Below are 42320 nucleotides of genomic sequence, written 5' to 3' on the forward strand. Positions count from 1 at the left end.
ATCGGCACCGTGCCCGAGCTCATGCTCGCTGCCGCTTCCGATGGCGACAGCGGCGAATGGAACGTGGCTTCCGCCGATGCCTTGCTGCGTCTCGCGGAGAGCCGCGACGTGCTCGCGACCGGCCCGGGCCTCGGCCGCTTCAAGGGCGACACAGACTGGCTGCGCCGTCTGTGGCAACATACGGATCGTCCGCTCGTCATCGACGCGGACGCCCTCAACATGCTGGCAGACGCTGGCCCACATGGGCCTCGCGACTGGGGCCAGCGAAGTGCGGCGACAATCCTGACGCCGCACCCTGGCGAGATGGGTCGACTGCTGGGCATGTCGACCCAGGAAGTGCAGCGTGACCGCATTGGACACGCTGCACAATACGCCCGCGAGCAGGGCGTGACTCTTGTGCTCAAAGGAGCACGAACGGTCATCGCAACGCCTTCCGGCGAGGCGTACATCAACACCACCGGGCACGCCGGCATGGCGACTGGCGGTGCCGGGGACGTATTGACCGGCATCATCGCTGGTCTGCTTGCCCAAGGGCTCAGCGCGGAGCAAGCCGCCGCGTTCGGCGTATATTTCCACGGACAGGCCGCCGAACGAGCAGCCCTGCTGCGCGGTGACCCGTCGTCCCTGCTGGCGGGAGACATCATCGATGCACTGTGAGGGTGGGGCAGGTGAAGGGCAGCTTCGCAGTTTTGGATAACTAACTTTCCATGACGCTTCATTTCAAACTGCAAGTGATCCAATGAACCAGTACTCCAGTAGACTAAAAGTAGACGAGTGCATCTTGCTCATTGTCCATTGTTGAGTACCAAGTACTCAGTATTCGATGCTCAATCTCAATGGTCACTATTCACTATTCAATGCTCGATGCGTCAATACTCAAATTCCAATGCTTAATGCTCAGCACCCAACGCCCAATGCCATAACGAACCTGAGACACCTTATATCACGGTTTACATGGAGGAGCAAAAGCTAACGAACCCTATCCACGTTATTTCTGTGTATTTCAGAGAAAACACTTGAAAAAACGGGCTGAATCAAGGAAATAGAGCGCCTGAGATTCGTTAGATTTTATAATCCCCAATTAATCGTTCAATAAGGCTTGCTCGGTTCGTTAAACGCTGGACCTGAAACGTTGATATCTTGTTATCTAGATAGGTTGAACTAATAGACTGTGTACACTGGATATTCCGACAACAGAGCAACCTTCCGACCGCTAGTGTCCCAAGATTTTTTAAAACCTTTTATATGGGGGAAATCAGGGATAGCGTATGCTTCCGAACCAGCTTTCTGTCAGAAATCACCAAGGGTAGCCTATACTTCCGAAGTAGCTTTCTTTCAGAAAGCCTTTAGGCGTAGCGTACGTTTCCGATCTCGTTTTCTTACAGAAAAGGTGTAGCTCGGCTTCTTTAAATTCTTTCTGTCCTAGATGAAACAACGATCAGCCAATGAAAAGGGGAGCCCTGTCATAATTCATGACGGAGGCTCCCTTTATTGGTTTGTATGTTCACACTGCATGATCCAGGGCACTGCTAGCTGGGATGCACGCAGCCCGAATTATCCCGACATCCTGCTTACAGCCGGAATCGCAGCAGTTCCTGATGCATCTCCGCACTGATATCACGCAATGACTTTACCTTGATACTTGCATCAGCGAAGGAACGTTGTTGTTCCGACGTGGAGGCGGTAATCTCTTCACTGCTGGCAGCCGACTGTTCGGTGATGGCACTGATATTCTCGATGGCCTGTTGCACCTGTGTACTGAGTTCATTGGAATGCTGCATGTCCTCCGCAAGCTGGTGGATACCCGTGCTGATGCGCTCCACACTTTCACGAATGGCGGAGAAGGATTCCCGGGTCTGGCCCGTAGCCTGTTCCTGTTCGCCAAATAGCTGCATGCTCTGCGCTACCGAGTTTTTCACCTTGTCCATGGAGGTCGTGATCTCGCCTACGGCCGCATATATATGCTTGACTGATTGTGCGGATTGTTCGGCGAGTTTATTCACCTCGCCCGCTACCACAGCGAAGCCGCGCCCGGCTTCTCCGGCACGAGCAGCCTCAATGGAGGCATTTAACGAGAGCATGGTCGTCTGTTTCGCAATCTCCGATACATATGCCGTCATCGTGGTGATTCGAACCGCGCTGTCTTCCAGTTCCCGGACCGTCTGCTCTACCTCGGACATCGCCAGACGATTCACTTCAGCCAGACGGAGTTGTTCCGCGACGGCTTTATTACCTTCTTCAACGGTAGTTAATACTTCTCGACCATCGATCACCGATTGGGATGTAGCCTTCAGATTACTATTGAAGGTAGATTGCATCTTATCCACAACGATGACCGTTTCACTTAAGTCCTCGGCAATCTTCTGACTACCAATCGAGAGTTCCTCCGTGGTGCGGGATACTTGCTGCACGATCGCTTGGGCTGTATCGTTGCCGCGGTCAATATCTTGCGCCATCAGATCAACACGATGACCAGCTGCACCGATCGATTGAATAATACCGCGAATATTATGGGTCATGATACCGAAGGAGCGGCTCAGATCATCGAGTTCATCTTTACCCCGAGCTTCTGGCAATTGTCCGGTAAGGTCACCGTCTGCAATTTGCCCTGCCGCGACTTTGAGCGTACGAATACGCCGAGCGATTTGGCGTGAAGTATACATATTAAACAGCATCACGGCGACGAGCAATACGATGGCTCCACCAAGAGCGATTTGCCATGTTTGCTGAATGTCACGCTCCAACTCGACGGTATATTGATCATAACGATCTCGCGTTATTTCATCCAACGAATAAATATCGTTCTGTATGCCCCGAACCCGCGTGCTGTAACGCTTGGCTTCTGCACTGTTCATCTCGGTCATTGCTTCGGTAGCTCCCTGGTTCAGAGCTTCTAATTTTGTCTGGATGGACTGAATGAGTTGCAATTGCTGATCCGTTTCCAGTAATCCGTCCGTAAGCTCCTGAATCATCATTTGACCTTCATCCAGCAAGCGGAGCACGGCGTCTTGGTTACCTGCTGTCATGGAGAAGGAATAGACATCCAGCGCCTGCTGGGTCTGAATCTGATTGGCATTCAGTTCACTAACCTTGAGCATGGCAGGTACCAGATTTTGATTTTTGGCATTCATCCCGAGCAATTCCATGATGATATAGGCTACCAGCGCAAGGCATAGAAGTAGCGAGATTAGAGCATTCAGTATCAGTTTTCCCTGTAATTTCATGTGCGTACCTCCTTGTAACCGATGGGTTATTGATCAAGCGTAATTTTGATTTGACCGGACGAGATCTGTGCTTTCAGATCTTCGAAGGTTTGCTGTTGTTCATTACTGAGCGTGATATTATGTAGAGCAGTCAGTCCCACGGCGTTCTCCGCCAGCCCTTCCACGATTTCTTTTTGAGGGAAGGTATGATTGTTTTGAATAAATGTGTTCACGGCATTATAGATGGAGACATCCACATTTTTCAGCATGGACGTCAGAATGGCTTTTTCCGCCAAAAAGAATTGATCGGTATCTACACCAATGGCGTACTTCCCTAATTTCTGAATCTCCGTCAGTGCACCCACGCCTGTGAGACCGGCAGCCACATAGATTACGTCAGCGCCCTTGTCCTGAATCATCTGTGCAGCGAGTTCTTCACCCAGATCGGCGTTACCGAAATCCCCCGCGTAGACGACATCAACGATTGCATCCGGCTTGACAGCCAGAACACCTTGCTCAAAACCCTGCTCGAAATTACGAAGGACCGGTATCTCCATGCCACCCAGGAAGCCGACATGATCTGACGTTGAAGCCATAGCGGCAATTACACCTGCCAGATAACTTCCTTCTTCCGCCCGGAATGAGATGGAGGCAATGTTAGGCAATTCAGACTGACTGTCAATCAGCAGGAATTGCTGATCCGGATACTTGGCAGCGATCTTCTCCATGTCGGGCTGTACCGTATCACTCAGACCAATAATCAGGTCGAATTTGGCAGCCGCCAATTCCTCAAATGCAGCTTCAAAAGATCCATTCTCTCCCGGTTCACGATAGTCAAAGACAATGCTTTTCTCGTCTCTGGCCTGAACCAGCCCATCAAAAGCAGCATCATTAAAAGAACGGTCACCCAGACCCACTTCCGTAAGCACAATCCCGACCCTCGTTCTTGTGTCTGTTGACGTTGTTGTATTACTGGCTGAACATGCCCCCAGGATCAGTACCGTCAGGATTATCATTATGGTGAGACCTAGACCTGCACGTCTGCTCTTGTTTGTTTTCATGTGTGGTACCCTCATTTCTATAGTCGCTTTTTGCTGATTTCCCTTTATCTATATCGGACAGAGGGGCATTGTGATTTATGGTATGTAGTGAAAATTTACGTAAATCTAAAAATATTTCATGAATTATACATTAGTTTTACATTTATCTGGTTAAAAGGGGGATTGAATAACTACAGTCTGTTGTTTACTGATGTTTGAAGTCCAAAAAGACAAAAAAGACACATCAGAGAACACATGAATCATCTCTGTTGTGTCTTAGAAATGAACTAGCGGATATGAGAAGCGGATCGTGATATCCGTACTTGTCCTTATAAATGAAATTTCATGAGGTTTACCAAGCCGCAATCGAGCCATCCGCTCGGGTTTCCGTACCTCCGCATAATACGCCATTGTCCGGGTTGCGCCAGATGATCTGACCGCGTCCAAACTGGGATGGATCAAGCGCCACTTGAATATCATGTCCCTTACGGGAGAGTGCCTGTGCAATGTGTTGCGGGAAACCTGGTTCCACGAGAATCGTTTTGCCCTTCGTCCACTGCCAGCGCGGAGAATCCAGTGCAGCCTGCGGGTTCAGGTGATAATCAATTGTATTCATCACCACCTGTACATGACCCTGCGGCTGCATGAAACCACCCATGACACCGAATGGCCCGACCGCTTCGCTGCCACGGGTGAGGAAGCCCGGAATGATTGTGTGATACGTTCGTTTACCCGGCTCCAGAGCATTTGCATGATTCGGGTCCAGTGAGAAATTATGTCCGCGATTCTGCAATGCAATGCCTGTCCCCGGAACGACAAGTCCAGAACCGAAGCCCATGTAGTTGCTCTGAATAAAGGAAACCATATTGCCTTCACCATCCGCGGTAGCCAGATAGACCGTTCCGCTTGCTCGTGGATCACCTGCCTCAGGTGCACGTGCGGTATCACCAATGAGTTTGCGTCGTTCTTCCGCATATGCCTCAGACAGCAGTTCCTCTACCGATACGCCCATTTTGCGTTCTTCCGTAATATATTTCTCCCCATCGGCAAATGCCAATTTCATGGCTTCGAGCTGCTGATGATACGCCAGAACGGATTCTTTCTCTTCGAATTCATATCCTTTCAGCAGATTAAGCGCCGCCAGAGCGATCAAGCCTTGTCCATTCGGCGGAATCTCCCATACATCGTATCCGCGATAGGAGACAGAGATGGGATCAACCCATTCGGGCTGGAATGCCGCCAGATCTTCGCGAGTCAGATAACCACCGTGCTCTGCCATAAAGGAATGAATGCGTTCGGCCAGTTCTCCTTCGTAAAAGTCTCGCGCTTCGCTCTCGCCAATCTGGCGCAAAGTCGCCGCGTGATCCGGCGAGCGCCACATCTCTCCAGCTGCGGGAACACGCCCGCCTGGAGCAAATGTCTCAAACCACGCACGCCCTGCTTCCGCATCACCCTGGCGTGCATAGATCTCGGCTGCCCTTGCCCAGTGGCGGGCCAGCCCGGACGCAAGCGGATAACCTTCCTCCGCGTAGCGGATGGCCGGTTCCAGTGCTTCCGCCAGCGTGAGCCGCCCGAAACGGCGGCTCAGCTCAGCCCAACCCGCCGGTGCGCCAGGCACCGTCACCGGCACAACCCCAAGCTTCGGCATCTCCGTATAGCCTGCCGCTTGAAGCGCCTCAATGGATATGCCCTGAGGCGCAGGGCCGCTGGCATTCAGGCCATGCAGTTTGCCCTCGGTCCAGACGAGGGCAAAAGCATCGCCTCCAATGCCATTGGACGTGGGCTCCAGCACGGTGAGTGCTGCCGCAGTTGCAATGGCGGCATCAATGGCGTTGCCGCCTTTTTTCAATACATCCAGACCGGCTTGTGCAGCCAGTGGCTGTGACGTGGCGACCATGCCTTGTTTCGCATACACAGGCACACGGTAAGAGGGGTACGGTTGGTAGAGTGGATCGAAGTTCATCAGATTGTTCAGCTCCTTGTCGCAAGATGTCAGGCTCCGGTATGACCGGATCATACTCCTAACCCTCTTCGCAACTGGACAACCGATATCCTGCCACACCTGCCAAATCCAACCTGACATGAGCAGCACATCGTTCAGAAATACAATGCATCCCGACCTGGCTAATCATCTGTACGTTTCTACCAATCGGAGTGACATCAGTTAACGATATCACCTACATTCCACACTAGCCTATGTCGTCACCATATCGCCGCCATTGACATGAATGCATTCACCTGTGACGTAGGATGAATCGCGGGAGGCGAGATAGACGTAAGCTGCCGCCAGTTCGTAAGGCTGACCAGCCCGACCCATAGGTGTCTCTGTTCCAAATACCTGCACATCCTCCGCGGAGAAACTGGCAGGAATGAGCGGTGTCCAGATGGGACCAGGTGCAACAGAATTCACGCGGATTCCCTGTGCTGCGAGGGATTGGGAAAGTGCACGAGTGAGCGACACGACAGCTCCTTTGGTGGAGGAATAGTCGATCAACTGGACGTTTCCTTTGTATGCCGTAATGGAAGCCGTATTGATGATGGAGGCACCTTTGCACAGATGCGGGAGAGCGGCCTGAATCAGAAAGAAATAAGCGAACACGTTTGTCTGAAAGGTATGGTATAGCTGTTCTTCCGTAATATCAACAATGCTTGGTTGCACATACTGTACGCCATGGTTGTTGACCAGAATGTCGATCTTCCCATAGGTTTCCATCGTCGAGCGGATGACGGCTTCACAGTTTTTCTTTAAGCGCAGGTCAATCTCGATTAAGAGACAGCGCTGTCCCAGTTCTTCGATCCGTTCACGAGTCCTTTCCGCATCCGTCCGTTCATATAGATAAGCGATGACGATATCCGCACCTTCCTTGGCAAAAGCGATGGCTGCTGCCCGGCCGATTCCGCTATCACCACCCGTAATAATGGCTACTTTGCCTTCGAGTTTGCAGCTGCCGATATAAGCAGGATCTTCACTAATCGGTTCAGGTACCATCAGGGTTTCCAGGCCAGGTTGCTGGTCCTGGTGCTGGGGTGGAAAGGCCAGCTTTTGCTCCTTGCACACCGTTTTCTCACCATAAAAAGGATAGACAGGATTCATTCGCTATACATCCTCCTCGCACGTTCATTGATACGGATAACCTATGCATTCGCCCAGAAAAAGGTTCGAGAGGAGCTAGTCAGGCTGTTGTTTTTTGCACAGAATATACCATAATAAGGATAGGTCCTTAAATCAATGGAGGTGTCAGGAGCCACATGAATATTCAGGGAATTAATCATTTGTGCTTTTCCGTATCCAATCTGGAGCGTGCCATTACCTTTTATGAGCAGGCTCTCGGTGCCCAGATTCAGGTGAAAGGACGCAAACTGGCTTATTTTGAACTTGCCGGTCTGTGGATCGCTCTGAATCAGGAGGATGTTATTCGCAACTATACGGAACAAACCTATACCCATATTGCATTTACCGTTACAGAAGAGGAGTTTGACGCGTCTGTGCAGCAGCTGCGAGCAGCTGGAGCAGACATACTTCCCGGAAGACCAAGAGATCCGCGAGATGCATTATCTGTTTATTTTACCGATCCGGATGGTCATCTGTTTGAACTGCATACAGGTACGATGAAACAACGACTGGATTATTATCGCGAAGACAAAGCTCATATGACCTTTTATCCGTGAGTTCCATGTGCAAATGGAGGTAAATGGTAATTAACGTATTTAAAGTCATTCCAATTATCCGTACAATACATCTTAGGTTCGCTGAAATGTACTCGGTATGTTCGGCTGCCAAACCATATGCACAAGGAGAGATGGACGTGGATAATAAAAGATTCAAGCTTCGGTTTGTTGCGAGCGGGTTGTCTGTGGCCATTGTCATGTTATTTTCATTGTATAATGTACATCTTCAAAATTCAGGGGGAGCTCTTCAGTCCCATGTATCCCTGGACCACTCGTCATCTAAGCAATTAACGGTGCACCCGCTTGATTTGAATGATCCTATTCCTGAATAGTTGTTAGGAGAAGATGGGGGCCGGTTTATTTGATATAGGATTTATATTCGTCATAATTCATCTTCTGTTCTTGACCGCTAAGCACTAGAAGTCTGTGACTAATATCAGCCTCACGATCTGCATGGATGCGTTTAAGCAAGTCGTAACTCATTCGAAGGAAGTAATAGCCTTCATTGGTGTTGTCTTTCTCATGAAAAACAATGCCGAGAAGACGATATAGTTTGGCACGGAGCATGCCTTCATCTCGTTGATCGAGTAGTTGAAGAGCTTCCTTAATGGCTGTTTCAGCCAGTAGAGGTTGCTGTTCTTCAAGATATATTTTGCTGATTTCCTCTAATATAGAAGCCTTCTTGTGAGGCAGATTGCGTTTGTCGTAGATATCGGCGCATTCTGACAGCAAGGGAAGGGCTTCTTTTTTTTGTCCCATATGAAGTTGAATGACAGCCAGATTGTGAAGAGCAAGTACATAGGATTTACTATTTGCCTGTTTATATGAATCTACCGATTTCTTGGTCCAGTCGTAACTCAAGAGCAAGTGTCCATCCTGTTCGGACATATAATAGGCCTTGCCCAAACCCAGTGTAATTTCGCCATATAACTCCGGTTGCCCGGTCATTTGGGCTTCTTTTTCGGCTTTGAGATAATACTCCAGTCCCTGATCCACGTTACCGAGCCGTAAATGGGTTGTTCCGAGAAAGGTTAACGAGCGGATATGTTTATCTTGCAGATGTTTGAGCTTGCTACTGTAGGTGTAGGACTGTTCGTAGTATTTTCGGGCAGCATGAAACAGTTCTGCATGAAATGCAGCTCTTCCCATTTCGAGGTAATAGTCAACAATGTGCTCCCGGTCCCCTGTTCGGGTGACTGTAAAAGCAGCAGTTTCCCCATCATCCAGAGCTTGGCGGTAATCGCCAAGCCTATTGTGGCTTCGCATGATGAGCAGATAGGCTTCCGTTTGATCCAGTGCATCTTCCGTCAGAGTCAGCACTTTGTGAGCCATACGGATACAGGCAGAATCATTCTGCTCGGCATAGTGAGCTTTGGCTTTGTCCAGGACAGCTTCACCGATATCCGTGTCCGTTGTCGCACTTCCTCCCAAGAAGTATTCCATTGGTGTATTGAGTCTTCGAGCGATGATTTTCAGCATACGCTGAGAGGGAACGGCTCTACCTTTTTCGATGAGGCTGATGTAAGAGCGTGTCATATCCTCACCTGCCAGTTGTTTCTGAGACAGTCCAAGTTGCTCCCGGATTTCCCGAATTTTGGGTCCGATCATGATCATTCACCGTCCCTTGATTTAGTTTGTGATTACGAATTGAAATGTGAGTTGTATATTGAGCGCTTGGAGTTAACATTAGCAAGGGGTAAGGTGTACGAGAAATCCATTTACCTCCTTTTACAGTTTCATTCCAAATTGGGAGATTATAGAATGATAGTATCCAAGACGAAAGGAGGAATAAATCAATGGTCATTAAAGCGACTCCCATTACATTGGAACAATTGAAGAACAAAGAGTTGGAAGCAGTACAATCCGAAGTGAACGTACTGGGCGAAACACGTGAAGTTAGTGCTCGTGCAGTAGCAGCTCGTGCAGTAGCAGCCCGTTCGGCGGCAGCTCGCGCTGTATCGGCTCGCGCAGCAGCAGCTCGTGCGGTATCTGCCCGTGCAGTAGCGGCTCGTGCATAATCCCTTGTATCTACTATGGCATTATGGTTAGTCCAATAGATGAGAGCTTCGGATGAAGCTCTCTCCCTATATTGAGAGTGCTCCGTATGATGGGTATAACGAGGTGTCCTAAACCGATGCATATCAAGCAAATATGGTCATACATTCCCAAGTTCGTCGTTCCTGTCCGGGAGTTAAACGAACATCTGGGACTCAAACAAGCCCAGACCAAAGTGTTGGAGAAAATTCATGGTCTGAAACAGGTTCCACAAGACAAAGATGGCGATCTGACGACGCTGTTAGGACGTGTGCTTGCCCAGGTGGTAAACAGTCCAACAGTTGTTCCAACTTCTATCAAGTATATCATTTATTGCCACACAATTCAGGAAAATTTCCCCTTTCCAATGAAGGTATTGCAAGGGCTGAAGCTAGCTTACGACATGCCACATGCCATTGCGTTCTCACTGACACAGCAGAACTGTGCTTCAGGTCTGATTGCGCTGGATGTTGCTGCAACATTGCTGCCCTCTTTGGAAGAGGATGATCATATTTTAATCGTAACAGGTGAAAAAACATTCAGTCCCATTGTACAGCTCATCCCCAATACAACCGTTATGGGCGAAGCCTCGGCCGCCATACTGGTTGGTAAATCCGGCCCGGGAAGCAGGATGATTGGGCTTACGAATGTAACCCTTGGACAATTCTGCAACGTGCTGACAGGGGATCCCGAGACGCTCCGGGAATTTCAGGAGATCTATACCCCCCAGCTCTGTGATGTCATTAAGGAGGCCATTGATACCGCTGGCCTGACGTTGGAGGATATCCGTTATATTGTCCCGCACAATGTGAATCTGTCTTCATGGAAAAAGGTTGCTGCACGATTGTCCTACCCGTTGGACCAGGTGTATACATCCAATGTGGGGGAGATTGGGCACTGCTTCTGTTCCGATCCCTATATTAATCTGAAAGAGATTTCAGATCGGGGGCTTTTGCAGAAGGACGACTACTATTTGCTTGTCACGGTTGGGCTGGGAGCAACATTCAGCGTGGCAGTGATGCAGTTCGCAGAAGAACGAGGTGATGAGATTGACAACACTGTTGACCGGATTTTCGAGAAAGTTGAAGCGGGCGCTTACAGGTCATGATGAAGCTGTTTTTATCTATATAAACAATTTTGAAGTCGAAGAATACTGGAATGAGCATGGGGTACTGAAATTGCCTTCCCTGAGTGTTGGTTCCGCTGCTGACGTTGTAAACCGGATGGAAGAGCTGGGGATTTTCCTGGCAGGTGAACAGGATGTCGTATTGCTCAAGGAACTGCCTGATTCCGAGTTTATAGCAGATGCACAGGCCATTGGTTTTGGTCGATCACGTTTAATTGCTACTGAGTATAATGAACCGGGAATGAACATTACAGCTAACATCCTGCATTGTCAGCCTACGCTGGACAGGCTGCGCGAATTGGCAGATAGACAGGATATACAGGCTTATCTGGTTCCCTTCGGAGCCTCCGATCAGGAAGAAGAACTATCCCAACGCACAGGTATTCCCCTTGCTGTACCACCGGCTGACATTTTCCGCAAAGTCAATGATAAGGGTTACTCCCGAAGGCTTAATGCCGAACTGGGTATCCGTCAGATTCCTGGCTGCGAGTGTTACTCTCTGGAGGAACTTTCGTTCGGATTTGAACATATGAAATCCGTGTTGGAACAGGGCGGGCGTATTGTCATGAAGGATTCAATGGGTGTCTCGGGCAAGGGCATTACTGTTATTGCAGATGAAGCCCGTTTCCACAAATGCCTGAAATTACTGGAGAAACAGGCAAACAAGAATGGGACAAGAGCCGTGAATTATGTGTTGGAGCAGTGGATGAACAAGACATGTGACCTGAATTATCAGATTCTGATTCATCGAAGCGGCGAAGTTGAATTTCTTGGTGTGAAGGAATCATTGGTCGAACAGGGCGTTCATCAGGGGCATCTCATGCCGCCACGTCTTGGTGACTCACAGATCGCTGTAATCCGGGATGCTGCGTTACAAATAGGCGCTGCGCTCCATCGGGACGGATACTACGGGGTAGCCGGGATCGATGCCATTCTGGATGAGGACGGAAGTGTGTGGCCTAATCTGGAGATTAATGCGAGGTTTAACATGTCGACGTATCAGACCGAGATTCAGAACCAGTGGATTCCTGAGGGGATGTTAGCTTTGGCCAAAAAATATACGCTTCGTTTGAATCGACGCCTGGATTATGGAAAGTTAAAGTCAACACTTGGTCCTCTGTTATTTGATCCGCTGAAGGGAGAAGGGATACTTATCAACAATTTTGCAACGGTCAATGCGGCTTTCAAAGGTGATGGTCTTGTGTTCTCCGGCCGTCTCTATGGTGTCGTTATTGCTCATTCGGCTGAGCAGCTGCGGGCGACTGATGCTGCGGTTGAAGCCAAGCTATCATTCATAAACGAGGTGAAGTAGATGTCTGGAGATTATCACATTCAAGGGCTTGCAATTTCGGCCATCGCTGCACGATTCGGTACACCGTTATACGTCTATGACGCTGAGGTATTAGAGCGAGTATATGAAGAACTTCGTAGCCTGCTGACTCCAAAGGTGGAGCTGTTCTACTCATTAAAGGCCAATCCCAATATTTCAATTGTTCACCTGCTTCAGGGACTTGGCGCACAGGCAGAGGTCTGTTCGATGGCCGAATTACATACCGCACTACAGGCGGGCACGAAGCCGGAGCGTATAATCTTTCTCGGACCAGGCAAGACCGACGCGGAGATAACCGCATGCATTCGTCATGGCATCCACGCGATCGTCTGTGAATCGTTTCAGGAGCTTGACCGTATTGAAGCCATTGCAGCGGAAGAGGGACGGATTGTCCCCGTGGCACTGAGAATCAATCCTTCTTTTGCCGTGAAGGGATCAAGGCTTACGATGGGTGGCAAACCACGCCAGTTTGGCATGGATGAGGATACAGTGATGCAGGGTCGCCAGCAATTGGAACGATGCTCACATGTGAATATTATCGGTCTGCATGTATACATGGGAACCCGTATGCTTGACGTGGAACCTATTGTGGAGAACACACGTCACATTCTGGAGCTCGCCGAACGGCTGGAGGAGCAGCTGGGCATTCAGCTGCAGATGGTCGATGTGGGCGGTGGCCTCGGTGTTCCTTATTACGAGGGGGAGCAGCCATTGTCTGTGACTGCCCTGACTGCACAATTGAATCCGTTGTTTGAACAATTCAAGAAGAAGCACCCGGACATCAGACTGTTTATGGAACTGGGAAGGTATCTGGTGGGAACCAGTGGGATGCTGGTCAGCCGGGCCTTATATGTCAAGGAGTCGTATGGAGAGACGTTCGTCGTAACCGATGGGGGTACCAATTGTCATATGGCTGCGGTCGGAATCGGATCGTATGTGAAGCGCAATTTCCCAATCGCATCGTTGTCACGGTACGGAGAATCCCCGGTTGCAGAGTTTAACATTACGGGCCCCTTGTGTACCCCCAATGATGTTATTGGCAAAAAAGTAAACCTGCCTCCCGTTGAGCAAGGGGATTTAATTGGTGTATTTCATTCCGGTGCCTACGGTCCTACTGCTTCACCAACCCATTTCCTCAGTCATGGAAGTCCTGCTGAAGTGATGATTAGTGGTGGAGAAGCCCATCTGATTCGGGAAAGGGATACTCCTGAAGATCTATTGGGCAAACAGCGTTTGATCCCTGTTTCACATTCCGCAGTAACCAACAGATAAGGAGAGATGATAATCATGACAGATGCAGTGTTGCTTGAAGAAATCAAGGGGGCCCTTGCCGAAGTGCTGAATATGGAAGAGAACCAAGCTGTTACATGGGACACATCCTTATTTGATGAACTTCATCTGGATTCAACGTCTGTTCTGGAACTATTGATGACGTTGGAAGATCGTATTGATGGCCTGGAGATCGACCCAGATGAACTGGAGCCGGATGTATTTAATACCGTGGGTTCATTAGCTGTATATATCGAAAAGCAACTCGTTGCTGCCTGATGGCGGCGCCTGTTACCATCCGGGACATGAGGGTCAGGCTGTTTACGGACAAGCAGCCTCCATTCGAACATCCGGAGTTGTTAAGGTTTCACAATGATTTGTTGGCCGGCTCCCGCGTGGTACCCCAGTTTCACCTGCTGGAGGGTGGTTATAACAATGCCTATCATGATATGAGTGTACTGCTGCTCGAAGAGTCGGGGCTGGATCAGATCATGGGCGACGTGGACGTTCTCCTACTGGCCTATCATTTTCCAAATATTCGTCCGGATATATCCATCGTTAACTATCTGATGGACCGTTATCAGGCACGTTTTCTAAGCTTCGCTGTGAATGATATGGGGTTCGGGGCACCGTTTGCGGCACTCCATATGCTCCAGCATTATCTGAACAGTGGTAACTACGATCGCGGTATGCTGCTTGTGCTTGATCAGACGTCTCTTCCCTACGAGGCAGAAGGTGTGGGCGAGACTGTAGAACCCGACACGGGAGCTGTACTGGTTCTGGATCGGTCGGCAGAATGCGGGTCATCCCTTGTCGGTGTGGAAATACAATATGCCGAGAGTTCGATTGCCGAGACAGCAGAATTGCTGCTGGACAGGCTTTGTGCGCAGGTATCCGTTAATCTGGCTCAGATCAGGCTTCTTGTCCATCCGTTATTGGAGCAGGAAGTGTCCGGTACGGAGTGGTTTCATGCTACAGGCTGGCAAGGGAGTTACGATCCAGCCCACTGGAGCGCTGCACCATTCTTTGGTCTGAAGCAACTTCTTGAAGAACGGTGCACAGATGAATACATATGTCTGATGCACCTGGAGCCAGATGACAAGTTTATTTATGCACTTCTCATTCATACAGGTGGATACGAAGAGCTTTAATCGAGAGGAGGGAAACGTGATGGGTCTGGGTATAGTGGAGATCGGAGTGTATATACCTGATCAGATCGAAGAGCCTGAGGTTATTCTCGAATCCTTGGGACTGGGTAAAGGGGAGCTTCAATTGCTGCGCAAATATCATCGTCTGAACGGTATTCCCGTTACCCCTCCGGGTCAGCACCTGGATCATTCTATCGTTCGAGCGATCGGACAGCTGGTTGACAGACAACCCTTGCCCGCCATTGACCTTGTGCTCTATGCCCATTCTGCACATGTACAAGCACCAGGGGATTATAGGCCCTTGCAGCGTGCTCTAGGTGAATATGGGCTCGAGCAAATCCCCTTTTATAGTATTTCACAGATGAATTGTGCGTCCTCGATAGCCGCTCTTCAATGGCTTGAACGAATCTCCCGTACACAGCCTGATATTCGCAATGTTTTATTGGTATGTGCCGATCAGTTTAATTTCATGCCACCTGACTGGAGATATATCCGAAAGTCTACGATTCTGGGTGACTCGGCTGTTGCCATGCTTCTATCCAGAAACCATGGTCAGCACGTCTTACAGGCAGCTCATGTTCTTCGGGATACGAGGTTCCATACCGGATACTATGCGGAAGTGGAAGAGATGACGGCATTTAACAAGCTGTATGTGGATCATATCATTCGAGGCATGGAAGAGCTGCTGTCAGCAGAGGGTCTGACACTTCATGATGTGGATCATATCTTTCCCCACAACGTAAACTGGACGACATGGAAGGAATTTTCAAAGCGTACAGGTGTGGATCAAAAAAAGATCTACCTGGATAATATCCCGCGGATTGGACATACCTTCTCCACGGATGCGTTCATCAATCTAAGCTCCGGGCTAGAGAATGAATGGGTGCATAAAGGCGAGAGGTCCGTACTGGTCAGCATTGGGCTGGGCAGTTTTTTTGGTTTTGCGTTGATTGAGCATGGAGATTGTTGATCTTGAATCAATAGGAGGAGTGTATATGTCAGTCTTGAATTCTGATGCGGCAGGCACTGTGCCGGTTGGTGCAGAGACCGCAGGTCGTCCGGTTCCGGCTGTAACAGATCTGCTGGAAGCTGCAGTGTTGCGTATGGATACACGTCCCGTATTGCTTTGCCAAGGGGGGATAATACTGGCGACACCTGAACTCGTGAAAAGCGGACCATGGATATGTCATGCAGAGACAGGCCGTATCTACGAATGGAAACAGGTTCATGCGAATTGGGTGGAAGATCGGATGTTGGAGCCTTCAGGTCTGTTACTCTACCGAATATCGGAACTTCGGAATGAAGATGTGACATGTTTTGAAAGACAAGATGAGGTAAGCGCTGATATAGCTGATCTCCGAAACCGTATGCTTTATTTCCGTACTGAACTGTGCAGCGCGGGGTTGGAGCAAGTGCGTCATCATCTATCCAGCCGCAACTCGGGCGGGCAATCCACACTTCAGCATCAACTGGTCAAGGGTATGATTGCTGATGTTTTGACTGTACTCTATATGGCTGAGACTATTCGGTCGGATGAATTCGTAATAGAGCAATCAGGCATTTCGGAGGCTCGTACAAGTACCTGGGTTCATCAAGAACTGGATGAGGCCTTCCGTCAATTGCAGCGTCTTGGAGGAGGCTATGGGTATTTGCGCCATGCGATATCGGCCTACGTGTATGTAGGTCAGATGGTCAAAAATATGCTGCTCATTCCGAAGGAGGCCTTCTGATGATTACACGATCTACCATTGCTGTTTTTGAGCAGGAAATGAAACAATATGCTACGGAATTACGTGATATTGGTCTGGTCATTGACCGTGAACCTGAGCGTATAGCTGAGTTTGCACATATGGCATCTCTGCAAACCATCAATCGCATGATGATCCCGCCGGAATATGGCGGTGAACCGATCGTTACGGTAGGTCAGGAACGATATTATGGTCTTTCCTGTTTGGAAAGAGTTATCGCAATTGAAGAGCTGTCGGCAGGAGATGCCGGTGTATTTCTCGGGAGCCCGGGTCCATCGATGTCCAGTGTAATCATATCAGCCCTGGCTGATTCTAAGCAGAAGGAGCGATATTACTCCCATTTTCTCAAGGGACCTGCGTGGTCATTCTTCGCTCTTACTGAACCTGAAAAAGGCTCGGATGCTACCGGAATTGCTACACGAATAGCACGGAACGGGGAAGGCCGACTGATCCTTGACGGACAGAAGTTCTATATCGGTAATGGCAGTCGTGCCAGCATCGGGCTGGTATTTGCTCAGACCAATCGTACACCTCTCGGCATCCAGATCGCGCTGGTAGACACATCTGTCGAGGGATTCGGTGCCACACCTCTGGATACGATGGGAGTTAGAGGTGTGCAATTGAGCCACCTCACATTGGATGGGTTTCCGCTGGCTGAGGAAGATATCATCGGGCGTCATCTCAGTCCAACCAAGCGTGGATTATGGGGCGCGCTTCAGACCTTTCATCGCATGCGGCCTGGTGTCGCTGCACTTGCGCTTGGAGTCGCACGGGCAGCATATGATTATGTGAAGGAGCAGAGGTCTGTTTTCTCGGAGAGGGAGAAGGTGGAGCTGGAGCGACTGGAGATGCGCCTGCATTCACTCCGTAGCATGATTCGAAGCGCAGCGGCGGAGATTGATGCGGATGTGCAGAAAGGCTATCTCGCTTCCTTGAGCAAAATTCGCGCCGGAGCATTGGCCGAGGAGGCCACGGAACTGGCACTTGACCTGATGGGATCTGGTTCCATGATCGACCATCCCTTGTTGAATAAATGGTATCGGGATGCACGTGCCTTCGAATTCATGGAGGGAACGTCCTCCATTCAGAAGATCAACGTTTTTCAAGCCTATGCCAATGGAAAAATGAAGCATGCCTGATACGCTGAATAAACCTCGCGCGATGTCCGTCTATGTTAATCATATCTGTTGGGTTACGGCTGAAGATCACTTGTACACCACGGACATGATCGATGTGGAAGATTACTATTACTTATCTCCACACATATATATGGAAGAAAACTATTATGACAGATCCGCTGTGCGAACCCGCTCTTTGCGATCCGGTGATCAACAGGTAACTGCAGGTGATCTTGCCATGATTGTCATGGAACCTGTGGCTTCGATTACAAGTGAGCACTGGGATCTGCTGATTCTGGCACAGACCTATCCAGAACGTTATGCCATGAATCCGCCTTTGGCCCGAATTCTGGAGTCTCCTTCCTGGAAGGTGGAATATCCACTGGCACTTTCCCATATGGGACCACTCGCTGCTACGGAAGGCATGCAGGCTGCGGCATGGACACTAGGGAGGGAGGAACGCGGGATGTTTGTTCTGACGGAACAACGTGTGATTGAAGAGCACAAATCTTCCAACGATCTGTCCGATATGGCTGTTGCCTTGGAGTTAAATAGTCAGTCTGGTGCTCTTGCCGTGAATTATATAGGAAAGAGAACGGTTGACGATATCGAAGGGAGAACGGTGGCTTCAGAGATGATATCCATTATTGATGAGTTCATGGGTGCGGGTCGGACGGAGAATATTCTTCTCCAATCGCGATTACGTAGACATATAATCTCATATTTGGAGCCAGGCATGTCCTTCGGTAAGCCAGTCTACGATATACCTGAAACCGTCGATTACCAGAGTGGCGATGTGTGGATTCAGCTCGCTGATCAATTACAGAACGGAAACATCAAGGTAGATGATCGTGTTCTGTTGATATCCTGGGATGGCGAACGGCTGTTATCAGCATGCTGTGTACATGTAGTACATATGCCTGTTCTGAGTCATCTCACACTGCATCAGGAAGTGAAGACATCATGAATGGAGGAGGGGATTGAATTTGAAAGGTCTGGATTACACTTCGGGATCGGTTAACCGGTTGTTAATCCGCACTGCAATCCCAATGCTGCTTGCTTCTTTGGTTAACGTAACGACGCAGCTGGTCAATGTTTTTTTTATGGGTCATACCAGTCAGACCGTGTTATATGTGTTATCACTGTATATTCCCATTTCCTTTATCATGATTGCACTTGTGGAAGCCATGCAATTGTCGGTCCAGGTCGCTGTCTCCCGGAGCAGAGCGGATGGCTCGCGGGCTTTTACATCGCTACTTGGACATATGCTTGGCAGCGCAGCAGTTTTTTCGATTGTTGCTGGCGGTGTGGTTATGCTCGTGTCACCACTACTCTCCTGGTTTTATGCCGTCCCTATTGATGTAAGGCCCTTGTTTACCCTTTATGTTGCGGGCATGATGGCAGCAGGTGTACCCGCTGTGCTCGCAGCGGTGGGTGGTGCTGCATTACGTGGGTTGGGTCGGGCTCAAGCGGCAGCGTGGAATTCCGTAGGTACGGCATTGTTTAACATTATGCTGGTGTACTGGTTCGTTTCGGTCGCTGGAATGGAATTGAAGGGGATTGTGTACGCCAATCTCATTTCTTCCACACTCTCTTTGCTTATAAGCCTCCTGATTCTGATATTGCGGAAGGAATTCGTGTATGAACGGATAACATTGGTGTGGAAACATCTCATTGCACTTCGGCAGGTAGGTATTCCCGTATTTATTTCGTATTGTCTTATCTTTTTGAGCACCTTCTTTTTCAACAAAATCGTCAGTCGTTTTGGGGAGGGGGTTGTTGCTGGATTCGGTGTTGGATACCGAATTCAGACGATGGCTATACTGCCCGGAATTGTTATTGGATCGGCTATCGGGATCATGATTAATCATAATCTCAAAGAGGCTCATCGACCACGCGCATACGAAAGCTATCGCAGAGGTCTCGTACAGTCATTCCTGCTTTATGTCTTAATTGCCGTTTCCATCTGGGTATGGCGGGAACCGCTGACAGCTTTCCTGATTGCGGACCCTGTATCCCGTGCAGAAGCGGCCCGATATCTGGCAGTGGTTGCTCTTTCCTATCTGACCATGGGTCCGATGATGACGACGCTGCTTACCATGGAACAGAGCGGACGCGGCTATCAGGCCCTGCTTATGAATGCTGCGTATTTCCTGCTTATTATTGTTGCAGGCTGGGGGCTGACACGAATCTTTGATCATGTGGGATACTTCTACGGTGTCATTGCTTTTGTTAATGCAGCGAGTTTATTATGCATTTTACCCGTGATCCGGATGTTCAAAAAGGACTATACAGATTCATCCGGGCACAAACCAACTGACGTGGAGGAGCAGGAGGGTCTGGCTGCTCAGAGTTATTCGACCTAGGTACAACCCATATCAAATCGAGGAGGTCTCTATATGCAAGCTCCGGAACCTGCATACCTGGTACGCCGCATCGGTGATACGTTGATTGCAGCCGATGAGACGTTCAGCCAGTTCTATCAGATTGAACCCGCTCCAGAATTGGAGACACGTCCGATCCCCCAGCTAGATGGCGTTGAACCACCAGATGTGCCTTATTTTTCACTTGAACCTCTTGTAGGTCAAGATTCACCGCAACTCTATATGCTGGGCATTCCCTATTCGGGCGGTTCAGGTATGGAGGGATCGAAAGTCGCTGGATTTGAGCAATCGCTTCGGGCCGAATCATGGAAAAAGGTAATGTATCCTGTTCTGACGCAATCCCGTATATCAGGACTATATGACATTGGCAGTGGCCAGAGATTACTTGAATCTGTAATAATGCAGGATTTGGGTACTTGCCAAATAGACGATACGGATTCTTCCTATTCCGTGGGTCTTGACTCAGCTCTGAGTTATACCGAGAGGGAAGAAGCACTACTGTGCTGTATTGGTGGCGATCATTCCATTACGTATTCCATCCTGAAATCCATATTGCGTCGATCCAACACAAGAATCATGCTCGTCCAGTTCGATGCCCATCATGATTGCGGGGTGGATGCCATTCATCAGGATGAGATGCATCATGCCAATTTTGTGAGGCATCTACTGGCAGAGGATGGTATCGCCGCAGTTGTGCAGATTGGTCTGCGCGGCCTGCGTTCTGTAGATCAGATGTACAAACATCCCAAATTGGTTCAGATTCCTGCGGAACAGATGACCCCGGAACGGGTGACGACAACCCTGCTTGAGTTACAGCACATGTTTGAGGCGGAAGCGGCCTATTTATCGTTTGACCTGGACTGCCTTGATCCTGGAAGCTTTCCTTATGTTGATTTTCCTATCAGTGGAGGCCCCTCATGGTTTAACACTCGAAACTGTGTGATTGCAGCGCTGGAATCCCCCTTGCCCTACGTGGGCTTTGATATGGTTGAAGGACAGGAAGCAGAATTGGAAGAACGCATTCCGGGGCAATATGAGATGGCCCTCCGAATGCTTACCTATATGATGGATGGGATGCACCGAAATTACCTGCGACACGGAAAGAGTGCTCTTAGAGTATCTCAAGCCTTGGAGGGGACACGTAGATGATGAACTTTAGATCTTTATATGATATGTACCGTGAACAGGTCAGAGATGAGCTTCATAAGGAGCGGAAGGACGGCATTCATTTGGGGTCCTTTTATGCACTGATGAACATTATCAAGGAGATGGCTCCGCTTAAGCCGAAGCAGTCTGCTGAGTCCATCTGGATGGACTATCTCGCATTTCTTCGTACCATTAATGAGCACAAGAAAAGCCCCTATTCGTTTATGGAGTGGGATGAGGTAGAAGGGCGGGAACACCTACAGGCAACGTTACGTGAAGGTGGTGCATTATTAACTTGGCATTATGGTTTCGTGAGGCACAATATGATTACGATTGGACAGGAAATACGTGCAGGTCATATGTCTGCCAAGCTTCCATTCTATTTGATTGCCGAGCAGGAAACAGTGGAACAAGAGAAGAAGCTGTCCGGTTGGGAGGCCATCCGCAAGTATGCAGGTGCGGAACTGCTCAATGCAGAGGATGAGATGATTGGCATCAGGTTGTATTCCCATTTGCGAAAAGGTGGATCATTCAGTCTTTTTGTAGATGGACAGACCGGATTCAATACGGATAACCATGCTGTTGAACTGTCTTTTCTAAGTTCGAAAATTCGCACGCGAAGTGGTATTTTTCGTATTTTAGCCAAGACGCAGAAGCCGGTATGTGTATACTTTATGACCCTTACGGAGGATTTCCGTTCCAAGATCGTTTTCCTGCCACCGATTGTATTGGATCAGGACATTCAGGCTTCTGCTAACAGGATATACGAGCCATTTCGCGAGCAACTGTTAAGCCAGCCAGCCTTGTGGCGTTTCTGGGACAGGCATCACCAGCAGGTCATTCATTGGCGAGATGATGAAGTAACTGTGGGTGCTGAAGCGGACAGTCGGGTGGATTGGATATCCAAGCCGCTCGATGGATTTGGACAGCTTGGTCTCAACACGGACAGCGGAGCAATCTATAATATCGGTTCGTAGTAGGAGGTGAGAGGAGGAGTGGGGATGCAGTCTTTTACAACCGAGCGGCGGAACAATCTGTCGGTACATGTGCTGCCAACACAACAGTATGCCAATCATTACGTGCAGATCAATCTGATCAATGCACGGAAAATCATACCCGCAGCAATATTTGTCATGATAGTCCGCTTGTTAATGAACAGCTGTCGTCGCTTTCCATCGAACAGGTTGCTTCAACAACATGTATGGTCCCTGTATGGTGCAGAACTGACCTGTCATTTTGATTACAAAGGCGATACTCAGATTGCAGCGATCACGATGCGCATACCTCGTGTAACAGATGATAAGTTAATAGCCGGAACACAGATTGAAACCATACATAGCGCTGTGCAGTTACTCGCAGACATGTTGTATGACCCAGCGATTGATGATCAAGGCATGTTCGAAGAAATGCAAGTACAGGAGGAAATGGCTTGGACCGAACATCATATCGCGCATGATGGAACGGATTGGGACAAGGTAGTGCAAAGTCGTTGTCTGGAATGGATGGGATATGAAGGGCAGAACCGCCAATCGGCTCTGGACGAACTCCGGCATTCTGTCGTATCTCATAAGTTACATCAGTACTATCAGACATTACTCCGTAATCCGATCCATGTTCATGTTCTTGGCGATATTCATCCCGGACGGATGATGGATCTGATCTGGGAACAATTTGGATGTGGGTTCACACCGGATTCGAGAGAGGAAGAAGTGGAGGAACGACAAGGTAATCCTGGCGAGTCACGTGAGGCTGAAGCAATGATGATGGAATTGTTGGACATTCACCAGTGCAAAATCAATGTTACTTATCGTACAGGTATTCGATATGGTTCTGCTCTATATCCGGCTTTGTTTGTATTCCATACCTTATTTGGAGCGACACCCGCGTCCCGGTTGCAGGTTGGATTACGTGAACGTTCCCCGTTGGTATATCAGGTTATCAGCACACTGGATGATTTTAGGGAAACACTCTACATCACAACGGGCACCAGCAGTGCTAACGTGACGGATGTTCTCGAAGGCATTGATACGGAATGGAAGAGAATCTGTGACGGAGATGTATCCGAGAGGGAGTTATATATCGCTGTGCAGAATGTGATGCATTATGTTCAGGTCGGATTCGATCTGCCACATCAGGTCATTACAAATCATATGGATCAGATGTTGAGCGATAGTCAGATGTCTACTGCACAGTTCCTTAAGGAGATAGCAGAAGTGACTCCGGAAAGGGTGGCTTCCGTTGCTACCAAGTTGAGAAAAGAAGTCACGTGGATTCTGTACCCTGAGAGTGAATATTCCGCATAGTACAGGAGGGGAATCATGAATAGTACCACATTCAATTCATATGTCTGCAAGCGTTTATCCAACGGACTGAACGTGATTGTACTGCCACAACCCAAGTACAATCATACGTTTGTATCCTGTTCTGTGCCTTATGGGTCCATTCACGATATTACGCTTGCGGGTACGGCACATTTTCTCGAACACATGATGTTTTACAATCCCGATGGTCAGTCAGTCAAATCACTTCTTCATGCCGAAGGGGCTTCAACGTCGGCGCTGACGCGTTATGATGTAACGACGTACCAACTTGCTTGTACAGGCAATCTAAGGAGCAGCCTTCAACTTTTTATGAATATGATTGCAACGCCGTACTTCACGAATAAACACATTGAGCGTGAGCGGGCGGCGATTCATCAGGAACTGGAGATGTACAAGGATCAACCCTCCTGGCTGGCTCTTCAGCAATTGTTACAGATGATGTATGGTAACGACCATCCAATCATTCTGGATGTGGCAGGCACATCAGAGAGTATTGCTGATATTACCGTAGAATGGCTGAATGATGCCTATACTAGTCATTATGCGGCTTCTCGAATGTCTGTGGCTGTAGTGGGTCCTGTTGTACCAACAGAAATATTCGAATGGTTGGAGAATTATCCAATGGCTCGATCCAAGATCATGTCCCCTGCTCCATTCCTTCAGCCGTTGCAGGAACAGGACGAGACGTATAAGGAAATGAGTGGTGGATCGTCAGTGCCTCTTGTCCGTTTTGGCTTTAAGGAAGAAAGGCCGGTTATGCAATTGGAGACTCAGGTTGCAACCATGATTGGTATCGAGGCTCTTCTGGGAGAGACTTCAACATTCTACACAGAGAGTGTAAAGTCAGGTTTGCTCGGGAAGGGGAGTCATTGGGATCACTATTACAGACAGGAATTTGCTTTCTCCAATGTCTGTGGATATTCCGTTGATCCCATTCAATTATACCAACGAGTTAAGGAAGAATGTAGTCGCATTCAGGACCGTATGCTCTCTTCCGAAGATATACACTATGCTCGGATGAAGTGGATCGGCAATCATTATGCAGATATGGATTCATTGAAAAAACGTTGCATGCATATCTCTGAATATGGCGTTATCGGGCTGAATTATATGCAAATGAGTGAATGTGCTATGAAACTGACAGTTGAGGAGATCGAAATGAACCTTAAACGTATAGCGAAACCGGATCATCTAAGAATGTCCGTGGTTCGTTGAGCAAGCAGAGTAGGGAGAGGGGTGACCTGGTGAAACCTGCAATTACAGGATGGAAGGAATCCACTGCACTTTATTTTGTAGGACATGAAGTACATATATGGACGTTGCCTCTTCCGAACAAGGGAGAGGATTTTTTGTCAGGCTTGGATACAGACACCTGCATACTGAGCCAGGATGAACGTGATCGTTTACGGAGAAAACAGAAACAATGCATGCATGATGCACAAAAGCTGGTTATGTCGCGCACATTTCTGAGAGAAGTACTGTCCATGTACACGGGTCAATCAGCGTCAGATCTTCATATTGAATATGGGACTTCAGGCAAACCCCATGTTCAGAGTGGACCACAATTTAACCTTTCTCATACGGAAGGATGTTGTGTACTGGCTTTAGCGGCTCATACAGCGCTGGGAATTGATCTTGAGCATGTACGTCCGTTGTTGCGGATGAGTGCTGTGATCAGGCGATTTATGACAGAAGAGGAGCAGTGTTATGTACTGGACCACAAGGAGGAAGAACAGGTAACGATCAGGCGTGTTTGGCAAGTTCTCACACAAAAAGAGGCCTGGATTAAGGCATGTGGTTTATCTCTATGCGGACAATGGCGAAATCTGAATACGATGGGAAAAGGGGGAGACGGGCATTACGTTGTGGAACGGGAAGGGCAACATTATAGTTTGCAGTCTTTGAACGTGGGTCCGAATTATTCCGCCACCTTATGCACTCCAGGAAAGACCAAACCACGAATAAGGTGGATGAATGTCGCTGATGATAAACGGATCCAAGGTTAAATAAAAAATTAAATCTTACATATCTATTGTCTAAACATTGGCATTACCTATAATATGGACAAATGGTACCTTAATTTACCAATGTTAAATTCATTGGTTCAATTCCAAGGAGGTTTGTCATGATTCAGTTCCCTAAACCGGATGTCGAGCAATATTTTCAGACGTACCGCATTTCGCATTTTGCCGTATCGGCAGACGAGAAACGGTTGTTCATGGACAGTAACCTGAACGGTCAGCCGAATATTTGGGCAATGGATCTACCTGGAGGATACCCGTATCCTTTAACGTACTTGAATCAGAGCAGTCAATTTATTAAGTCAGACCCGCAAGGACGTCATCTTCTAACCGCGTTTGATCGGGATGGAGACGAGAACTACCATCTATATGCACTCAAACCGGAAGGGGGCGTTCCACTTCCAATTGTATCGGCCGAGCCGAATGATCGTTGTTATTTTTCTGAGTTGTCCGAAAATGGACAGCGCCTCTATTATGTCACCAGCGCGGGTAATCCGAACTATCTGAATTCACGCCGCATCGATCTGGAGACTGGTGAAGACGAACTGTTATACAGTGGAGAAGAGGTTACGAGTAGCCTGTCTGCTGTAAGTCCAGACGAGAAGAGTTATGTCATCCTCAAAATGTACTCGAATACATATCAGACGGCACATCTGTATCGTGACGGTAAGGAACAGGTGATCTTGCCAGCCTCCGAACGCCATAGTCAGGTTTCCGATCTGATTTTTGCAGATAATAATCACCTTCTGTTCATTACCAATGATGACTCGGCATATTCCTATGTGGCTGAGTATCGTATGGATACCGGCGAATTCCGATTATTGTGCCAAATCGAAGGGGAAGATGTGGAGTTTATCCGCTGGCATCAGGCTTCCGAGACCTTATATTTCTGGACTCTTACAGGGCCAGAGAATCGTATGTACGTATTAGGCAAAAATGCCGATGAGCCTCGGCGAGTAGAGATGCCGCTGGATACGATAGAACAAGTCAACGTTACGAAGGCTGGTAATGTGTATATCCTCGGACGTGGAGCGATCCAACCGCATAACATTTATCGCCTAATGGCCGGTGCTGAGTCCTGGGAGCCGCTGACTGCCAATCGGGTAACGGGACTTGACCCAAGTGATCTCGTGTACCCTGACGTTATTCGGTATAACTCTTACGATGGATTGGAGATCGAAGCTCTCTTGTTCAAAGCAAAACCGGAGCAGGCCAATGGTTACACGGTATTTTGGCCTCATGGTGGACCGCAAGCCTCGGAAGCGAAGTTCTTCCGGCCGATGTTTCAGATGATGCTCGCTCAGGGCTATCATATCTTTGCACCGAATTTCCGGGGCAGTACCGGATATGGTGCGGAGTTCGTCAAATTGGTTGAACGAGATTGGGGCGAAGGGCCAAGACTGGACTGTGTTGCCGGGATCAACTGGCTGTTTGATCAGGGAATTACCTCACCAGAGCGGTTGTTTGTGGTAGGTGGAAGCTATGGGGGATATATGACCCTGTTATTGGCAGGTCGCCATCCGGAGCTCTTCCGGGCTGCGGTCGATATTTTTGGGCCAAGTAACCTGTTCACATTCCTTGAATCCGTACCTGAAGACTGGAAGCCAATGATGGACAACTGGCTGGGGGATCCGGTCCGTGACCGTGAACGCTTAACAACGGATTCACCGATTACGTATCTCGATCAGATGGTTAATCCGATGCTGGTCATTCAGGGTGCCAATGATCCAAGGGTCGTGAAGGCTGAATCCGATCAGATCGTGGCTGCGCTCCAGTCGAAGGGACTTGATGTGGAATACATCGTTCTGAATGATGAGGGACACGGCTTTTCCAGAAAGACTAACGAGATTCTCGTATACCGCAAGATGCTGGAGTTTTTGCAGAAACATCAGGAGTCACCCGTCGCACAAGCTTAAGTTGAGAATTCCATCATTGACTGAGGTATAGTGAGATGACAAAAACCGCCAGAGATCATTTGGATCTTTGGCGGTTATATCTGTGCGTCCAGATGTTGGGCGACATATATGGAACGATACATACGTTAGTTTGGAGGCTGCTACCTTGAGCAACCTGTCCAAATCTACTCATCCAGCAATGCGAGAATTGAATCAATGGACTGCTGAGCCCACTGTGCAAAAGGCAGGTCTGCCGCCCACGTCACTTTTCCTGTCGCTTTGGCTTCCCCCCACCACAAGATACGTTGATAGAGCAGATGCATACTGAGACGTGTACGGAAGTGTTGGCACTTCTCCTCATCTGCTGCGCAGATCAAATCCCGGTAGCAGCGAAGGAATTGTGCAGCGAGCTCTGGTTGACCCTCACGAACATACCTGGTGGATATTTTGGTTAGGTCGGCTGTACCGTCTCCGAAATAGGCGGTTGTAAAATCGAACAGTCCACTAATCTGCCACCCGGAAGAACGGTCGTCCACATGTTGAATCAGAATATTCTCAACCTTGAAGTCTCCCATGACAAAACTTGGAACAGCTTTGGAACGAAATGCCGGTTCAGCATTCTTGAATTGCTCGTCCACCCACTGAACATCTTCGTCCGTAATCACCGAGTACTGCTCCGCATCATGTAACCAGTGGCGAATGGTTCCGTACAACCAGTCCAGATAATCGCCTGCAAAGGAAACAATCTGCTGTGCTACAGGATCATATTCCCCGGCATCAGGCACCTTCCAGCGGTGCAGTTCAGCCAGAGTATGGGCTAACATGCAGGCGATCTCTTCCTGATCTTGCTGTGACAGTGAAGCCTGGAATGCTGGATCATACAGGTGATTTCCGGGCAGGCGCGGCATGATGGCATAACTCCAGCCCAAAAGTTCGGTATCTTCCTGTAATAAATAGGGGTCAGGGACAGGAATGGACGTATGTTTTGCCAGCTGTTCTACAAAGAACTTTTCTTCCTGTAACTGTCCTGCATATAAAGGATTGCCTTTCAGAATATACTCTCCACGGGAAGAGCGAATGAGCAGCGTCTGACCCATAACCCCTTTATCCGTTCGTCGATAGTCTTCAAGGATTCCCAGGCCAAGCTCATTCAGCGCATCCTGTAATGAAACTGCGGCCACTTCGCCAAGTTGATTGGAACCAAAATAGATACGGGTTGTCATATGGCCGGACCCTCCTGAAGTTTAGTCCTCATTCTCTTCGTCAGACAGGTCATACCAATCCTCATCGACCAATCCACGGATGAAAGCTTCAAAATTCGGCGCAAGATATGTAATCTCATAATCATTTTCCTGATCCACATGAACGACACAGGGTTCGCCTTCAGGGCCGCAGAAGCGATAATCCAGCATAACGATATCATGACCAGCGGATGGACAATCACATATCACAATTCCCAAGTCGGGATATCCCCAATCTTCGATCATGAACCGACTCCCAAACTCTCCTCCAAGGGAATACATCTTGTCCCGGCCGATCCCCAAAATACTTGAAATCTCAATATGGTCCACAGCCCAGGAGGTTGCTTCTTCGGTTGGGAACACCGTTCGTGTAGGTATTCCGCCGTTTTGGGTATGCATAAGCTGAATATAGGAGGCAGGGAGCTTATAACCCAATTCGTGTTCAAGCGATACAATCGTGGCTTCGTCAAAGGGAGCCGACACATGGTTGTCCCGTGCATAATCACTCTGCTTCCAGAATGTCGCTGGGTCGTACGTTCCTGAAGCAGCACGAAGATGGTTCAACGTGCCGCGCTGCTCCCATGCTGTAACATGTTCTTCATGGCGTTGTCGATCCCGCCGCATCTTCTCGGCTAAAGGTCGGATCTGACTAAGAAATTCAAGGGTGGATTCATCATGTGGCTGAAGTTCATCAGCTCTCTCAAACGCCAATAGTGCTTGTTCATAGTCGGCGATATAACAGTACGCGTACCCTAAGCGATATTGCCAGAGGGGGTCGTTTACCCCTTGCTCCTCGACAGACATCAGTTGGTGAATGGCTTCGCGGTAACGTGAATCATTGTTATAGGCTCTGGCGAGTTGACCAATGAGCTCATAATCTCGTTCTGAGACGGGGATACGCTCGATACGTTCAATAATGAGACTGAATTGGTCCTGCTCATGCCACAAGTTAATTTGGTCCAGCAGTTCTCTTTCCATGAATAGACCTCATTTCGTTAGGAGGGATGTGAGTCTCCCTTCATTATATAATAAGTGTATGTTTGTTGGAGAATGTATAAATCAAGCTCTTCGTAGCATAATGTTTAAGTATACTTTAAGTTTGATTTTGTAGAGTTTAAGTTGTGTTTAACTTTGTTTGAGTATTATGTTGAAAGTTAAACTTTACTATCCTATACTAGGAGTGTGAGGTGAGATGGATATGGGAATCACAAGAGTTGAAAAGAATATATTTAGTCAGAACACGGATGAGATTGCTTCTGAGTTAGTTCAGAGCTTGAGCAATACGGATAATAGCATTCTACTTTTCAAAGTGCTGGCACTTGCAGTCAAAAATAATGCTGAATTTGTTCGTAGCCTGGATGAATCTATCTTTGAAGATACAGATATTTTTAGAGAAAAGTATGTTACGCTTCTCAAACATGCGTTAAGTCAAGCAGTGGATGCACCGACAGGCATTACAGACAGTGTTATTCCCTCCACTGAACCTGTACATTCTTATACTCCTAAAGAATTATCTGTTTTTTTTGGAGTAAGTATTACGACGATTTTCAACTGGATTGATCAAGGCCGTTTTATCGGGATTCAAAGAGCCGGGTCCAACAAACATAATCTCATCCCAGATGATACTACATATGTGTATGGATCAGGGAAGCGAACGACGATTAAAGACATCGTGACGATGTGGAAAAAGGAAGAGGCAGAACACCAATCAACATTGGAAGTCAGTGACCTGGATTACCACACGGGGCAAATTGCCTTATATGAAGATAAATACAAAGGGGAATTCCAACATACACTCGGAACTAAATTGAACTTAACACCTGAAGAAGAAACCGATGCACAAGTTTGGAAACACCATTTGGGGAGGCAGCGTCTTGGCTTTAAAGATACCGAAAAGTAATTTTCGTTTTATTGAGAATGATTTTTCAGATATTATTATGGAGATTCGAGATGGGGCCCAGGGTCTTCCAAACAGCGCTAGAACTATTCGTAAAACAATTGTCTTTACTGATTTATCGAAGATGTATTGTGTAGAGGAGATTGATCGAAACGGGGTATTCATCGAGTTATATTGGTATGATTGGTATGATGCTCAAAAAGAGGTGGTTATGAAATTCCATGCTCATTATCATCCTGATGAAACACCCGCTAGTATCACGATGTATGACCCGTTTCATATTCATACCACAGATGAAAGAAGATTGAGAAATGACAAATTTCAAGAATTATATACGATTCTTGAATTTATTAGATTAAGAAATATCTCTATCAAATTATAATAGTTCAACACTGGAATGATGTTGTACATACGAATTAAACAACACACCCTGAACTTAGGCATAGTAGCCACTGTTCAGGGTGTGCTGTTTTTATTTATATTCTATTCTTTATTACAAATCGTCAAATCCGTTATCGTCGCCGACTTTACCGTAGTTACGGGATTTTGCTTCGAAGAAGTCGGTTTTGGTTGCATTCAGTGCTTCATCAGAGAATGGTTTGATCCAAGGCATGCAGTTTACATCCACACCTTCATATGCTTTTTCCATACCCATCAGACGCAGACGTTTGTTGGCGATGTACTTGATGTAGTCTTCCAACTCGTTCAGGTCAATGCCGCGTACGTTGCTGAGTGTGTAATGTGCCCAGTTGGTTTCGAGCTCAACCGCACGATTAATGGTTGTGTATACATACTCCATGTTCTCAGGTGTGTTCAGTTCAGGGAAGTCTACCAGCAACTGTTTGTATACTTCAGCGAAGAAATAACAGTGTTGGTTTTCATCGCGCTGGATATACGAGATCATCTGGCTGGTTGCCATCATTTTCTGGTCACGTGCCAGATTGTAGAAGAAGGCAAATGTACTATAGAAGAAGATCCCTTCAAGCACCAGATCGGCTACCATCGCCTGGAAGAACGTCTGTGGAGACGGCTCGTCCCGGAAGTTCTGATAGATATCAGCGATGAAACGGTTGCGGTCAAGCAGGACTGGATCATGTTTCCAGTATTCGAAAATTTCCTTTTGCTCCCGATCCGATACGATGGAAGACAGGACGTAAGAGTACGATTGGTTATGAACAACTTCCTGTTGTCCGATAATGGCCGAGATTGCCTCGAGTGAAGAATCGGTAAAGTAACGTTTTACGTCACCCACAAACATCGTCTGCATGGAATCAAGTACCGCGAGCAGGGAGATGTTGATTTTGAATGTACGTTGCTCTTCCTCGTCCAGCTGAGCAAACTGGGAAGCATCTTTGGACATGGGAATCTCGTCTGCGATCCAGTGGTTGAGCAGCAGTACTTTGTACAATTTGTACATATGAGGCATGCGAATGTCATTCCAGTTCAGGATACCGGAGCATTCACCTTCAATAATACGGGTGGATTGGTTAGGGGCTTCGGTGTTGAAAATTTTCTGTACTTGCATCGTCCGTTCACTCCTTGAAATTTCATAATGTTCTGCCGACAGAACTTAGGGACATCATCTATATCAACATCTTGCGATGCTGTGATCGTGTTTTAGGCAAAAAAGAACCAGGGCAACGCCATTTTGCAATCAAAACAGGATGCCCTGGTGGTCATCGTGAATCTAGTCAGCTTTCTTTATCACGGATACAACTTAGCTTGCGCAAGAATCGCATTCTTCAATGGTTAATGCCCGGCTACGTACGTAATACGTCGATTTCATGCCGGCTCTCCAGGCGTGCAAGTGCAGTTCCAGGAATTCCGTTGCTTTGATATCCGGACGAACATACAGGTTGAAACTCTGTCCCTGATCGACGTGGCGCTGACGTGCAGCAGCCATATTGATGGAAGCATGCTGATCGACCATGAATGCTGTTTTGTAATACCAGATTGTTTTTTCGGACAGGTCCGGTGCCGGGTTGGCAATCTTGTATGTCGTTTTCTCTTCATATGACAACAGCTCATAGAGCGGGTCAATGCTGGCCGTAGAGCCGGCAATGATGGACGTGGAACCGTTTGGTGCAATGGCGAACATCCAAGCATTACGGACACCGTTTTGCTGTACTTGGGTTTGCAGTTCTTTCCACTGTTCTGTTGTCACGAACTCGCCTACGCGCTCACCTGACGTGTACTCGCGTTGGTCGAAGTAGTGACCACTCTCCCAATCGGAACCTTTGAATTTAGGATAATGACCTTTTTCCTTGGACAGCTCCATGCTGGCTTTCACAAGCAGGTAGTTAATTTTTTCGTATAGATTATCATTGTACGTTACCGCTTCATCGGACTCCCAGCGAATGCCCTCGAGAGCAAGCAAATGGTGAAGTCCAAATGTTCCCAGACCGACTGCACGATATTGGCTGTTGGTGTATTGGGCTTGCAGCACTTCGATGTTGTTAATGTCGATAACGTTGTCCAGCATGCGCACCTGAATTGGTACCAGACGCTCCAGTACATTGTGAGGCACGGCGCGTGCCAAGTGAATGGAGTTCAGGTTGCAGACAACGAAGTCCCCAGGTACTTTGGAGATCACGATGCGAGTCTGTCCATCTTTGGTTACGAGTTCTTCCTTTTCTACCACAGTGGCAGATTGGTTCTGCATGATCTCGGTACAAAGGTTGGAAGAGTATACCATGCCGTGTGCACTGTTCGGGTTCGAACGGTTAACGGTATCCCGGTAGAACATGTAGGGCGTACCCGTTTCCAGTTGGGATTTCATAACACGTTTCATGATATCAATCGCCTGAACCGTGATACGGGACAACAGCGGGTGGTTGACCGCTTCCTCATATTTCTCACGGAACGCGCCTGCGCCTACAGTTTCATCATAGAAATCTTCCAGTCCGAGTGCACGACCGTTCTCATCTTTCCAGCCCATCACTTTTTTCGTTTCGTGCGGGCAGAACAGACTCCACTCACCGCGGCTGGCTACTCGCTCCATGAACAGGTCAGGCAGACAGATCCCGTGGAATACGTCATGTGCACGCATCCGTTCGTCACCGTTGTTCAGCTTCAGATCAAGGAAGGCCAGAATGTCTTTGTGGAAGACGTCCAGATATACGGCAATGGCACCTTTACGTGTACCAAGCTGGTCTACGCTGACCGCTGTATTGTTGAGTTGGCGAATCCAAGGGATTACACCGGAACTTGTGTTTTTGTGTCCACGGATATCCGATCCACGTGCTCTGACTTTACCGAGGTACACGCCGATGCCACCGCCCATTTTGCTCAGGCGGGCTACATCTGTATTGGAATCGAAGATGCCCTCAAGTGAGTCGTCCACAGTATCAATGAAGCAGCTGGAGAGCTGTCCAGCCACTTTTTTGCCCGCATTGGACATCGTAGGTGTAGCTGCTGTCATATACATGTTGCTCATTGCCCAATAAGCTTCCTTGACGAGATCCATACGTTTCTCAGCAGGCTCCTGATGCATCAGGTACATGGCAATAACCATGTAACGTTCTTGTGGCAATTCCATGACTTTTCCATCAAAATCGTGAGCGAGGTAACGTTCAGCCAATGTGAGCAAGCCGATGTAATCGAAGAGCAGATCGTTGCGATAGTCAATGCACTCCGCAAGTTCATCAATCTGTTCTTTGGTGTAACATTCCAGCAATTCTTCACGGTAGATGCCTTTTTTCACGAGATCTACAAGAAGAGGATGGAATGCCCCATAAGGCTCGTCCGGGTAAGACTTGTATCTGCGGTTGGTAGCTGCTTTTTTGTACAGGGAAGTGAGCAGGGAACGTGCCGCTGCAAATTTCCAGTTAGGCTCCTCTTTGGTTACCAGTTCCAGTGCGCTCATCATAAAAGCGTTGCTGATTTCGTCTCCGGTAACTTCATCACGGCGGAGCTTGCTGTTTACCCCGCGTACCAGACGTTCCTTGTCGAGCATGTCCAGTCCTTCCAGGATACGGTCGGCATATACCGAGATGCGCATATCATCAAAGGCAAGCTGGCGGTTGTTCGGCTTGGTCACAACTTGTGGCATGAATATTCCTCGCTTTCGCATGTTTAAGAGATAAATTGGAGAAATTCTTTATATAAAGAATTGAGTGTCTTTCTTACGGTGAGAAAAAGAAATAGGTTACGTTTTGCGGACTGAAACGGCGGTGACAAGTTCATGTCTATATCGCTCAACTTGAGGAGCACAAAGCAGCACAAATGCAGAACATGCTCATATAAAAAGCATTCTCCCGCCTCTCGGCTGAAAATGCCCATGGATGCTCTGGCTTCCTTACTGTCTTAGAGTTCAGAATATCGACAGAGAAGGGTGCTTATGTAAGCTTTTGTCTATATGCAGATGTGCCTGTAGTTTGAGGATACCGGATGCAGTCCAAACAGCCCCGTTAACCTCTATGTCAACTCTGTATCGAGAAAGCGATTTACACCTACAGGGACGTGCCTTTGGAGGTGAATTCATCCTGTTATTCACGAGAATGCAGAAGGTGACTATTAGAAGCGGAGAAATCTAGCGTTACTACATTTTGTAGCTGTTCACATACTTTAACCCAACATATTGTGTTTGTAAAGTGGGCAGAACCAGTGAAACGTAATTCCGAGTATACCATTTAAGCCAGGAATCCGCAAAGGAAAAGGACTGGAAGATTTGAAGATTTATCAAAAAAATTTTTTGGACATTTTGAATGACGTGTTCACGTCAGTTTGAATTGTAACGCATTCAACTGGTAGAATAAAAATAGTCAAAAATCGACTAAAATTAGCGGCAGCGGTTGTTCACGGGGCCCAGAGGAGGCGGAGCAAAATGGCAATAGCAGAAGTGACGGTCATTCCAATCGGAACGGGTACAACGAGTCTAAGCAGTTATGTGGCGGACATGCAAAAAGTATTGGAACATCAGCGGGGCATTACATATCAGTTGACTTCCATGAGCACCATTATTGAGGGACCGCTTAACGAGATCTTTACAGCAATTGCTGCTCTGCATGAAGCGCCGTTTCTGTCGGGAGCTCAGCGTGTGTCCACATCTGTCAAGATCGACGACCGTCGTGATAAACCGGACGCCTCAAGTATACAGAAGTTACAATCGGTTCAGGATAAACTGACATCACTTCATGTAAAACCAAATTAACAGAGCATGGTGTCTACGAATAAATTAATCTGATATCACTAATGCAAGTCCCATACGGGGCTTGCATTTTTTCGTTTAATTATACTTTTCGAACTTTGTCGATCACTAAAGGATTCTCTCAAAACATGGTATATTCTGCCGTGTCTTTTTTGAGGCATTTACATATTTTACAGTATACTGTCAGGCTGTGTCGGCGGCGGTATAGAGGAAAGGAGGAATTTATGATGCCTTATAGTACAGGTCTTCTCTATAACTCTCCAACGGGAGGAGACCGTGCCACGCAATTAATTGTGACCTGCTTGAACGATTCTCTCAATATTTCAACCAATATCGAACTTCAGGTCTTTCGTTGGGATACTTCCCAGACGGCCCGTATTCCAATCGGTCATGATCTGTTCCAGTTAGGCCCCCAAGTGTCCAGAACCTTGTTGTATACACTGAATACAGCGGATTATTTTGAGGTGCAAAGTGACTTTTTCAGTGCAACCAGCACGCTTATTCAGGCTTATAGTTTGGACTCCGTGGGCAATGTTACACAGCGTGTGCTGCAATCGGAGATGGTATGGATCGACCGATTTACCAATATTCCATAAATTCATCAGACGGAGGTGAATGCAGATGCCGATTGTAAATATTACTGGGGCATTGGGAGGCAGCCAGTTTGAACCGTCGATTGCGGTGAACGAATTACTGCCCAATATCATGTGTGTTGTTGCCGTCGATACAAGTACCGGACCAACCAGAACGGGATTCTACCGCTCCATTGACGGAGGGCAGACCTGGTCTACCACGACCCTGCCGCAACCGTCCGGATATGAGGGCGCGGAAGCGCCAACGATAGATTATACCTTTCCAAGCACATTCATTGTGACGGTGCATGTATTCAATGGGGATAACGACGGAACCATTATCAGCTATACGTCTCTGGATGACGGGGTGACCTGGACTCCGCCTGTATTTGTTAACAGAGGTTATGGACTTATCGTTCACAATGACGAACCGCTTGTTGCCTGTGATCGTACACCAGGCAGCCCGTACCGAGGGAATGTTTATGTAGGTTATACTCCGCTGGCAACAGCGGCATCTTCAATCTTCATACAACGATCTGTCGATGTGGCATCAACCTGGCAGATTCCCAACCGGATCTCCAACCCCAGAGGCTTTCATGATCGGGCGACCATCGGGATTGGATTCACAGGGGAAGTCTATGCCGGCTACATCCTCACGGGTCCGGGCAGCGCGTATGCGTTACTTCGGACATCTTATGATGGAGGCGTTACATTCCAGCCGCCTATAAGTAATCAGTCCACACTTATTGCCTCCGTTGTGCCATCGCCGCAGGTTCTGCCTGTACCCAACTATGCATTTCGCGTTCAAACCAACCTGAATCTTACTGCGGATATATCGAACAGTGTATATAGTGGTACGGTCTACGCCGTTTGGAACGATGCTCGGAATGGCTATACGGATGTATTCATGTGCAGTTCACCAGATGGATTACTCTGGAGTGAGCCGGTGAGTATTACTGGGGCACCTGTGGGATCGCAGAATTTCTTTCCTTCCATTACGGTATCTCCATTTACGGGTACAATACGGGTCATCTATTATACCAACCAGATCAATGGATTTTTGCTGGATGTCTTTGTGGCAGAGTCATTTGACGGGGGGGCGACCTTTACCAACCGAAGACTCACTACGACCTCATTTAATCCAAACGGAAACTCGCCGACCCCGACAGTCCTCATCGGTGACTATATCACGGCTTATACCCAGGCACCCGATAATCTGGCTGCGGTGTGGATGGCCACAACCCAACCTACAGGCAAGTTGGATGTCTACTTTGGCTCGTAAGATAGAGATTTATCTCTAGATTAAAAAATAAGAAGGACCAGCTTAACAACCTTAAGCTGGTCCTTCTTATATACACATATAACAGTTTAATCTGCAATTACCAAAGAAGCACCAATTAAAGTGGCGTTGGTGTAACCACCACCAACATTTTCAAATGAGAAATTGGTAATTGGCACACCAATAACAGTAGCGTAATCGCCGTCAAGCAAGTCTCCGGTCGTCGCAGGGTATAATGCTATAATGTCGTTTCCGTTCTCATCCATGACATGAACGACAGAGAAAGTTGCTCCGAGAGAGCTATCTTCTTCCACTGAAATGACTTCACCGTTAACTTGTACGAAAGTATTGTAATAGTTGGCCACATTTTTATTCAGATGACGGGTCGTTACATTCGAGTCAACGAGACCCTGTACCTTTTTGCTCAGTTCTGCCGTAATGGCCGGGAATAGATCGCTATGTTTACCAATGAAATTGTAAGAAGCCTGCTCCATAAAGGCCGTGTCTTCTGTAATGTATGGAGTTAACTCATTAAAGAAATCGGCAGCTGATGTCATAACAGATGAATTTCCAGTCGTTGCAGTTGGTGCTGTTTGCTCCAGAGGAGCAGTAATGATCAGGGAATCAAGGATATCATTGATCTCGTCCTGATTATAAGTATCCTTTGCGTAGGTTAGCGTCATGCTGTAGAGTTCTGCATTGGTCGGAATCAGATACTGGACGAGGACAACATCTGTACCCGAGGAATGCTTATAGGATCCCTCCAAGACACCAGCACTATATTCTTTGTAAGGCTTGTTCGTGTAGCTGGTCTTTTTATAATCGGAAATGCCGATACTTGAACCGTTTTGTGTGTAATAATCAACTACATTATTGGCGTATTCTTCAGGATTGATTGAACCTGATGGGCTAGCCTCAATCGACATGTTAATATTATCTGCAAATGTGGCTGATGAGGATTGGTTTGAGAAAGCAGCTTTAATTGCTGGAACATTCATTTGACTAGTATCCACGCTTTTCCAGGATTCAGGATATGCAAAAGAAAATCCTTCTCCGCTATATGTAGTGTATTTTGTAGCTTTAGCTTCTGCTGAGACAGTTTCAGTTGCCTTGGTCGCTTCCGAGGTTTGGGTGTCAGCTGTTGTGTTTGTGTCTGAATTACCACAAGCACTAAGTAATGCGGTTAGTGCCAAAATCGTAATAAGTTTCTTCATAATGTCTAATTTCTCCTAATGTGCTTCCCATCGGTTGGGATTTTTTCTAAGGTCATCTTTTTATTTGGGATAATCAAGTTCAGTTGCTCGTGATTGCTCGCTAATAAATTTAAAAAACTGCCTGGTTTCATCCTTGAGCTGATCCGGGGCATGAAAATATTCTCGGAAGAAGGCTCCATGTACGGGGTGTTGCAGATAAAACAAAAGATGTTCATCCAGATCTGGGGTGACGACATCGGGATAAGGTTTTTTGGTAAGTCCAATAAGATAATCAGCGGTTGTTCCCAAAAAATTCACGAGGCGACCTAAAGCGTCTGGATCAGGTTTCCTGTGGTTGGTTTCATACCGGGACAATTGGACTACTGTAAGATTGGTTTGAAGTGATAATTCTTTCTGTGATAACCCCTTTATTTCCCGCAAGTGTTTAATACGTTCGCCAAGAGTGGGCATAGACACTCCTTTCTACTTTATTAGTAAAATAATAACATTAATAAAGATTTCAGTATTCATAATTACCAAAAAGGTAATTCGTCTGTATTTAACAACTTTAAATTTAATAATATACCATATTGGTATCCTCATTGAACGATAATACATTAGTTTTACTACTGTAACTGTAAGACTTATTTATAAGTAAATTACATTTGAATATTGCATTCAGACTTTAGAACTAATTCTGTGTGTATGTGCAAGAAGAGATTCGTCTGTTAAAAAAAGAGCAGCCCATTTTTGACCTGAGCCCGGTCCCATGTGTGATTGGTGCATATAGTGAACTGTACCTCAAATCAAAGGAGGGGTTTACATGAGTGGAGTAGTAGGTGGATACGGCGGCGCATGGACATCGACTGGCGCGATCTTGGTTCTCTTTATCTTGTTGGTCATCATCTCTAAAGCATTCTTGATCTAATAAACCGCTTGGACCCTAATATATTCGTAAAGGAGGGTTCTACATGGGCAACGTAGTTGAAGGCGCAGGATACGGCGGCTGGACATCGACTGGAGCAATCCTGGTTCTGTTCATCCTTCTCGTAATCATCACTAAATCATTCTGGGTATAATATGGCGAGCTCTGCCGGGCAACCGGTGGGGTTTTTTTAGTTGAGGACAAGCATGGTCGATAGACACGGATAAGATAGCAGAGGCGAAAAGGGAGAAGATTACTCCATGGCTAAACGCCCATTTTGTCAAAATGAGGGCCATAGCCCGGTCCAGAGGTAGGCAGAATACATAGCTTAGGGGTGTAGGCAAATGTTAAGGAGGAATGAACAATGAGCGAAGTAAAACCGAATTCACCGAACGGACAGGGACACGTATACGGACATATGGGAGGTTATGAGCATATGCAAGGATACCAATACACAGGTCATGAAATGCATGGGTATGGATATGGTTGTGGAACAATGCCAATGGGATATGGTTATGGATACGGACACCATGCCAATCAGGCTCCAATGATGCATGGTTATCAACAGGGTTGTGGAGTATCCTATGGTCATGGCGGCGGAAGCTGGGGGTCGATGGGTACGATCCTCGTACTGTTCATCTTGCTGGTTATTATCTCCAAAACGATGTTTATCTAAGTATTTGTGAGTGCAAGGAGACCTTGTTGATCGTGGAGCGTTACGATAGGGGCTCTAAATAAACTCGGAGTTTGAGTTCGATGTGGGGACATAACGTACCTATGATTCAGAGCGGGACAGCGTAGGATTTCATCCTGCGGTGTCCCTTTTTTATTAGAATTAAGAAAAGGAGCATTGGGATTGCTTTCTTTAACGAACTCCACAGGTTCTATTCCATGCATTTTTGTCATTTCATAAGTTTAACGAATCGTAGACGTCTTATGAGCGGAATTTGGGCATATTTGCAGCTTATCATCATGAAGTGACATGGATTAACGGGGCTGAAATTCGTTAGATTTTACATAACACGGAAATCATCAATATAAGGTGTGCAGGATTCGTTAGCGTCTGGTTAGCCTGATAAGCGGAAGGAGAGACTGTTCTGCTGAATGGGTGGTGTCTGACAGTCTGTAGACGATGCTGAAATGTGTATGTAGACATAGATAAACACCCGGAACCCAATTCCGGGTGCTTTGTGTATGTTTTCAATCTTCTCAAGAATAAGTGATATCCAAAACAACAAAAGCCCTACCTCTCTTTTGTCCTTGCGGCTCCGATGACCGCGCCAGTGTGAATGGGAACATCTTGTGAAACTCTGTACTACCGGGTTATTGTGATTCAGGTTCTTCAATCTTCATAGGTTGATTGTGCATAATTCGCTGCGGTCGCAGCATGAAGAAAATATTCCGGGGTTTAAAGAAGACAGAAATCATATGAGGTTGTTTGATACAACTCTTATACTATACCACAGGTTGTAATTTATTGCAATAAAAAGGAAAGGGCGAACAGAAAAACATGTTTTTCTGGTGGTCCTTCAAATCAGAAGCTGAAATGCTCGTCTGAAAATATACAGATTTTTTTCAAACTATTTCTCAATTGAGGTAATCCTCTTCAAAAGTTTCTGCGTAGGTTATAATAAGAGGGAAGAAATAGAAAGGGGCCCTCGCATGACTGAATCGATGGAGGACAGCAGGTTAATGCGGCAGATTGCGGAACGTGATGCGTCCGCACTGGAGCTTTTATATGACCGTTATGAACGGGCGGTGTATTCTTTTGCCTATCGGATCGTTGGCGATCCCATGACGGCAGAAGAAACCGTTCAAGAGCTTTTTATGCGGGTCTGGAATAATGCTGAACGTTACGATGCCTCACAGGGGAAGCTGACCACATGGATGTTTGCGATTACGCGTAACATTGCAGTGGACATGCTGAGGCGGAAATCGAAAGGGGCAGCGTCTACTTCGGTTGAACACGAGACACTGGCGGCCTATGCCGATGAGCATACAAATACGGAAGAAGAAGTGCAGCGTAAATGGGAAGGCACCCGGATTAAAGAGGCGTTGTCCCAACTGAATGGTGATCAGCAACAAGTTATAGAATCAATATATTATGCGGGATTAACCCAGCAGGAAGTATCCAGCCGATTCGGGATTCCGTTGGGTACAGTAAAGAGCCGTGTCAGGCTTGCCATGCGACAGCTTCAAAAGTTGCTGGCCGATGCTGAATTGCATCCGGACGCGGGAAGGGAGGGCATACATCCATGATAGAACGACATGAGGAGTGGTCTGATCTGGCACCGATGTATGTGCTAGGCGGACTGGAAGCAGAGGAAGTGGCAACGTTTGAAGCCCATATGGCAACTTGCGAAGCATGTCGCCAGGAGGTGAGGGAATTGCAGGAAGTGACTGGCTTCCTGCCACTTGCGGCGGAACCCGTGGCACCGCCGCCAGGCATGCGAGCACGTGTGCTGGGCAACGTGCTCGGACATGCGCAGGAGAGCGCCGAGGCGAAGCCGGCGGCTGCTCCTGCAGAGCCTGAAGCACCCGTGGTGCTTCAGGAGGATCTTGCGCCGCAGCACGCACGTGCGGCGCAGCCCGGGCCAGGCTTGCCGCCGGTA

General features: G+C 47.6%; 41 protein-coding genes. 30 read left to right on the forward strand and 11 right to left on the reverse strand.

The window, feature by feature from the left end; genetic code table 11:
* Positions 1-657, forward strand: a 657-nt coding sequence (locus MHH93_RS27240; protein ID WP_500056584.1) for an NAD(P)H-hydrate dehydratase, incomplete at its 5' end; no start/stop codon positions are given.
* A 914-nt stretch (positions 658-1571) separates the two neighbouring features.
* Here MHH93_RS27240 and MHH93_RS27245 read toward each other — a convergent pair.
* The 4 genes from MHH93_RS27245 to MHH93_RS27260 form a co-directional block, all read right to left on the reverse strand.
* The gene (locus tag MHH93_RS27245) at positions 1572-3224 is read right to left on the reverse strand and encodes a methyl-accepting chemotaxis protein (protein ID WP_500056585.1); all 1653 of its coding nucleotides are present in this window, start codon (positions 3222-3224) and stop codon (positions 1572-1574) included.
* Between the two features lie 26 nt (positions 3225-3250).
* On the reverse strand, positions 3251-4264 hold the full coding sequence (locus tag MHH93_RS27250; protein ID WP_500056586.1) for a BMP family lipoprotein: 1014 nt from the start codon (positions 4262-4264) through the stop codon (positions 3251-3253).
* A gap of 331 nt (positions 4265-4595) precedes the next feature.
* Complete coding sequence (locus MHH93_RS27255) at positions 4596-6206, reverse strand: gamma-glutamyltransferase family protein (RefSeq protein ID WP_500056633.1); 1611 nt, start codon at positions 6204-6206, stop codon at positions 4596-4598.
* Between the two features lie 231 nt (positions 6207-6437).
* Positions 6438-7337, reverse strand: a complete 900-nt coding sequence (locus MHH93_RS27260; protein WP_500056587.1) for a glucose 1-dehydrogenase — start codon at positions 7335-7337, stop codon at positions 6438-6440.
* A 155-nt stretch (positions 7338-7492) separates the two neighbouring features.
* On the opposite strand from MHH93_RS27260, the gene fosB reads away from it, so the two are divergent.
* A complete protein-coding gene (fosB, locus tag MHH93_RS27265; protein WP_500056588.1) occupies positions 7493-7912 on the forward strand; it encodes a metallothiol transferase FosB in 420 nt (139 codons plus the stop codon).
* A gap of 137 nt (positions 7913-8049) precedes the next feature.
* Positions 8050-8244 (forward strand): hypothetical protein, encoded by a 195-nt coding sequence (locus MHH93_RS27270; protein ID WP_500056589.1) that lies wholly within the window; start codon positions 8050-8052, stop codon positions 8242-8244.
* 25 nt (positions 8245-8269) lie between these two features.
* Here MHH93_RS27270 and MHH93_RS27275 read toward each other — a convergent pair whose 3' ends face one another.
* Entirely contained in the window at positions 8270-9520 is a 1251-nt protein-coding gene (locus MHH93_RS27275) for a helix-turn-helix domain-containing protein (protein ID WP_500056590.1), read from the reverse strand.
* A 188-nt stretch (positions 9521-9708) separates the two neighbouring features.
* On the opposite strand from MHH93_RS27275, the gene MHH93_RS27280 reads away from it, so the two are divergent.
* The 17 genes from MHH93_RS27280 (at position 9709) to MHH93_RS27360 (ending at position 27473) form a co-directional block, all read left to right on the forward strand.
* Positions 9709-9930, forward strand: a complete 222-nt coding sequence (locus MHH93_RS27280; RefSeq protein ID WP_500056591.1) for a hypothetical protein — start codon at positions 9709-9711, stop codon at positions 9928-9930.
* 116 nt (positions 9931-10046) lie between these two features.
* On the forward strand, positions 10047-11054 hold the full coding sequence (locus tag MHH93_RS27285) for a 3-oxoacyl-[acyl-carrier-protein] synthase III C-terminal domain-containing protein (protein ID WP_500056592.1): 1008 nt from the start codon (positions 10047-10049) through the stop codon (positions 11052-11054).
* The gene (locus MHH93_RS27290) at positions 10990-12384 is read left to right on the forward strand and encodes a preATP grasp domain-containing protein (RefSeq protein WP_500056593.1); all 1395 of its coding nucleotides are present in this window, start codon (positions 10990-10992) and stop codon (positions 12382-12384) included. Before MHH93_RS27285 ends, MHH93_RS27290 begins: the two co-directional genes overlap by 65 nt.
* On the forward strand, positions 12385-13674 hold the full coding sequence (gene lysA, locus MHH93_RS27295; protein WP_500056594.1) for a diaminopimelate decarboxylase: 1290 nt from the start codon (positions 12385-12387) through the stop codon (positions 13672-13674). It abuts the gene before it with no gap.
* 15 nt (positions 13675-13689) lie between these two features.
* The gene (locus tag MHH93_RS27300) at positions 13690-13950 is read left to right on the forward strand and encodes an acyl carrier protein (protein WP_421893186.1); all 261 of its coding nucleotides are present in this window, start codon (positions 13690-13692) and stop codon (positions 13948-13950) included.
* Positions 13950-14822, forward strand: a complete 873-nt coding sequence (locus tag MHH93_RS27305) for a hypothetical protein (RefSeq protein WP_500056595.1) — start codon at positions 13950-13952, stop codon at positions 14820-14822. Before MHH93_RS27300 ends, MHH93_RS27305 begins: the two co-directional genes overlap by 1 nt.
* A gap of 19 nt (positions 14823-14841) precedes the next feature.
* Positions 14842-15789, forward strand: coding sequence for a 3-oxoacyl-[acyl-carrier-protein] synthase III C-terminal domain-containing protein (locus tag MHH93_RS27310; RefSeq protein WP_500056597.1), 948 nt, complete (start codon positions 14842-14844; stop codon positions 15787-15789).
* A gap of 25 nt (positions 15790-15814) precedes the next feature.
* Entirely contained in the window at positions 15815-16549 is a 735-nt protein-coding gene (locus tag MHH93_RS27315) for a hypothetical protein (protein ID WP_500056599.1), read from the forward strand.
* Complete coding sequence (locus MHH93_RS27320; RefSeq protein ID WP_500056601.1) at positions 16549-17706, forward strand: acyl-CoA dehydrogenase family protein; 1158 nt, start codon at positions 16549-16551, stop codon at positions 17704-17706. Before MHH93_RS27315 ends, MHH93_RS27320 begins: the two co-directional genes overlap by 1 nt.
* Positions 17699-18652, forward strand: coding sequence for a hypothetical protein (locus MHH93_RS27325; protein WP_500056602.1), 954 nt, complete (start codon positions 17699-17701; stop codon positions 18650-18652). The genes MHH93_RS27320 and MHH93_RS27325 overlap by 8 nt, the downstream gene beginning before the upstream one ends.
* A 13-nt stretch (positions 18653-18665) precedes the next feature.
* On the forward strand, positions 18666-20051 hold the full coding sequence (locus MHH93_RS27330) for an MATE family efflux transporter (RefSeq protein ID WP_500056603.1): 1386 nt from the start codon (positions 18666-18668) through the stop codon (positions 20049-20051).
* 33 nt (positions 20052-20084) lie between these two features.
* Positions 20085-21218, forward strand: coding sequence for an arginase family protein (locus MHH93_RS27335; protein ID WP_500056605.1), 1134 nt, complete (start codon positions 20085-20087; stop codon positions 21216-21218).
* The gene (locus MHH93_RS27340; RefSeq protein ID WP_500056607.1) at positions 21215-22192 is read left to right on the forward strand and encodes a lysophospholipid acyltransferase family protein; all 978 of its coding nucleotides are present in this window, start codon (positions 21215-21217) and stop codon (positions 22190-22192) included. Before MHH93_RS27335 ends, MHH93_RS27340 begins: the two co-directional genes overlap by 4 nt.
* Before the next feature lie 24 nt (positions 22193-22216).
* Complete coding sequence (locus MHH93_RS27345) at positions 22217-23518, forward strand: insulinase family protein (protein ID WP_500056609.1); 1302 nt, start codon at positions 22217-22219, stop codon at positions 23516-23518.
* Positions 23519-23533: 15 nt separating this feature from the next.
* Positions 23534-24751 carry a M16 family metallopeptidase gene (locus MHH93_RS27350; RefSeq protein WP_500056612.1) on the forward strand — a complete coding sequence of 406 codons (1218 nt, stop codon included), beginning with the start codon at positions 23534-23536 and terminating at the stop codon, positions 24749-24751.
* A 29-nt stretch (positions 24752-24780) separates the two neighbouring features.
* On the forward strand, positions 24781-25542 hold the full coding sequence (locus MHH93_RS27355) for a 4'-phosphopantetheinyl transferase family protein (protein ID WP_500056613.1): 762 nt from the start codon (positions 24781-24783) through the stop codon (positions 25540-25542).
* A 119-nt stretch (positions 25543-25661) separates the two neighbouring features.
* Entirely contained in the window at positions 25662-27473 is a 1812-nt protein-coding gene (locus tag MHH93_RS27360) for a S9 family peptidase (protein ID WP_500056615.1), read from the forward strand.
* A 164-nt stretch (positions 27474-27637) separates the two neighbouring features.
* Here the strand turns inward: MHH93_RS27360 and MHH93_RS27365 are convergent, their stop codons facing one another.
* Both MHH93_RS27365 and MHH93_RS27370 read right to left on the reverse strand, forming a co-directional pair.
* On the reverse strand, positions 27638-28675 hold the full coding sequence (locus MHH93_RS27365) for a phosphotransferase family protein (RefSeq protein ID WP_500056616.1): 1038 nt from the start codon (positions 28673-28675) through the stop codon (positions 27638-27640).
* 21 nt (positions 28676-28696) lie between these two features.
* Positions 28697-29671: an SMI1/KNR4 family protein gene (locus tag MHH93_RS27370; protein WP_500056618.1), complete on the reverse strand. Its 975-nt coding sequence runs from the start codon at positions 29669-29671 to the stop codon at positions 28697-28699.
* Between the two features lie 214 nt (positions 29672-29885).
* On the opposite strand from MHH93_RS27370, the gene MHH93_RS27375 reads away from it, so the two are divergent.
* Together MHH93_RS27375 and MHH93_RS27380 are read left to right on the forward strand one after the other, a co-directional pair.
* Entirely contained in the window at positions 29886-30593 is a 708-nt protein-coding gene (locus MHH93_RS27375) for a MerR family transcriptional regulator (RefSeq protein WP_500056619.1), read from the forward strand.
* A complete protein-coding gene (locus MHH93_RS27380; RefSeq protein ID WP_500056621.1) occupies positions 30568-30972 on the forward strand; it encodes a hypothetical protein in 405 nt (134 codons plus the stop codon). Before MHH93_RS27375 ends, MHH93_RS27380 begins: the two co-directional genes overlap by 26 nt.
* A gap of 111 nt (positions 30973-31083) precedes the next feature.
* Here MHH93_RS27380 and MHH93_RS27385 read toward each other — a convergent pair whose 3' ends face one another.
* On the reverse strand, positions 31084-32115 hold the full coding sequence (locus MHH93_RS27385) for a ribonucleotide-diphosphate reductase subunit beta (protein WP_105601435.1): 1032 nt from the start codon (positions 32113-32115) through the stop codon (positions 31084-31086).
* A 192-nt stretch (positions 32116-32307) separates the two neighbouring features.
* Complete coding sequence (locus MHH93_RS27390) at positions 32308-34641, reverse strand: ribonucleoside-diphosphate reductase subunit alpha (protein ID WP_500056623.1); 2334 nt, start codon at positions 34639-34641, stop codon at positions 32308-32310.
* Between the two features lie 774 nt (positions 34642-35415).
* Here MHH93_RS27390 and MHH93_RS27395 point away from each other — a divergent pair.
* From MHH93_RS27395 to MHH93_RS27405, 3 genes are all read left to right on the forward strand, one after another.
* Positions 35416-35742 (forward strand): MTH1187 family thiamine-binding protein, encoded by a 327-nt coding sequence (locus MHH93_RS27395; RefSeq protein ID WP_500056624.1) that lies wholly within the window; start codon positions 35416-35418, stop codon positions 35740-35742.
* 221 nt (positions 35743-35963) lie between these two features.
* Positions 35964-36335: a hypothetical protein gene (locus MHH93_RS27400; RefSeq protein WP_500056626.1), complete on the forward strand. Its 372-nt coding sequence runs from the start codon at positions 35964-35966 to the stop codon at positions 36333-36335.
* Positions 36336-36360: 25 nt separating this feature from the next.
* Positions 36361-37593 carry a hypothetical protein gene (locus MHH93_RS27405; RefSeq protein ID WP_500056627.1) on the forward strand — a complete coding sequence of 411 codons (1233 nt, stop codon included), beginning with the start codon at positions 36361-36363 and terminating at the stop codon, positions 37591-37593.
* 86 nt (positions 37594-37679) lie between these two features.
* Here the strand turns inward: MHH93_RS27405 and MHH93_RS27410 are convergent, their stop codons facing one another.
* Positions 37680-38804, reverse strand: a complete 1125-nt coding sequence (locus MHH93_RS27410; RefSeq protein WP_500056629.1) for a hypothetical protein — start codon at positions 38802-38804, stop codon at positions 37680-37682.
* 60 nt (positions 38805-38864) lie between these two features.
* Positions 38865-39254: a helix-turn-helix domain-containing protein gene (locus MHH93_RS27415; protein ID WP_500056630.1), complete on the reverse strand. Its 390-nt coding sequence runs from the start codon at positions 39252-39254 to the stop codon at positions 38865-38867.
* Between the two features lie 352 nt (positions 39255-39606).
* Between MHH93_RS27415 and MHH93_RS27420 the strand changes: the two genes are divergently transcribed.
* From MHH93_RS27420 to MHH93_RS27440, 5 genes are all read left to right on the forward strand, one after another.
* A complete protein-coding gene (locus tag MHH93_RS27420; RefSeq protein WP_017690880.1) occupies positions 39607-39711 on the forward strand; it encodes a hypothetical protein in 105 nt (34 codons plus the stop codon).
* 43 nt (positions 39712-39754) lie between these two features.
* On the forward strand, positions 39755-39862 hold the full coding sequence (locus tag MHH93_RS27425) for a sporulation protein YjcZ (RefSeq protein ID WP_190945226.1): 108 nt from the start codon (positions 39755-39757) through the stop codon (positions 39860-39862).
* Positions 39863-40072: 210 nt separating this feature from the next.
* Positions 40073-40384: a hypothetical protein gene (locus MHH93_RS27430; RefSeq protein WP_017690878.1), complete on the forward strand. Its 312-nt coding sequence runs from the start codon at positions 40073-40075 to the stop codon at positions 40382-40384.
* Positions 40385-41370: 986 nt separating this feature from the next.
* Complete coding sequence (locus tag MHH93_RS27435) at positions 41371-41967, forward strand: RNA polymerase sigma factor (RefSeq protein ID WP_500056631.1); 597 nt, start codon at positions 41371-41373, stop codon at positions 41965-41967.
* The coding region (locus MHH93_RS27440; RefSeq protein ID WP_500056632.1) for a zf-HC2 domain-containing protein at positions 41964-42320 on the forward strand (357 nt) is incomplete at its 3' end. The genes MHH93_RS27435 and MHH93_RS27440, both read left to right, overlap by 4 nt.

The organism is Priestia sp. FSL H7-0729, assembly GCF_038005685.1.
In the GTDB taxonomy this organism is placed as follows: Bacteria; Bacillota; Bacilli; order Paenibacillales; family Paenibacillaceae; genus Paenibacillus.

What these genes read in the sequence shown, in the direction of transcription:
- MHH93_RS27350 (WP_500056612.1), top strand. Translation starts at nt 23,534, where the DNA reads ATGAATAGTACCACATTCAATTCATATGTCTGCAAGCGTTTATCCAAC.
- MHH93_RS27415 (WP_500056630.1), bottom strand. Translation starts at nt 39,254, where the DNA reads ATGCCCACTCTTGGCGAACGTATTAAACACTTGCGGGAAATAAAGGGG.
- fosB (WP_500056588.1), top strand. Translation starts at nt 7,493, where the DNA reads ATGAATATTCAGGGAATTAATCATTTGTGCTTTTCCGTATCCAATCTG.
- MHH93_RS27345 (WP_500056609.1), top strand. Translation starts at nt 22,217, where the DNA reads ATGCAGTCTTTTACAACCGAGCGGCGGAACAATCTGTCGGTACATGTG.
- MHH93_RS27375 (WP_500056619.1), top strand. Translation starts at nt 29,886, where the DNA reads ATGGATATGGGAATCACAAGAGTTGAAAAGAATATATTTAGTCAGAAC.
- MHH93_RS27315 (WP_500056599.1), top strand. Translation starts at nt 15,815, where the DNA reads ATGTCAGTCTTGAATTCTGATGCGGCAGGCACTGTGCCGGTTGGTGCA.
- MHH93_RS27400 (WP_500056626.1), top strand. Translation starts at nt 35,964, where the DNA reads ATGATGCCTTATAGTACAGGTCTTCTCTATAACTCTCCAACGGGAGGA.
- MHH93_RS27300 (WP_421893186.1), top strand. Translation starts at nt 13,690, where the DNA reads ATGACAGATGCAGTGTTGCTTGAAGAAATCAAGGGGGCCCTTGCCGAA.
- MHH93_RS27410 (WP_500056629.1), bottom strand. Translation starts at nt 38,804, where the DNA reads ATGAAGAAACTTATTACGATTTTGGCACTAACCGCATTACTTAGTGCT.
- MHH93_RS27260 (WP_500056587.1), bottom strand. Translation starts at nt 7,337, where the DNA reads ATGAATCCTGTCTATCCTTTTTATGGTGAGAAAACGGTGTGCAAGGAG.
- MHH93_RS27290 (WP_500056593.1), top strand. Translation starts at nt 10,990, where the DNA reads ATGAGATTGACAACACTGTTGACCGGATTTTCGAGAAAGTTGAAGCGG.
- MHH93_RS27405 (WP_500056627.1), top strand. Translation starts at nt 36,361, where the DNA reads ATGCCGATTGTAAATATTACTGGGGCATTGGGAGGCAGCCAGTTTGAA.
- lysA (WP_500056594.1), top strand. Translation starts at nt 12,385, where the DNA reads ATGTCTGGAGATTATCACATTCAAGGGCTTGCAATTTCGGCCATCGCT.
- MHH93_RS27335 (WP_500056605.1), top strand. Translation starts at nt 20,085, where the DNA reads ATGCAAGCTCCGGAACCTGCATACCTGGTACGCCGCATCGGTGATACG.
- MHH93_RS27370 (WP_500056618.1), bottom strand. Translation starts at nt 29,671, where the DNA reads ATGGAAAGAGAACTGCTGGACCAAATTAACTTGTGGCATGAGCAGGAC.
- MHH93_RS27285 (WP_500056592.1), top strand. Translation starts at nt 10,047, where the DNA reads ATGCATATCAAGCAAATATGGTCATACATTCCCAAGTTCGTCGTTCCT.
- MHH93_RS27360 (WP_500056615.1), top strand. Translation starts at nt 25,662, where the DNA reads ATGATTCAGTTCCCTAAACCGGATGTCGAGCAATATTTTCAGACGTAC.
- MHH93_RS27280 (WP_500056591.1), top strand. Translation starts at nt 9,709, where the DNA reads ATGGTCATTAAAGCGACTCCCATTACATTGGAACAATTGAAGAACAAA.
- MHH93_RS27245 (WP_500056585.1), bottom strand. Translation starts at nt 3,224, where the DNA reads ATGAAATTACAGGGAAAACTGATACTGAATGCTCTAATCTCGCTACTT.
- MHH93_RS27425 (WP_190945226.1), top strand. Translation starts at nt 39,755, where the DNA reads ATGGGCAACGTAGTTGAAGGCGCAGGATACGGCGGCTGGACATCGACT.
- MHH93_RS27430 (WP_017690878.1), top strand. Translation starts at nt 40,073, where the DNA reads ATGAGCGAAGTAAAACCGAATTCACCGAACGGACAGGGACACGTATAC.
- MHH93_RS27305 (WP_500056595.1), top strand. Translation starts at nt 13,950, where the DNA reads ATGGCGGCGCCTGTTACCATCCGGGACATGAGGGTCAGGCTGTTTACG.
- MHH93_RS27250 (WP_500056586.1), bottom strand. Translation starts at nt 4,264, where the DNA reads ATGAAAACAAACAAGAGCAGACGTGCAGGTCTAGGTCTCACCATAATG.
- MHH93_RS27310 (WP_500056597.1), top strand. Translation starts at nt 14,842, where the DNA reads ATGGGTCTGGGTATAGTGGAGATCGGAGTGTATATACCTGATCAGATC.
- MHH93_RS27365 (WP_500056616.1), bottom strand. Translation starts at nt 28,675, where the DNA reads ATGACAACCCGTATCTATTTTGGTTCCAATCAACTTGGCGAAGTGGCC.
- MHH93_RS27275 (WP_500056590.1), bottom strand. Translation starts at nt 9,520, where the DNA reads ATGATCGGACCCAAAATTCGGGAAATCCGGGAGCAACTTGGACTGTCT.
- MHH93_RS27340 (WP_500056607.1), top strand. Translation starts at nt 21,215, where the DNA reads ATGATGAACTTTAGATCTTTATATGATATGTACCGTGAACAGGTCAGA.
- MHH93_RS27255 (WP_500056633.1), bottom strand. Translation starts at nt 6,206, where the DNA reads ATGAACTTCGATCCACTCTACCAACCGTACCCCTCTTACCGTGTGCCT.
- MHH93_RS27435 (WP_500056631.1), top strand. Translation starts at nt 41,371, where the DNA reads ATGACTGAATCGATGGAGGACAGCAGGTTAATGCGGCAGATTGCGGAA.
- MHH93_RS27395 (WP_500056624.1), top strand. Translation starts at nt 35,416, where the DNA reads ATGGCAATAGCAGAAGTGACGGTCATTCCAATCGGAACGGGTACAACG.
- MHH93_RS27325 (WP_500056602.1), top strand. Translation starts at nt 17,699, where the DNA reads ATGCCTGATACGCTGAATAAACCTCGCGCGATGTCCGTCTATGTTAAT.
- MHH93_RS27390 (WP_500056623.1), bottom strand. Translation starts at nt 34,641, where the DNA reads ATGCCACAAGTTGTGACCAAGCCGAACAACCGCCAGCTTGCCTTTGAT.
- MHH93_RS27320 (WP_500056601.1), top strand. Translation starts at nt 16,549, where the DNA reads ATGATTACACGATCTACCATTGCTGTTTTTGAGCAGGAAATGAAACAA.
- MHH93_RS27420 (WP_017690880.1), top strand. Translation starts at nt 39,607, where the DNA reads ATGAGTGGAGTAGTAGGTGGATACGGCGGCGCATGGACATCGACTGGC.
- MHH93_RS27385 (WP_105601435.1), bottom strand. Translation starts at nt 32,115, where the DNA reads ATGCAAGTACAGAAAATTTTCAACACCGAAGCCCCTAACCAATCCACC.